Annotated in this window: 34 protein-coding genes and 1 pseudogene; 8 read left to right on the plus strand and 27 right to left on the minus strand. The window is 41.8% G+C overall.

Annotated elements, in window-relative coordinates; all coding sequences use genetic code 11:
- Window positions 1–77: 77 nt before the first annotated feature.
- Together iscB and QUA56_RS22000 are read right to left on the minus strand one after the other, a co-directional pair.
- A pseudogene (iscB, locus tag QUA56_RS21995) lies at window positions 78–644 on the minus strand (RNA-guided endonuclease IscB); the annotation flags it as partial.
- A gap of 342 nt (window positions 645–986) precedes the next feature.
- Entirely contained in the window at window positions 987–1667 is a 681-nt protein-coding gene (locus tag QUA56_RS22000) for a hypothetical protein (protein ID WP_015211652.1), read from the minus strand.
- 361 nt (window positions 1668–2028) lie between these two features.
- Between QUA56_RS22000 and QUA56_RS22005 the strand changes: the two genes are divergently transcribed.
- The 4 genes from QUA56_RS22005 to QUA56_RS22020 all read left to right on the plus strand — a co-directional run bounded on the left by QUA56_RS22005 (window position 2029) and on the right by QUA56_RS22020 (window position 6359).
- On the plus strand, window positions 2029–2367 hold the full coding sequence (locus QUA56_RS22005) for a hypothetical protein (RefSeq protein ID WP_015211653.1): 339 nt from the start codon (window positions 2029–2031) through the stop codon (window positions 2365–2367).
- 264 nt (window positions 2368–2631) lie between these two features.
- Window positions 2632–4938 (plus strand): M23 family metallopeptidase, encoded by a 2307-nt coding sequence (locus QUA56_RS22010; RefSeq protein ID WP_333361468.1) that lies wholly within the window; start codon window positions 2632–2634, stop codon window positions 4936–4938.
- Window positions 4939–4988: 50 nt separating this feature from the next.
- A complete protein-coding gene (locus tag QUA56_RS22015) occupies window positions 4989–5507 on the plus strand; it encodes a hypothetical protein (RefSeq protein WP_333361470.1) in 519 nt (172 codons plus the stop codon).
- A gap of 147 nt (window positions 5508–5654) precedes the next feature.
- Window positions 5655–6359, plus strand: coding sequence for a hypothetical protein (locus QUA56_RS22020; protein ID WP_333361473.1), 705 nt, complete (start codon window positions 5655–5657; stop codon window positions 6357–6359).
- Window positions 6360–6597: 238 nt separating this feature from the next.
- Here the strand turns inward: QUA56_RS22020 and QUA56_RS22025 are convergent, their stop codons facing one another.
- Together QUA56_RS22025 and QUA56_RS22030 are read right to left on the minus strand one after the other, a co-directional pair.
- Window positions 6598–7638: a DUF5895 domain-containing protein gene (locus tag QUA56_RS22025; protein ID WP_333361475.1), complete on the minus strand. Its 1041-nt coding sequence runs from the start codon at window positions 7636–7638 to the stop codon at window positions 6598–6600.
- Between the two features lie 241 nt (window positions 7639–7879).
- The gene (locus QUA56_RS22030; RefSeq protein ID WP_333361477.1) at window positions 7880–8653 is read right to left on the minus strand and encodes a hypothetical protein; all 774 of its coding nucleotides are present in this window, start codon (window positions 8651–8653) and stop codon (window positions 7880–7882) included.
- A gap of 246 nt (window positions 8654–8899) precedes the next feature.
- Here QUA56_RS22030 and QUA56_RS22035 point away from each other — a divergent pair, with 246 nt between their 5' ends.
- Complete coding sequence (locus tag QUA56_RS22035) at window positions 8900–10825, plus strand: type IV secretion system DNA-binding domain-containing protein (RefSeq protein WP_333361479.1); 1926 nt, start codon at window positions 8900–8902, stop codon at window positions 10823–10825.
- Window positions 10826–10918: 93 nt separating this feature from the next.
- On the opposite strand, the gene QUA56_RS22040 is transcribed toward QUA56_RS22035, so the two are convergent.
- Entirely contained in the window at window positions 10919–11449 is a 531-nt protein-coding gene (locus QUA56_RS22040) for a hypothetical protein (RefSeq protein ID WP_333361481.1), read from the minus strand.
- 443 nt (window positions 11450–11892) lie between these two features.
- Between QUA56_RS22040 and QUA56_RS22045 the strand changes: the two genes are divergently transcribed.
- Window positions 11893–13884: a pentapeptide repeat-containing protein gene (locus tag QUA56_RS22045; RefSeq protein ID WP_333361483.1), complete on the plus strand. Its 1992-nt coding sequence runs from the start codon at window positions 11893–11895 to the stop codon at window positions 13882–13884.
- Between the two features lie 199 nt (window positions 13885–14083).
- Here QUA56_RS22045 and QUA56_RS22050 read toward each other — a convergent pair whose 3' ends face one another.
- The gene (locus tag QUA56_RS22050) at window positions 14084–14653 is read right to left on the minus strand and encodes a DUF4833 domain-containing protein (protein ID WP_333361485.1); all 570 of its coding nucleotides are present in this window, start codon (window positions 14651–14653) and stop codon (window positions 14084–14086) included.
- Window positions 14654–14781: 128 nt separating this feature from the next.
- On the opposite strand from QUA56_RS22050, the gene QUA56_RS22055 reads away from it, so the two are divergent.
- Together QUA56_RS22055 and QUA56_RS22060 are read left to right on the plus strand one after the other, a co-directional pair.
- Entirely contained in the window at window positions 14782–15837 is a 1056-nt protein-coding gene (locus QUA56_RS22055) for an alpha/beta fold hydrolase (RefSeq protein ID WP_333361487.1), read from the plus strand.
- 58 nt (window positions 15838–15895) lie between these two features.
- Window positions 15896–19060 (plus strand): pentapeptide repeat-containing protein, encoded by a 3165-nt coding sequence (locus QUA56_RS22060; protein ID WP_333361490.1) that lies wholly within the window; start codon window positions 15896–15898, stop codon window positions 19058–19060.
- A gap of 13 nt (window positions 19061–19073) precedes the next feature.
- On the opposite strand, the gene QUA56_RS22065 is transcribed toward QUA56_RS22060, so the two are convergent.
- The 21 genes from QUA56_RS22065 to QUA56_RS22165 form a co-directional block, all read right to left on the minus strand.
- On the minus strand, window positions 19074–22130 hold the full coding sequence (locus QUA56_RS22065) for a PP2C family serine/threonine-protein phosphatase (protein ID WP_333361492.1): 3057 nt from the start codon (window positions 22128–22130) through the stop codon (window positions 19074–19076).
- 15 nt (window positions 22131–22145) lie between these two features.
- Entirely contained in the window at window positions 22146–22814 is a 669-nt protein-coding gene (locus tag QUA56_RS22070) for a VWA domain-containing protein (protein WP_333361494.1), read from the minus strand.
- 499 nt (window positions 22815–23313) lie between these two features.
- Complete coding sequence (locus QUA56_RS22075; protein ID WP_333361496.1) at window positions 23314–24162, minus strand: lipase family protein; 849 nt, start codon at window positions 24160–24162, stop codon at window positions 23314–23316.
- Between the two features lie 75 nt (window positions 24163–24237).
- Complete coding sequence (locus QUA56_RS22080) at window positions 24238–24630, minus strand: hypothetical protein (protein WP_333361498.1); 393 nt, start codon at window positions 24628–24630, stop codon at window positions 24238–24240.
- Window positions 24630–25445: a multinuclear nonheme iron-dependent oxidase gene (locus QUA56_RS22085; protein ID WP_333361500.1), complete on the minus strand. Its 816-nt coding sequence runs from the start codon at window positions 25443–25445 to the stop codon at window positions 24630–24632. The genes QUA56_RS22080 and QUA56_RS22085 overlap by 1 nt, the downstream gene beginning before the upstream one ends.
- A gap of 36 nt (window positions 25446–25481) precedes the next feature.
- A complete protein-coding gene (locus QUA56_RS22090; RefSeq protein WP_333361503.1) occupies window positions 25482–26204 on the minus strand; it encodes a hypothetical protein in 723 nt (240 codons plus the stop codon).
- A gap of 84 nt (window positions 26205–26288) precedes the next feature.
- Entirely contained in the window at window positions 26289–26597 is a 309-nt protein-coding gene (locus tag QUA56_RS22095) for a hypothetical protein (protein WP_333361505.1), read from the minus strand.
- Between the two features lie 24 nt (window positions 26598–26621).
- A complete protein-coding gene (locus QUA56_RS22100; protein ID WP_333361507.1) occupies window positions 26622–27494 on the minus strand; it encodes a hypothetical protein in 873 nt (290 codons plus the stop codon).
- 8 nt (window positions 27495–27502) lie between these two features.
- Complete coding sequence (locus tag QUA56_RS22105) at window positions 27503–30166, minus strand: helicase HerA domain-containing protein (RefSeq protein ID WP_333361509.1); 2664 nt, start codon at window positions 30164–30166, stop codon at window positions 27503–27505.
- Between the two features lie 50 nt (window positions 30167–30216).
- Window positions 30217–31347, minus strand: a complete 1131-nt coding sequence (locus tag QUA56_RS22110) for an ATP-binding protein (RefSeq protein ID WP_333361511.1) — start codon at window positions 31345–31347, stop codon at window positions 30217–30219.
- Window positions 31348–31376: 29 nt separating this feature from the next.
- Window positions 31377–31700 (minus strand): hypothetical protein, encoded by a 324-nt coding sequence (locus QUA56_RS22115; protein ID WP_333361513.1) that lies wholly within the window; start codon window positions 31698–31700, stop codon window positions 31377–31379.
- A gap of 32 nt (window positions 31701–31732) precedes the next feature.
- Complete coding sequence (locus tag QUA56_RS22120) at window positions 31733–32071, minus strand: hypothetical protein (protein WP_333361515.1); 339 nt, start codon at window positions 32069–32071, stop codon at window positions 31733–31735.
- Window positions 32072–32104: 33 nt separating this feature from the next.
- Complete coding sequence (locus QUA56_RS22125) at window positions 32105–32431, minus strand: hypothetical protein (RefSeq protein ID WP_333361517.1); 327 nt, start codon at window positions 32429–32431, stop codon at window positions 32105–32107.
- A gap of 12 nt (window positions 32432–32443) precedes the next feature.
- Complete coding sequence (locus QUA56_RS22130; RefSeq protein WP_333361519.1) at window positions 32444–32812, minus strand: hypothetical protein; 369 nt, start codon at window positions 32810–32812, stop codon at window positions 32444–32446.
- Between the two features lie 26 nt (window positions 32813–32838).
- The gene (locus QUA56_RS22135; RefSeq protein ID WP_333361521.1) at window positions 32839–33153 is read right to left on the minus strand and encodes a hypothetical protein; all 315 of its coding nucleotides are present in this window, start codon (window positions 33151–33153) and stop codon (window positions 32839–32841) included.
- Between the two features lie 13 nt (window positions 33154–33166).
- Window positions 33167–35134, minus strand: a complete 1968-nt coding sequence (locus QUA56_RS22140; RefSeq protein ID WP_333361523.1) for a tetratricopeptide repeat protein — start codon at window positions 35132–35134, stop codon at window positions 33167–33169.
- Window positions 35135–35496: 362 nt separating this feature from the next.
- The gene (locus QUA56_RS22145; RefSeq protein ID WP_333361525.1) at window positions 35497–37071 is read right to left on the minus strand and encodes a DUF1822 family protein; all 1575 of its coding nucleotides are present in this window, start codon (window positions 37069–37071) and stop codon (window positions 35497–35499) included.
- A gap of 26 nt (window positions 37072–37097) precedes the next feature.
- Window positions 37098–38576, minus strand: coding sequence for a hypothetical protein (locus QUA56_RS22150; protein ID WP_333361528.1), 1479 nt, complete (start codon window positions 38574–38576; stop codon window positions 37098–37100).
- A gap of 504 nt (window positions 38577–39080) precedes the next feature.
- Window positions 39081–39257: a hypothetical protein gene (locus QUA56_RS22155; protein ID WP_333361530.1), complete on the minus strand. Its 177-nt coding sequence runs from the start codon at window positions 39255–39257 to the stop codon at window positions 39081–39083.
- Window positions 39258–39495: 238 nt separating this feature from the next.
- Window positions 39496–40794 (minus strand): ParB N-terminal domain-containing protein, encoded by a 1299-nt coding sequence (locus tag QUA56_RS22160; RefSeq protein ID WP_333361532.1) that lies wholly within the window; start codon window positions 40792–40794, stop codon window positions 39496–39498.
- 263 nt (window positions 40795–41057) lie between these two features.
- On the minus strand, window positions 41058–44369 hold the full coding sequence (locus QUA56_RS22165) for a CHAT domain-containing tetratricopeptide repeat protein (protein WP_333361534.1): 3312 nt from the start codon (window positions 44367–44369) through the stop codon (window positions 41058–41060).
- Between the last annotated feature and the right edge of the window lie 22 nt (window positions 44370–44391).

The following is a 44391-nucleotide window of genomic DNA, read 5'->3' on the forward strand; positions in this document are numbered from 1 at the left end:
ACGAAAGGCTGATTCCTTGCTCCGCCTACACTTTAAGCCGTTAGGCTTTCCGTTTTCGCGGAAACGGGTCGCACATTGAGTAGGTATTCGCGCACCTCATAACCTAGTAAAGTACCTTGTTGATATTCAGTGCCTGAGATTTCCGGGTTTTCCATCTGTTGCAAATCAAACCTGACAAGCTCTTGGGAGATTGAGCTAATAGGTGCAAGTTTGAGCAATCTTTTCACCCAGGTTGAAATGGTTTCAACCCGATGTTGTAAGCTGGGTGCTAACCAGCCTTGGAAACGGGTACGGTTCAAGAACTTTGCCTTACGGTAACGAGTGTGGCGATTTCTTCGGCTCCGACGCAGCGAACGCCGTGACTCTAAGCTGGCTTTAATCGCTTGTCCACGATGTGTTAATTCAGCACCAAATATAACTTTGTTGCCTTGGACAATTGCGATACCAGTTGTTTTGGAACCTGGATCAATTTTAAGTTCTAAATTTGGGCCGATCGCATTAGATACCTCTTTCAAGATAATTGTAAACGGATACAACTTGAATACTGCCGCTTTCCCCTCTTTCAGCAACAATCTTGCTTTTGCTGGGTGAACCGGAGCTAGTGGTCTTTTGGTTGTATCTAGTACAAACGCGAAATTGGACATTTGAAAAACTCCATTTCTGGGTGATGTTAGCTTCGTCAATGTTTAAGGTCGGTAACTATCTCAAAAGCACTGGCTTAACCCTTAAACCTGTTTAACTTTTAAGTTCTAGTGCCGAAAACTAGCTTCGCATTTTCGGGTAGGTCTTTTAACACTTGCCTTAAACGTAGTGAATATGAACTCCACTTAGACTGGTCAACTAGGCTTTTTCAAGCCCCCACTATATCGGTACCCCGATTAGTGGTGGGTGATTGACATAGCATTTCTGCAAGCGATGAAGTATCTTTCATTTTAATTGTGCTGCTATTCGGGCTATAATTCGCGAACATTGCCTTTTTTTCCGTGTTAAAATAAAGTCAATTGCCCTTCAATTTTTGACTTATCTTTTGGTGACTTAGCTGTTACCATTTCTGTCGGTAAATCTGCATCAGCGCTTTTATCTTGGGACAATTTACGTTTGCCCCAGCCTTGAGATGCTGCATGGCGGACAACGCTTTTCCTAATTGCTCTAGCTAGATGGTAATAATCATTTTGGATGCTGTCAAAGTTCACGGCTGAAAATTCAGCTAATTCGGACAAGTTGTAACCATTTGGTAGCCGATTATGTCTTGTCAATGTGTCTTGTGCTGCCCACATATAGACGTTGTAATAACTGTGGTGCAGAGGAGCTTCAAATGTAGCTCCCATCATATAAGCCACGACTTCTGTGGAAGTGCAGTAATTCCCTACAATTCTGTTGCTGTGCTCCTCTACAATCAAATCGAGCCTATCGGATAAGCAAGCCGTTTTCAACCAGTCAGGTATGCTTTCTGACCAGGGGGTTTTGTGTAAAACTAATGGGCCTGCATAATAACGTAAAAGGGGAAGGGGAATTCCGGTCAATTCCAGTAGCACGGCTATTAAGTCGCGGTGCATACCTATCTGGGCTAATAGCTTCAGCTTTTCCAAAATGCCGGACTGAGGTTTTACAGGGTGAGTGGTAATTTCTTCAAGTAATTCGGGCGTTAACAGATTTAGCTGAGTCATATCTTTTTGAAGGATAATTATGGGACAAATGAAGGTCAGAAAAATCGCGTAGCGAATTCAGTTACAGGGATTTGCGCCGTCTGTTGGGCAAACAATTCGGCAGAGATACGCGCCTCTATATTTCTGAGTAATTTTTACCCACCTTGCTGGATGGAAGGCGGGCGAAATTAAGAGCAATGCCAGCGCTATATTTTATTTCGTGCAATAGCAGTAGGTCTTGGTTGTTTGCAGATAGACTAAGGCGCCGTAGCCTATCCGCCGATAGGCGGTAGTTTAATTACGACTATCGGATGAAACCCCCACTCGTTATCCCTAGCTATGCTGAATTGTTGATTCTTACTACTTTGTAGCTACAGGATTTATGAACGAGCAAAACAATATCTATGGCAATGAACCCGGTTACAGCGCTGATGGCTATGCTGTTAGCGGCTATGAAAGTAACCCGTGCGAGTCCTCCCTTAACGGATATCAAAGCAACGGTTATAGCAGTCAGCAAACAGAGGGGTACGGGGCTCCCGACTACTTTGCTGATGGCTATCGAGAAAACGTTTTTGAAGGCGATTTGAATTTAGCAGATACTCCGTGGACGGAGACGGCTGCTAACCCTAACCCTTATTTTGAGGGAGGGGTAAATGACGCTAATTCCTATCAAAATCAAACAGTTACTTCTCATTTCGACGGCGGTGACTTAGAGCTGTAGTGTTTTACGCCGAGGCTGCTCCATGTAAAGCCTCGGTAGGCTGCTTCATTTATTTTAAGAAGCGCAATTGCAGCCTCATCAAGTTCGGTGGGTTCCTTTCTCCCACTTAATTGCTTAACTTTTGTACAGTATCCTCAACCAATAACCAAAGTTTTTTGCACAAACATGAGAAGAATATTATCAACAAGATTCTGGCAATTATCAGTATCGTTATTCTCTCTAGTCTTAATAGTTTCCCTTTTGTTTGAGCAACCAATATTTGCTATGGCACGAACCCCTGCTGATACAACTGAAATGCCAACCAAAATTTTAGAAATACCAGGGATGGACAGGCAAGGAAATCCTACTTCAGTTAACGCCCTCTTGCCAGATTGGACACAAATTTCTTTTTCTCAAATGCCACCCATCAGTCAATCGGGAAGCCTTTCAGCGGGAGAGTACAAGCAGGCAGTTGGCTATGATTTGAGCCGAAGTTGGACAGCAGGGCAAACTCCTGACCAGTACATCATGTTGGGCGATATCAGCCCAGCTTTGCAACCAGAATTGTTATCCTTTGGTTTTGTCACACAGCAAGCTGGTCTGAATTTAGATAGCGTAGCTTTAAGCGCATTTACTTTAGTTGCCAAGCAATCGTTAAATCAGTTAGTTCAGGCTATCCCTCTTCTCGGTCAATTTAAAGTCGCAGAGATTGCGCCGGTGGCGGGACTGCTAGCAACAAAAGCTGCTGGCATTGATGTAGCCGATCGCACTCTAGAGCTGGTTCTCAGTTCCAATCCACAATTAGGTCAGTTGAAACTGGGAGAAATTGACCTGTCTCAGTATTCAATATCTTCGATTCCGAACTTAAGCAGCGCTCAACTTGGCGCGTTTTCAGATTGGCAAACAACCTTAATTAAAGACGTACCTGGGCTGAATGCTTTACCTCTGTCTAGTTTTCCCAATCCAATAGCAGAATTAGGCAATTTAGTAATGAGAATTGATGCGGTTTATGGTCCCGCCGAGCGACGGCGAACTAAGACGATATCAGGCTCAGACGTTCAGGGATTCTCAGTTAACTGCCAAGAAAATGATTGCGCTTACATCGAACTAGACGATTTGGAAAATTCAGGTCGGAACGCTCGCGGTTCGCTGGAAGGCAAGCAATGGATTAGCGGTAAGTACCAGGAAGTCGAGGGCGGATCGGGCTGTCTTAAAGGTGTCAACGGCGGCAAGGAACCGACGGGAAGATTGCCTTTTGGCAGCGCTTTTAAGGTAGTGGTCATGGAACCGGACGAGCGAACCGATACCGTTGATACTGCTCTATTCTTCCGATTTTGTTCGCCTTGCGGCTGCTCTCCTTATTTCATTGGCCCAGTACCTTTCTTCACCTATCGGGTTAATTCTCCCATTTTCGTTGGGGCGCTGGGATCGTCCTCTGGCGGCTCTTCCTCTGTACCAACTGCGGCAGTTCGCGACGGAGTATCTTCTCCTGTTACAAAAGGCGTAACTACAGCAGCTAATATTAATGTTCCTTGCCCTCCGGGTAGCACCGCACCAGCGCCCGTGTCAGTTGGCAATGTTCAAGGAGTCAATGTTCCCGCTTTGTCGGAAGCGATCGCCAATATCGAAAGTAGCGGTTCTTATGAGACTGTCGGCGTTCATGTTTGCGCTGATGGTGGCAATAATTGCGGGGTTCCGTTGGGCAAGTACCAGTTTATGAGCTACAACGAGTACGCTGCTAGTTCAATTTCATCTAAACCAGAAGGTGAGCAATTTTTAGCCAAGTTACAAGGGGGTTATCAACCCACTCAAGCAGAACTTTTTCAATTTTTTCCACCTGCCGATCAAGAAACTGTTTTTGCTCAAAGTATCGCTTCTAAGCTGAATGCTACCTCTCAAGAAAAAGACCCTACTACTGGAAGTCTTTTTAGTGGCGATCGCCTGATTGAGCGAGTAGCTCAAAAGCATTTTGGAGGCGATTATTCCAAAGTTGATGGCGGGGCAACGGATACATTCGGTCGTTTAACTCTCTTAAGTTACGGACAGGATGTTTTGAAGCGTTATCGAGGGGGAAGTACAACAGTCGCGGGGTCGAATACTGCTGCTTGCGTTCCTACCTCTAGTGCGGCGCAATCCTCTAATTCTGCGAGTGCTACCCCCGGCGGTCAATCCACGGGTCAGTATATCAAACCTGCGAATGGGCCTGTAACCAGCCGCTTTGGGATGCGAACTCGTCCGGTTTCCGGCGTGCGGAAAACCTACAGTGGGATTGCCATTGCCGGCTCAATGGGAAGTCCGGTAAAAGCTGTTGGCGGCGGCGTTGTCAAGACAGCGGTGTCTAACTGCCAGGAAGGGTTACAGAACTGCGGCGGTGGCTACGGCAACTGGATCGAAATTGAGCACGGCAACGGTCGCACAACTCGGTATGCTCATCTGCGCGAAGGTTCAGTGAAAGTCAAAGTTGGCGATCGCATTTCTCAAGGTCAGGTCATAGGCGGACTAGGCAGCACTGGGACAACGGCAGACCCTAGCTTGCACTTTGAAACCCGCATTAATGGAACGGCTGTTAACCCATCTCAAGAAGGAATTTGAATTAAACGGAGATGTTCTGCACCATGATTTCCTTGAAAAAACGGACAATTATGTTGAAATTTACCTGGGGCTTGCTAACAGCTTTTTTGGTTTATTTGTCGAGCAGTTTATTCACCCATCCCCCAGCTTTTAGCCAGCCGACTCGGAACGCTGATTTCCCTTCAGCTTGCCTTCCTGTTGGTCTAGGGACTCTCAGGACAGAGTTTGTAACTGAAGTAACAGATGGCCGCACTCAATATCGCTTGTTCGATGCCTATTTGCAGGGAGATGCCGTGCCATTTTCTGTATTGGTTTCTCTCCAAGAGACGCAGTGTAGCTTGCTTTATTCCAACCCAACGAACGATCTTTATCCTTACAGCCGTGCGGTCAAGCTATCAGTAGCCAAACAAATCGCTCTGGGAGAATTGCGCTACTCTATCAACAAGGCAGGGAGTATTGATAAGTTTCGCTCTACTTTGCAGCCCAATTTTGGAGATCCCGGTTGGCAATTTTCGGAAGAGGAACTTTGGGCATTTAAGCAGGTGGGTATTACTGTTCCTTCACTTAGTAAAACCAGTCCAAAGAAGTGATACCAATACTAAATCAGATGAAGGTAATAGTCCTACAAGCAACCATAAAACCTTTGCTCAAAGTGAATTTAGTAAATCTGCAAGCTGTCTGTCATAACGAGATTTGGTATGACATCTACTTATAAATAATTCATGGAGGTCAAATCGATGTTTAGCAAAAATCAACAACTAACTTCGGGTTCAGAACAAATAGGGACTTCGCCCATCATAGCTGCCAATAAAAAATTATTACTATTTTCTCAACCTTCTCATAAAGAACTCCAAAACCCGGCTTCTAATTCCCTAAATAATTCTCAGCCCAGAGTATCATCGTTTTTATTTATTGGGCGGTGGTTCCGCTTTGGAGTCATCTTGTTCTTGCTGTTATCAATGTTGTTAGGAACTGCTGGTTGTACCGCCAGTGCTACAACGATTTCTTGGACACCTGCTACTAGATTCATCCCTGTTGAAACTGTTCAAACCATAGTTGCTGAAAATTCTGAGCTTAACCCCCAAGATTCAGCATCAAATGTGTTAGCCTGGACTGTAAATGGGCAAGCAGGCAGGTTAGTTATTTTTAATTTTAACAGTCCTGGAGTTTGCGGTGCGGAAGGTTGCTTATACGCGGCGTATTTATTCAAGAACAATGCTCCTCCTAATCGTGTATTTGCTAGTTACTTAAATCCCAATTTGCCACCGAAAAGACCGCTAATTCAAGCAGTAAGCGACCCATCAAAAACCTCTGATTTGCCTTGTTTGCAAGTACAGCAGCAGTCAAAAACTGGTATTCGGCAGTTATCTTTTTGCTTCAACGGCCACCAGTACCAGTTAGCTAACAGTTCTTTGATTGAACTTCCTTATCAAAAGAAATAGGCGATTTTAAAGTTTGAGCTTGCTCATCTGTTCACGCTCACCTATTTTGTACCCAATGCGGTTCAGTTAAAGTTGGTAATTGGCATGATTTTCAATAATTGAATGCAAGAATTAGTCTTTCAGCATTACAAAAGTTGAAATTTTTTAACTGAACCGTATTGGGTCTGTACCAATAAAAAAATGCCTCGCTCCTTAACTGGATATGAGGCACTTCTTGAAAAGAAACTAGCCGAGGCTGTTAATCATCTTCTTCCGAATCAAATTCATCCTCAAACTCATCTTCTTCATCTAAGTCGTCGAAATCATCCTCTTCCTCTATTACTTCAGTAGCAATTTTACGAAGAGATTTATGATTCCCACTCTGCTTTTTCCCATTTTCTATTTTCTTAACAACGGGTGGTAGCACTTGAATTTGTGGTTCTGCTGTACCCGGTAATGCAGGAGTTTCAGTGAATCCAGCAATGGTATCATGCAGTCCCCAAATCACATTTTTATGCTGCGGCCGTCCCAGATAAAGTAAGGGAAAATTATCAGCAGTTGGCTTGGTATAGTTAACAGTTTTGCAGCAGTAGCTCTTATTAGAACCTTCGCCTTCTTTAACTCCTTTGAACTGAACTTCTAAGATACCGAGGCTTCGCCATTTATCGGTTTTCCCGCTGAAAGGAATTTGGAAATAGTCGGCGAATGCTTTTTCCAACAAACGGTAGAATTCGTCTCTGGCTGCTTTAAAGCTCCAAAGTGCGACATTCTTAAATCTGACGACAATAGGCGTGCTGTGTCTGGGACGATTGTTTTCATCTAAAAAGACAACGGCGTGTTCGCTGACAACATCCATTATCTTTTTATCAAGTTGAGCTTTATACTCTTCATACAGCCCGACCATTGCACCGCCTAAATTAGCAACGTCATTCTTGTAACGAATGTATTCAGGGACAAATCCCAGCACGCATAAGTGGCATTTAGAGAGTAGCAGACCTGTAACATCTTCTGTTAGTCCAATTGTAGTCATTTCCTCTTCTGTTGGCATAACGAACCAATTCGCTTTTTCTAGCTGATCCTCTGGAATTAATATTCCTGCCACTTGTTCATTAACAACAATCCCATAGGGCAGAATTGGTCGCCTTACTTGATTGTGACCGGGTTCTAGGAGTTCGGGGTCAATTTCAAAATCGAGGTCTTCTGACTGAAGTGGGATTGTGCCTTCAGTCATTCCTGCGTTATTTGAGCTTTTTGCTTTAGCTTTGCTATTGGTTTTAACCATTCTAAAAGTTTGTGACATTGCAGTTCTTGCAAGGCGGTAGCCTTACCTTTAAGAAGGGTAAGAAGTAGCACAGTTAAGCCTAGTAATTTTGTCAAATAAATTAAAGGGTCATAAAAATAATAACTGGTAGTACAGAACTACCGAATCGTGAGGAAAACTAATTAAGTGTGCAAAAAAAATAACGATTGTGAAAGCGCTCGCGCAGCTTCAGCAATTTCTGAAGTTGCGCTATTATCAGAATCAAGCACTCACAATGCTTTTAATTTCCTCGCTGCCAATATTGGGCGCGATCGACGCTCGGTAAAGTGTTTATTCCTATTGTCCGCAGTAGAGGCAGTCCTTCTACAAAGTTGATGGCTCCTTTCAAACCCGCGATCGCGTACAAAGAAGCTGCATCTGCTCTTTCGGATGGGCTAGCATTGGCTTCTTCTAACAACTTGATTAGATATTCAGGAACCTGTACGAGAGAGCCATCAATACAGGCGAGGGGGACAAATTTAGTATCGGGAGCTAGGACTTTTGGCTTCAGAAATGGCAGTTCGCGCTGGAAAGTTTTTGGAGTACGGCGACTGTTTGTTACAGGCGATCGTTCTGATTTGCGCCTATGCCACCGCTTGGCTCGGTAAAAACTCCCTTTCAGTAACGGGGGCTGGCTTACCATCAGTACAGCTTCGTGGAAGGGAAAATTCATCTGTTCTCCTTCCTGAATTTTCACCTCTTCTAATTTAGATTTTGTCAACCAGTCAGGCGCAAGCGGACAGTGAGGGTAAGACACGACTTTACAGTTGTAGGTTAAGTCGGAAAGCAATTTGCCCGTTCTGGATAGTCTGGCGTTAAGATAATGCCACTTTAATCCAGGTAGATAGGCTCCTGAATATTTTACTTCAACGGTTCCCATGTAGATCCATTCTGTACGTTCTAAAGTTAGCGAGATGTCGCCTCTTCCTAGTTTGATGGTGCTGCGTTTTAAAAATTCATAGTCCGGGTGTCTCTTCAAAAGCTCTGACAGCCACTCTTTTTGTTTCTTGTTCACGGTAAGAATATTTTTTAATAATTTTGCTTCCTATCCTGTTGACTGCGCTAGCAGGGATAATATCAAGTGCTGGTTGCTTTATACCGAAAGTTAGAACTGTGGGCTGTAATTGCTCGTTCCCAAGACTGAACTAACACTGAGTAATTTTGATTTAAGCTTACTTGTCTGGCAACAGTAAGTTGTAGCTACAAGTCAGGTCAGATTTAATTGCTCTTGCGACCAACTTTTGCATTCAAATACATACTTATGAATTTTGAGATTAAATTTTTGATAGCACAGGCTAACTCTACTCCAGTTCTCGCTCAAACCCAGAGGAGAACCCAGCAACCCACACCTCTATCATCAATCGACTTAGGCGGTCTCTTCCAACAATACAATAACCCGGATGGATATCTAACAATAGGAGCACTGATATTCCTCCTCTTACTGTCTCGATTTCTGGGAAATGGAAAGGGCAAAATTACCACTGGCAAAGTGTGCGGAACTTCCGAAAAGATGGCAGCCACTCAGCTTGCGTTGAAACAAATTAAGGAACGCAAGCATAATAAAGTTACGCTCTGGTGTGGCAGTCCTCGCTATTGGTGGAAGGGGAAAAAACTTAGAGGTTTTGTTACCACTATTCAGACAGCTTTGGGTTCTTCTCCCACTGTTTGGCTTCCTCATGCAGAACGGTCAACTTTAGTAATTGGAGCACCGGGATCTGGTAAAACTTTTTCGACAATTGATAGGGCGCTAGAAAGTGCAATGGTGCAAGGATTTCCGATTATTCTCTACGATAAAAAAGGAGATCAGCTCAAACTCCACGCACCTCTGGCAGCGCGGTATGGCTACCAAGTGTCGGTATTTGCACCGGGAGAACCTTATTCAGGCATCATTAATCCCCTCGACTTTATGAAGTCCCCTCAAGATTCGGTTATGGCTGGGGAAATCGGTCAGGTTATTAATAGAAATGCGAGTGCAGGCAATGGAAAAAGTGATGAGTTTTTCTCTAAAGCTGGAGACTTATTGGCTAAAGCACTCCTTCAATTAGTCAAGGGTTCTAGGTATCCAGACATGGCAATGCTCTATGCAATTTTGAGGTTGCCAAATTTGGTAAAGCGGATTGACTATGCGGTTCAATCCCGTCTAATCGATGAGTGGGTCGCTACCAGCTTCAACCAATTTTTGAGCGCTAAGGAAGCAGAAAAAACTATTTCAGGAATTCTGACGACAGCGGCCGGAACGTTCAGCAGTTTTATCCAAGCTGACCTGTTGCGAGCATTTTTGGGAAAGTCGGACATCCCAACGAAAATAGAAGGCCGACAGATGATTGTTTTCAAATTAGATGACGAGCGGCGCTCCGTCGTGGGGCCTCTGCTAGCAGCCGCGATTCACCTCCTCGTTGTGTCCAACTTAAGTCGCCCTCGGAAAGATCCACTGGTTATTTCACTCGATGAATTTCCCTCCATTCGATTGGATCGGATGCCGCAGTGGATTAACGAATATCGCTCGAATGGAGCTTGTTTCATTCTAGGAATTCAGAGTTTGGAGCAACTGTACGAAGGGTACGGAGAGAAAATGGGGGCGGCGATCGCGTCTGCTTGCAGCACTCACATTTTATTCAATCCCGGTAACACTGATACTGCAAAAAAATACTCCGATCGCTACGGAGAAAAAGAAGTTTTGCTGAAAAGCAAGTCCACCAGCCGTTCAATGGGCGGCCAATCTCAAAGCAATCAATCTATTAGTTGGAACGAGTCGCTTCAAAAAATGCCACTGTTTTCGGTGGACGAAATTTTGCGGTTCCCCCAGGGACGATGTGTAATTACGAACCCCGGCTACAGTTCCGGCGGCGAGGGGTCAATTCCTTATGCGCTGACCATACCCATTCCCAAAGCCGATTTGCAGCGGCAAAGCGAGAGCGAGGCTTTCTGGGATGCAGAGGTCAGGTTGCGGCTGGAGAGTCGGGTGCAACTTGCCAGTCTTGACCAGCTTACAGCCGCTTTGTACGATCGCATTGAGGAAGCAGAACGGATGCTGCCTCTGCCAGACGCCGGAGGTAACGTTCCATCCCAATCGCCGACGCCGCCAGCTTCAGGCAAGAAATTTGGCTCTGACCCGCTAGACTCAGTTGTCAGTAAAACTGGGCGTTCCAGGCGGGTTTTTGCCACTGGCAGTATTGGCAAGCGCTAGCGGGCGTGTGGGAGCCAATGGAAAATTTTCCATTGGTCTTGACCTGGAAGTTGGGTTCAATTCGGATTCTTCAGCCGCGATCGCATATCGCACTTAAATCTCTACCTCTGGAATTCCCTCAATGTCGAAATAAGTTAGGGGCGCGATCGCAGGCGGTGATGTTCTTCGAGCAGCAACAGGCGATCTCGCCTGTCCTGCCAGCGCGGACGCGAGCCAGTCTTTCGCCTGTGCGTGTTGCCGGCTGTCCCAACTGAGTTCGCGCCTCGTCCCCGGATGGGCGGGGTGCAGTGCTAACACGGTCAGCTTGATATTTTCTGGCGACAGCGAGAGAGATTCGGCTGCTGTCCACAATTTTACTCGGTCAGACCAATTTAATGCAGGATGGCGGATTGCCCATTCAATTAAATGGACGGATTGAGGTTCAAGAAAAGCTGCATTGGCGTTGATTTGCACGCATACATCTTTATTAAGCCTAGCGCTAAATTGAGTATCAACTAAGAATTTAGGAGGTTCCCATTCAAATACCTCTGGAAATAGCAAGCTGACTTCCATAATCCACCTATCCACTTTGGGATTCGCAAGTAGCAGGGGTTCAGTGGGGAGTTTCAAGAAAGTTTGTTTCATTATTAGTTGAAATTCCTCTTGTTTCAATTCAAGGGGAACTGTTAGTTGTGTTGGATGGGCTAGAAAACTTAGAGCGGTGAGGTTGATTAATTGCATAGGTGGGTAAGGCAGTTACAGCTTACCCAGAGGGCGCGACGCTAGTCGCCTGCACGCTGTTGATTAATAATGAGCATTTTTGTTATAAAATATTTGTAAATAACAGGATTGTTGGGAGAAAGCGTTACTAAATTATCAGAGGTATGCTGCCTCTACGCAGCATTAGTTGCAGAAACAATCAGCCTTTCCAGAAAAGCGATCGCCAGCGGATAACCCGGAGGAATTTTCCCTAAACTATAAGCCGCCTTCCGGCAAATTGCCTCACAATCAGTTGATTCTAAAATGCCTGTAAGTGTACCAACAGCTTGTGTTTCTTAATTCTTTGTAATTAACCTGATAGGTCAACTATGCCTCAAAATCTGCAATGCAAATCCTACATCGGTCAAGACTTTACAGGTAAAGACTTTAGCCACACTGATATTCGAGGGGTAAACTTCACCAACGCCACGCTGATCGATTGCAAATTCAATAACGCCAGAGGCGGACTGCAACGCCATTGGGTCATTGTGACAATGGTAGCTGCACTTGGACTATCAGCGCTCTCTGGAGTTGGCTTGGCGCAAGTTGGTATTATTACCCTAAGTACCCTGAGTAACAGATTCACTCAAGAGTTCACTCATATCCCGGCTGTAATTATTTTCGGGTCATTGGCAGTTTTCCTGGTTACAACCCTCCGGTTGGGTTTGGTATTAGGGTTGTTAGCTTTAACTGTGACAATATCTGTCGCTGTACCCATAGGCAGTATGCTAGCGCCAATTTTAGCCGGAATGGGACCTGTTGGTTTGGCGGTAGCTTGGACAATGATTGGGACTTTATCTTGTGCGATCGCCTCCGCTGTAGTTAGAGTAGTAGTCCAAAGCAGGACTCTGATTAGAGCAATGGGAATTGCTAGTTACTTGGCAAGTTTGGCAGCCGGAGTTGGGGGTTGGATCATAGCACAAGATGTAACTTTAAAAGGTCAAGGAGCTATAGCTAAATCACTCGATGTGGCTGGGAATGAGAGTCTTGTAGCTAAAGTAGCGGCTGTAGCAATAGCTATAGGTATAGTTTTGTTAGGACGCTATGCAGGTTTGAAAGCGGTGGCGACTGATGAAAAGTTTGCTTTGGTTCGTATAATTGCCGTAGCTTTAGCCGCCACAGGAGGAACTAGCTTTCGCAGTGCAAATTTGACAGATGCCGATTTCAGTGGAGCGACTCTGAAAAATACGGATTTAAGAGAGGCTAACCTCACCCGTACCCGTTGGGTGAGAACCAGACAACTTGACTATGCTCGGGTTGGCACCAGTTATCTTGGAGATACCGAACTGCGACAGTTAGTAATTACAGTAGAGGGAGAAGGTAAAAATTTTGATGGCAAAAACTTACAAAATCTCAACTTGTCTCAAGCTAATTTAAAAAGTGCTAGCTTGATTGGAGCAAATTTGGTAAACGTCAACTTAAAGGGTGCTGATTTAGCCAAAGCCAAATTAGTGCAAACACAGCTTGCAAATGCCGATTTAACCTTAGCTTGTTTGACGGGTGCCTGCATCCAAGGTTGGGGAATTACAACTACAACAAAATTGGATAGTGTAGATTGCAAGTATATCTATATGCGATCGCCTACAGAAGACGACCCCGACCCTTATCGCAAGCCAGATAACAGACAGGAGGAATTTGCACCAGGAGAGTTCGTGGATTTTATAGCTCCTCTGATTAAGACCCTTGACCTGTACCACAATCAAAGTGTTGACCCCCGTGCCGTAGCAGTGGCTTTCAAACATTTAGTTGAAAACAATCCAGCAGCAGAGTTAGAACTCTTAGCGATGGAAAAGAGAGGTAAAGATAAATTTTTACTCAAAGTCAAAACTACAGCGTCAGCGAGCCGCTCTCGATTAAGTCAGGAATATTTTAATGATTATAATCAGCTTAGAACTTTACCGCGAAACAATCCGCGCTTATTAATTTCAGAATTAGATGAAAAGTTCCGTAGCTTAGAAACGATGTTTGTAGGCTTACCAACAAGTTTACCCAAACAACTGAACAATGCCCAATACACAATTAGTCAGCTCGCTGACTTTATTGAGCCAGAAAAGCAGCGATTAAAGGAGCTATTAATTCAGTTACAAGCAGTTGCACAAACAGATACGGAATTATCAGTTGATAAGCGAACTGAGGTCTTAGAGCAATTAAAAGTCATAGCCGAAGTCGGAATGTACCCTCAAGAATGGCCCAAACAGCAAATGGAAACAGCCGTCAGAATTTTGAAAGGTATAATGGTAGAAATACCATCTACGGCAAGGTTAGTTGTAGAAGGGAAAAAAATCCTGAAGGAAATTAGCCAAATTTTTGATTTACAGTAATATCATGTCCCGTTAGATAGGGCTTGCTGAATAAGTTATGGAAAACCCCGATCGAGATTGATGAGTTAATTTCAAGCCGAGGATGACAAGCGAGAAATAAGCGTAAACCCGCCCGTTCTCAATATTATGACTAATCCACCGGGCATGATATAAGCTACCGAGCTGAAATAGCGCCACGGGAATTTTAATTAACTATTCATTAAATACCAAAGCGACAATTTGAATTACAGGAAATAACCTCTTCTTCTCTGTTTGGACTGACCAGTGTCAGATTAACTACTGTTCCCCCGATCGTACTACCAGTCAAGGGATTTCTAAAAATATGCTTGAGAAAAATATGAATATTCGACAGTTGCTTTTGAGAGCTATTTATTCTGGCAAAAGCTTGGGCTTTACAAGTACCATTATTCAGTTTAAAGATTTTGAAGCTAATAGGTTTTTGAATTCCTCTATTCTGAAAAAATCTGAGTATTACTTCTACATTTTCTCCTGAAACTGATTGACTTGATATGCCGTAGGCTGGTTCCTCTACAGATAAAAGATTACCTGTTGTTTTGTTTTCCCTAACCCAGTAGACATAGACAGGATTACTTCCCTCTGGCAAACAGTTTTGATTGAGTCGTATACCATAATGAATTTGGTTGTCATTATCATTCTTTGATATATAAAAAACGCTTGAAATATCATTTCCCCTTGAAGGTAAAACAAAAGACAAGAAGATGAGATTAGTTAAACTCAAGATGGCTAACTTATTTTGGCGCTTTAACATGGGTGAATTGATTTCGTTGTAGTTAGTAGTTAGTGACAAAAGTCGGGTTCATCTCTGGAACCTAAATGTTTGAAGTTATTCTAAATTTACATTATTCCCTAACGCCTAACAAGTGAAAAAGAGAGACAATGCTACCCTATCAAGCACCTTGGTACCTCAAAAATGGCTCAATAATGACTGTGGCGACAGACTTATGGTACGGTACTACCTGGAGGTGGTGGGGCGATCGCGTCACTTGGTTAAGATATTTGCCCAAAGTACCTTGGCAGGAACATATTTTTACTGGAGCTGAAGGAGTGCCATTATGGGGGTTGTGGAGTTGTCCCACTCACGCCAAAGGCACGATTATCCTCAATCTAGGAATCACGGCACAGGTAAAAAATGCTTGGTATGCTCATATTTTCGCCCGTAAAGCCTACAATGCAGGTTTTGCCGTGCTACTTTATGACTGGCGCGGGCACGGGCGTACCGCCGAACTTTCGCCTGTTCCTTCTTCCTACGGCTGGAGAGAAGGGGAAGACCAAGTTAATATGGCGGCACAACTGGTAGCAATGGGTTGTCCCGATCGCGTAGCTCTGGTAGGCTTTTCCATAGGAGGGCAACTGGCTTTGTGGGGACTCAAAGCAGCGATCGAACAGGATTGCCCTTTCATTTGCGGTGCGGCTGCTCTTTCTTGCCATCTAGAATCGACGCGATCGCTGGCTCATTTGAGAAGTACAACTGTAGGACGAATTATTGAACAACATTTTGTGAAAAACCTTTGTGCGGAAGCAGAGAAACGCCGTCAGCTTTTTCCCTACACCGTCAAGCCAGGTGCTGTAGAGCGCATCAAGTCGATTGATAGCTTCGATCGAGAAATAGCGATCGATTACTACGGGTTTACCAGTGTTGCTGAATACTATCAAAAAACGAGTGCTATTTATTTTTTGGATAAGCTGACACTGCCCTATCTGATCGTTTATTCTCAAGATGACCCCATGTTTGACCCAAAGCTGATTGCAGAAGTGGAACAGCTAACTGACGGCAATCCCAATGCCCATTTCATCCTGACTCAATTTGGAGGTCATACGGCTCATGTTGGCGTAAATACTGGCTCTGAGGATAATTTTTGGGGGATGAATCGGCTTCTAGAGTTTTGTGAAAGACTGCTAGATAGGGCCCTGTCTGCGTCAATAATCTATTGATATAAATTGCTTTGATGTTGCCTCAAACACAAAATTTCCTTACTTGTTAGCCAATTGTATGGTTCAAGATTTCCAAGGTGCAAATCTCCAAGGGCGCTCCTTTGAGGGAAAAAACCTCACTGGCACAGACTTTAGTCACGCCAATCTTAGTGGAGCCAACTTTACTAATGCTGATATCCGAGGTGCAAAATTTACCAAGGCTATCCTCAGAAATGTCAACTTCAACTATGCCAGAGCAGGTCTTCAACAGCATTGGATAATTCTCCTGGTAGCTGGAGGGTTATTATTGTCAGTCATATCAGGAGTAGTAGCAGGAGTAGCTGGACTTGTGGCAGCGGGGATGTTTCAGCATGATTTTATCATCTTCCAAGACTATAAAATTATCTCCGGCTTGATTGTTTTAGTGGCATTAGCAGTTTTTATTTTTTTCACTATCCAAAAAGGATTTTTATTTGGCCTGGTAGCTTTGTCATCTGTACTGGGAACTTTGTCTGCTGTACTGGGAACTTTGTTCAGAACTTTGCCGGGAGTAGGTGCTGGTGCTTTTGTAATGGCTTTAGCTGTAATAGCAACTTTGGCGGTAGCTATAGCTGTGGGAGTTGTTTTAGCTGTAACTAAAGTCAAAATTTGGATTTTGGCTTTGGTTGAGAGCTTGGCTGTAGCTGTAGCAATTGGTTTAGTGCTGAAAGTCACAGCTAATTTGAGTTTAAATCTCAGCTTTACTGCGCCTGAAAATGTTGTTAATCAGCTCTGGAAATTAGTAGGAGCAGAAAATATATCCCGTGCATTAGTTGCGCTTGGTAAAGCGGGAAATCTTGGTTTATTTTTAGCAATTTTATTTGCGAGTATTTTATTGTTTTTGGGCGGTTATACAGGCTGGTATTCATTATCTAGCGATGAAAAGTTTTCCTTTACTCGCGGGCTAATCATCGCTTTGGCAGCTAGGTCAGGAACAACTTTTGAAGGCAGTAATCTAACGGAAGCTAATTTCACAGGGGCTACTCTCAAAAATACTGACTTAAGAGCAGAGAGAATCACTCGCACTGACTGGTCGGGAGGGAAGGAAATATCCCTAGCTCGTGTGGGTAAAAGCTATCTTCAAAACGCGAATATCCGAGAATTAGTTATTACTAAAAAAAGCATAAATCAAAATTTTGATGGCTATCAGATGCGGGGAGTGAATTTGAGTGGGGCTAAGCTGGTAGATGCTAGTTTTATTGAAGCAGATTTAAGTGAAGCTAATTTGATATATGCCGACTTATCTAGGGCTAGGTTGGTGCGGACATTACTGAATCAGACAAATTTTACTGGTGCTACTATTACTGGTGCATTTATCGAAGATTGGGGAATTACAAGTGAAACGATACTTGATGAGGTAAAGTGCGATTACATTTATATGCACTTGCCGACTAAAGAAGATCCTGACCCTTGTCGGAAACCGGATAATAGAGAGGAAGTGTTTGCTGAGGGTGACTTTGCTGACTTTATTTACCCTCTCTCGAAAACTTTAGATTTATATCATGATGGGGGAGTAGATCCAAGGGCGATCGCGATCGCTTTTCATCAGTTAGTTGAAAATCATCCAGAGGCGGAAATAGAAATTGTTTCGATGGAAAGGCGAGGAGTTCAAGGCGATAAGTTTTTAATTAAAGCTAAAACTGCACCGGGAGTTGATCGTTCTCAATTGAGTGCTGAATATTTTTCAGATTATAAACGGCTGAAAGAGATTCCTAGCGAGAATTTGTTACGAATATTGGCACAAAAAGATCATCAAATTAGAATGCTGACCAATATGGTTAATACTACACTCAATCGGACTGAGGTGGAAGTTAATCATCCTCAAGCAGAACCGCTTAGACGGGGAGGTAAGCGAGTGGCTCTTATCATTGGCGATGGTGCTTTTGACAGGGGTTTTTCGGTGATATTGCAAATAGGAGAAGATGGTGCGCTTCCTTCAACAGGAATACCGGGTAGACTAGATCCAAACCTCCAGATTATTCAAAATTATCAACGTTGGCAGTCTAGTTATGCCAAATTGGGAACGCATTTTCGAGCAATGAAACGCCGAGAAACTCAAGTTAAAAATGTTTCTATTGGTGAGGATTGTCGCACTGCTGCACTGATGTTAGAACAATCTCTAAATAGTTGGCTGAACTCAGAAACTTTTCATCCAATTCAAATGACATTATCAGAAGAATTAATGCGAACTGATGAAGTAAGAATTATCGTTCAAACTGAGGACAATCTACTTAGACGACTTCCCTGGCATTTGTGGGATTGGTTTGAGCGTTACCGCAAGGCCGAAGTTGCTCTTGGTACCTCTAATTATAGGCGAGTTGAGCGGTCAACGCCTCTGCGAAATCAAGTGAGAATTTTAGCAGTGTTGGGCGATAGTAGAGGAATTAATACAGAAACAGATCGACAGTTACTTAAAAATTTACCTGATACTGAAACAGTGCTTTTAGTAGAGCCAAGTCGTACTCAGTTAGATAAACATTTACGGGATGAACTAGGTTGGGATATCCTTTGTTTTGCAGGACATAGCGAGAGTCAACCCGATGGCGAAAGTGGTTGGATTTATCTGAATGACGAGGAAAGTTTAACGATCGAACAGTTAAAAAATGCTCTATCGACTAGCATTGAACGCGGTTTAAAGATGGCAATTTTTAATTCCTGTGATGGTTTGGGATTAGCACGAAGGTTAGCTTTAATGCACATTCCTCAAATGATTGTGATGCGCGAACCTGTGCCGGATCGGGTGGCACAGGAGTTTTTACAGAATTTTCTCACAGCTTTTTCAGGTGGCAAGTCTTTATATGCCTCGGCGCGGGAAGCAAGAGAGATGTTGCAAACTTTGGAGGATGAATTTCCCTGTGCGACTTGGTTGCCAGTAGTTTGTCAGAACCCGTCGGAAGTGTCTTGGACATGGCAAGAAATGCGGGAAATAGGTCAACTGAAAGTTCAGGAAGTTTTGAAGCAATTGGAAGGGGCGATCGCGGCTGATGTTTATTTGACACCGGAGGATAAAGCGGAGGCATTAGAGCAGGTACAAGTATTAGTAATAGCTGCTCAGAATCCTACAGAAAAGGAAGTACAGAGGTTAGGGAAAACGGCCATCAGGTATTTAAGGGGGATGGTTGATGAGTTACCCAATACAGCTAGGTTGGTTGGAGAATTTAATCGGTTGTTGCCAAAGATAGCTCAGTTATTAGGTTTGGGGTAACTCATTTCAGTCATCAGTTTCCTCGTTTTTGGTTGATTGACATTACCTCGTCCACTAAAGCCATCCATTCTTGTTGAACTCGCTTGCGTTGCTCTAACTCTCTAAGTTGAGGCCATATTTGTGAACGTTTTGTACCAAGGAATATGTCCCACTCCTGTTTCACTCCCTCAGCACGAGTGATATGGTCGGAAAATTCTTCCACCATTGAGCGTCCAATCTCCGATGGTGCCAATGCCAATATATTTAAGGCTTGTTTGCAGCTATCAACTGCTTCTTGATGACGAGTCTTGAGATGCTCTTGGATACTCTTCGCGTCAGGTGGTGTTGATATAGGAGTTTTTGTATCCGGTGGAAGTAATTTGCTAAGATGTCCCCAAACTATTGATTGAATAAAACCTTTGTACAAAATATCAAACGTGGATAAAAATTGGAATCCGAGCTTCAAGTTACTCAAATTCGGAGGAATTTGCTCTGCCATTACTTTAAGGAAAGCAGTTCCTTTTTCTTCGGTAATTCCCCTAAGACCCAGTTGACACAAAACCTCTGCAATTTCAAATTTCTTGGTTTCTAGGGATTCTCTCAATCCGGTTTCTATTAAGTGAAAATTTTTCAATAATTGGGCTCGCATTTCTTGAATAAACCAGAAATATGTACCATCAATCCCCTGGTCATCTGAGCGGCTGTTAATTGCATCTTCTGAAGGGATACCAGGGTATTTTTTGCAAGTTTCAATAGCGATATCTACTTGACGTTGAAAATGAGGATCTGATTGAGCAGGTTCTTGTCTGTATTTACGACGAAGTTCGTCTATCTTACTGTAGAGGTCTGTCATGAATTGGTGGTGCAGTTTTACATATTCTCCATGCTCTTCACCGTATTGTTCAAGAGCTTGTCGGGCTTTTTCTAGTTCAGCATTAATTTGACTTTGAAGTTCTTTTATGCGGCTTTTACAAGCTGACATATACTGCCTATCTAAACGGACTAAATTACCTACCAGATAGTCAATGGCTTTCTCTAAAACGCTGTTGGCTTCATCGGAATCTATGCAGTTAGCAGTTACGCATTCATAAACCCGGATACCTTTATCAATTCTCGTATTTTCTAAATCTTTAGACTGTTGCTTGTTATTGCCATCATCATTGAGAATCATGAAGGACCACTCTTCTAGGAGTAATCTATCTTTAAGTGCTTGGTAAGCTGCGTCATAGAGGTTTGTATCTCTGTTTCCCCAGAGATCGCCCCCTGCTGCTGGTCGGCGAACAAACAGAATAAAATCAGTGTCCTGTCCAAGAGCTTTAATCATCCGTTCGCGATCGCCTAGTCTTGTGTCTCCCAAACCAACTGTATCAATTAGCCCAATTTTTTCTACACCTACCTTGGGAAAAGAACAGAAAATTTCTACTTTCCGAACAGCAAGATGATTAAAGTTCAAAGGATTTCCCTGAGCATCATACTCTTGCGAAACAAATTTTTTGATTACATTTTTAGCGATCTTGACTACCCGCTCTTGTGGCTGAAGCAGATTACTATATTTATCGATATGTGCGTGATAATCGTCATGAAGATGTTTGTAGAGTGCTTCAGTTTCGGCTGGATTAGGCAGGTTAGCTGGTTGGGGGGGTAAGGGTTGACGAAACTCTGCTAAGGATTTAGGAGGAGAAGCAAAGCCTAACTTTTGGTAGTAAGGGGCAATGACTTCATTGAGAAAAGAAGACTCAGAATAGAAATATACCAAAGCATAGGTTTCACCATCTGGTAGGTGGTAAATATTACTCTGAACACTCGTGCAAGGCATTCGATCGCTACTAGGAATTTCATCATCACTAATAAGTCCAGTTAAGCTTTGGAGGAGGGTACTCTTGCCTTGGCGAGCCAGTCCAGCAACTCCTATGTTAAGGGTGTCGCGACTAAAGCGCTTCCAGAGGTTTTCCCATACCTGCTGCTCTTGCTCAATGAAGAACAAAAGTTTAGGAAAATCTATGTCTTTCAATCCCTCAATCAAACCGATATTATTACCAGGCGAGCGCATAAACTGTTGTCGCCTTTTTTCTAGTTCACTGATTTTTGCATATAGAGAATCTAAACGTTCTTTTTCCCATTTGGGTTCATCAGCGATTTCTTTACGTTTCCGAATAATATCGGCAATTTTACTGGTTAGCTCTGCACTCATAACGCGATGTCTCCTTACAATTATTTGTGAATGATTTGAATTAGGCGGTTGATGACTGGCATAGATATTGTCATTACAAACCGCAACAGGTTCTGTTTCTTGAGGTGCTTTAGGTTGATATGGCGGAGAGTCATCCCAGACACATAAAAGTAATGTTTTGTCATCGTCAGTTTCTTTATTGACACGTTCGGAGTTGAGGAAAGTATCAATTTTAGTTTTGCCAATTTCCCTTTCATCAGTCAATACGCAATTTTCTAGGGGTTGAAAGAAGTCTGTAAAAGGTTTCCAATTTAAAAGTTGGGTAACAGCTATATTTTCACACCAAGCTGTTGCCACACAAAGAAAATCAAGATTTATTTCTTTACAAAATACTTGCATCTTATCCCCGGCATTTGATGAAGTGACAAATGTAGTTTGATTAATAAATTCTCCTTTGTCGGGTTGGAAAAGTAGCTCATAGTCCTTACAATTGTTTTGTCGGATTACAATGAGTCCGTCGCCCACCTGCATTGCGGCAAGCCAGTTAGGACTGGCAATAAAAACCTGTAAGGTACAGGCAAATTCTTTTACTGAGTAACTGTTATTATTGGCCTGGTTTTCTAGGTTTTTTTGAACAATTTTTAGGAGTTCTATAAAAAAGATATTTGCTGTGTCCAGGTCTTTTATTGAATTTTGAAATTCTGAAATTTTCAATCTTCTTTGAAGGTACTGAATTGTACATCTAACAGCTATTTCTGCACCTTTATCTGAATGTTTTGCGCTACTAGCTCCATCCGCCACTACACCAATGAGCAGATGTCCATCAGGGGATTGCCAAAAACTTACATAATCTTGGCAGGGCTTTTTTTCCCTTAGATGGCTATTTCCTATAGCTCTGCTATGTATTACTTTCCAAGTCATAAGTCAACCTCTTATTTAAGCTGTTACCTTTCCCCAACCACTAATAGAAGGCAGATCGACCTGTTCTCCTATTTGGCTAGTGGAAACTTTCTCCATTGAGGCAGAAAGCCATCGGAATAGTTCTTTAAACTTCAAACCATCAAGCATTACTGGTGGGGTAGTAGATGGAGCCATTTGTTTTAAAATATCCATGTTTGCATTCCTAACCCCAATGGCAAAAAAACATAGCTTCTTTGCCGCGGTAGCCTCTTCTACTCGTTGAGCTGCATTTTGCCAATCATCAGTTGGCTCACCATCTGTAATCAAGACGACCCAGGGTTGATAGTAGGATATGCCAAGGTTGTTGTAAGTTTGCTTACTGACTTCCACTTGATCTAAAGCGAGTTCAATTGCCTGACCCATCGGAGTCCGGCCGCTTGTTGTTAGCGTCTGCGGATTAAATTCATTAATAGTGACAAAAGGTTGAACTAACTGTGGCTGTTCGTCGCTAATAGTTATAATAGCTACCTCTACACGGAGGCGAGCTTTGTCATCCTTCTGAACCTCTTGTTTAAAAATAGCTACGCCTGCATTTAATTCATTGATAGGCTGTCCCGACATAGAATCAGATGTATCGAGTAGCAAGACAACTGGACAGCGTGGTTCAGGGTTCTTGGCAAATTTAATGATCTCTTCTAAAGACATTCGGCTCTCCTTTGACTTTCGTTTTTCAACTTGTGGCTGTTTTCGATTCAGCCTTCTGGTTATGTATCGGGTGTAGGTGCGATAAATATGCAGCCGCTGAGTGATAAAATTAGCTAATATCCATTAACTAATGTATTAAATATACGTAAGGATTCAGGTATCTGAAACGTAGTCACAGAAGGACTTGTAGAATTAAAGCCTTCGCTAAATCAACAGATTCATTCTCAATAGGTACGAAAATAAAAGCTTTCAGGGTTTCTTAATAAGAATGGATATTTGATGATTATTCGCTTAAATGGTTACACCGTATAGGTTTTACTGCTTTTCACATGACCTGAATCCTTACAAATATACTTATTCTATTGGGTTACTCCAAGGCGGGTGTTTGCCAAAGTTTAGCATTTCTACATACTTAGTGGCCCTATGTTCCTGCAACGAGGTTTGAATCAGGGTTTGGATGAGATGCCTCAATCTATCCTTACACAAATTATTTATTTCCTCAGCCCCTACCTAGTGCCTGATTCCGTGTCCCAACCCGTAGCTGTGGCAGTAAAGCTTTGGAGAACTGAACCCACTGCCAGACATTACCAATATCAGGTTGATCGCTCTGACGGATTTGATAGTCCTTGTCTATGAGATACTCAGAGCCCACATGGCAATAGTCGGAAAGTTCCTGTAAGAGGTTTGGTTTCCAGTTAGCGATCGCCCCTCGCAAACGCGGTACCTTGTTAATTAGGACAGAAACTATCTTTGGTAAATGTGGAATGAAGTCACCAGCATTGCGAAACCTGTAGAGTGGCGTATCGAGTATTAATTTCACCGTACTAACTGGCGGTGCGCCAAAGGTGTACGTTTCCAGAACATGGGGGTCTATGGGCTTAAAACCCGGTTCCTGAAGCCTTTTAGCAATCAGTGTTGCTGCTGCACCGCCTAAACTGTGTCCGGTAACGAAAATATCCTTTCTAGCGTTATCTTCTCGCAGAAGGAAGTCTTGCAATTGTTCCCAGAAACTCTCTACATAATTGTCGAAGCCAGAATGGATGAATTCTGAGTTAGGCTGCACCAGTAAGTTAAAGAAGTAGTCGTCTAGGTTTTCCGTTCCTCTAATAGCGATCGCAACCTCATTCGGCGTAGACAAAACAAACCCACAGCAAGCCAACTCACCTGTTGAACTAAAGAGACGCGGGGAGTGAAGAAAGTCAATTGTCTGGTACTGCTGCACGAATGGCGGACATCCTGACTTGAGGATGTGGCGAACAACTTCTGTACCCTCGTTGTGGGCGAGGTATGTTAGTTGGGAGAGGGTCGCCATTGTGAGGGCGCGATCGCGGCTCAGACTATTATTCATTGGCATTTTCTAAGTTGGTCTACTGTCTATCTATCGGGTCATAAAAAATAGATTATGCACTTGTGGTCTAGTTTGCTATTTACTTCTACTTATGTCCCATAGTTCTATAGACTCTTGAAAAATGAGAGGGTATGGTGGTATTGTAATACCCTGTCTAATTAACCGACGTGGTATCTGTCCGGCTATTATTGGTGCTTGATTGGGAAGTTGTGCGCGTTGAAATATGTAAGATATCCACGCCGTTTTATGGACGATAACCAGCCGATTAAAAGGACGTAAATCGTCATTCTTCAACCATAATATTCCAGCTTGTTTAACTCGTTGATGCAATTCATTGAAATCACTCAAATCTTCAGGCAACATTAAAGGGGATTGCCAGATGTAATGCTTTGGTAGAGGAGAACTTGCTGATACATCTGCCATGTATAATTGTTGCGATAAGTTTGTTAATATTGGTAATTCACTCATTAATTAACTCCCGGTAAACTAGCTATTTGATACAAGTCTTGAGCCATTTTATGACTAATTTTGTGATGTTCTCTTTCATAACAAATACTTTTTACGTCTAAACAAGTTATCACATTTTTAATATCTACCAATGTTTGTGCTGATATATCGTCACCATGACTATCTCGATAATAATTAAAATCCGAATTATACTCATAGCCGCCGACATGACAGCGTAGTTCTGGCATTCCTTTTAATAAATCGATCCAATCTGTTAAAGGTGTAAATCCATTGTATTCTGCCACTCTCGCATTAGAGATATCAAAGAAAATACCACATCCGGTTTGAGTTACCATTGTCTCAAAAAACTCTATTTGTTTGTAACCTGCTGATGTCATAGAGGCAAAATTTTCTAGGAGAATTTGTCGTCCGATATAATTTTGATAGCGTTCAATTCTCCGCCAAACATATTCGGGATTTTCATAGTTAAATTCTAATCCTGATTTGACATAAACATTGCCTTGATGAAAAGTACAAATATGGTCGGAGATGTAGAGAGGTTTAATAACATCTACATGGGATTTGAGGTGGTGGAGAAATTCTTCAAATTGTTCTGAATCGCGATCGAGAAATCTTGACCACATGACATGAAAGGCAATGCGATCGCTAAAAGTTGATAGATATTCAACTATCTTATCAGGTGCTAAGTGACAATAATTATCCCAGAGAATTTCTACAAAAGGTAACTGACCGTTATTTCTTAGCGGCTGACTGGCTTCTTCATAAATTGAAAAATCAGTGAGATTGTTGACACTTAAGCTTAGTTTAATTGTCATTAGTAAAATTCTTTCAACCGTGTTTTTATCGAAAAACTAAGGACTGCAACCATTGGAATTATAGCTACAATAATTATTGTAACTGTCACAACAAAACAGAACCTTGGGTTCACCCTGTTCATTAAACAGATTCCAGTCATAGCTTCCATCATCCTTAATGTAGTAACCACCCAATAAACGGGGTGGATACTCCTCTCCAGCAAACACATAATCTTTCATAAACTCATACTTATCTGGGTTATAGAATTGGAGTTTTTCAGGGTCGCCGATGTAGGTGAGGTAAGTATCAGCAAAATCCTCATACTGGTTTGTGCGTGAGTATTCTGTGACAAATCCCAAACCATCTTGTTGATAATTTGCTAAACTTTCTTGGTGTAAATCTGACCACTTTTGGGCAAGTTCGGGATTGTTAGCGATAATATTTTCATGCACGTTATGACCAACTTCATGAGTCAGAGTTGCAATGAGTTCTTGCGGACCAGCAAAATGTTCGCCCCAAATACAAATTTGATGGGTATCCCGTTCAAAAGTGCCTTTAGCATTAGGATAGAGTTCGTTAGGTATGGCTTCGTAACGAATAGCCGGACAGTTTTCTAAATGAGATAAGGGTATAGTTTCGCTAATATAGTCAGCGATGTCTTCAGTCGCAGCTATATTACTGAGTTCAAATTTACTAATCTCTGTCTGATTAATGATTTCAGTTGAAATTGCTTCGCCAGTTGTCTCAAGCTTTTGGGAAAAAGATTCTAAGTTACTCATGGTTGTTCGCTCCTCAATCGCGTTAATTTTTTAGAAGACTTTATTGAAGTTGCCGGGGTAATTCATAAATTGTCCCGACAAACATTAGTTTTGCTGAATTAAACCAAAAACTCTTTGCCCCCCAAATTTTAGTTGGCCGATTGCTTGTGACAAAGCTTCCAAAAACATCTCATGGTCTGGGCCAATGATGATTTGTTCATCTACCATTAAATTGGCTTGAGGTTGACCACCTAGACGGTAAGGAATCCCCCTTTGTTTAGCTTGGCCCAGAAGTGCATTGAGATCGGTTTCACTTTTGGAGTCAAAGACTTGAACGGTTAATTGATTAGGAGACTCCCAACCAATTGAGGCCACTGGTTGTTTTTGAGAATTGACAATTTTTAGTGTTTTCATGGTTTTTCCTGATTAATGACAAGATTAAACAGAGGGTGATTGTTCTTCTTCTGTCAACATTTGTAACACCCAATGAGGGGTGGTTAATGTTAACTCTACAGCGTTATCAACAAATCTTACCTCTTTTACATATTCTACATATTTCAGGTAATTTTGTTGATCTTTGGTAAGATTGAACGCTTTAATAGGTATGCTGATGATATTACCGGCTAACCGAAAACCTCTAAGGTTTTCAGGGACAGGATCGATCCCCAAAATACCGCGCCCAATTTTTTCGACTATCCACACAAGAGTGGTTCCCCAAAACCCCTCACCAGAAATATTCAAGGGTTCCACAACAACTAACTTGATGTATATTTCTGGCGGGTTTACTTCCGTTTCTTGGGGTTCTGATTGCTTAACTTCGATTTCTTCAATATCGACAGCAACTTTAATTTTAACTGTTGCTCCTCGCTTTTTTGTCGTCGCGAAAATTAAGCACTGATTCTGTTTTAGGGATAAATCAACTAGCGTTACTTTTTGCTGTAAAAGGTATTCCCGCAAAGCCGTTCTTATTAGGGGTCTTGGAATTAGCATTTTACCTTGCTTAATAGCCTGTTTAATTTCTTGAGGAATGCTGGCAATAATTGAGGTTTTGGCAGTTTGATCAAGAGTTTGTAAAACAGATACAGCCACTTTTCCTGCTTCTAAAGCAATGCCTCCTGTAGTTTGTAAAACAGACACACCAATTTTTCCTGCTTCTAAAGCAATGCCTCCTGTAGTTTGTACAGCAGACACACCAATTTTTCCTGCTTCTAAAGCAATGCCTCCTGTAGTTTGTAAAGCAAATACAGTAACTTTTCCTGCTTTTAAAGCAACTTTGCCAGCGTTTTTAAGTAGATTTCTTGGTCGGATCATTTTTCCTCCTATGTTGTCACTTGTATCCAAGCAGCAGCATCGTCTAAGTCACCATAAGCGATCGCTTGTCCGGGACGTAAACGATTAATAATCGCAGATTGTTCGGGAGTTAACCCCATACAATCCCCCATAGTTTGGCGATCGTCGGCTGCTACCAAGCGATGTACTATTTTTAAATTAGTATTTTTAATCGCATCAGGTATCAGTCGAGATGGGATTTGATCGACCACTAATAAACCTTGTCCATAGGCTCTAATCTCTGAGAGAATATTAGAAAACATTTCAGCGACTTTAGCTTGAGGATTAGCTTGTTCCATTGTCGCTTGACCTGTACGCAACATGATTCTATGTGCTTCTTCAATAATCAGTAAATGAGATAATGAACCTACTGATGCTTGATTAAAACTGGGTGAATCTCGTTGCGCTTGTCGATATTCATACAGAAATTGCAGAATTAAAGCCATTGTGAAGGATTTGTCTGCATCATCTCCTAGATAGGAAATGTTGATGACCGCCGGACGATCGAATAAATTTGACCAAGGGGTTGATTGAGGTTGGTCAAATAACTTTTTTTTCCAACCTTGACGTAAACTTTGAATTCGTGTAGTTAAAGCCGCGATTAAGTTATCAGCAATTTTTTCTTCATAACCTTTTCCCTTAATTACAGGTCTAATTTTATCGAGCATTTGCGTCAGAGTCGGACGGAGTGTATTAAATTCTGGTAAAGGATCTGCCATCCAATCAAAAGGTTTTCTATAAGTAGCAAACAGAACTTCCTCCAATAACACTGGTAAAACTTCCTGCATGGGGAAGGAAGCATTAAAGATGGATTTTAACCGATCTATATGAGCTAAAACTTGGGGGATTTCTTCTGATCCTAACCAAATGATATCAAAAGGATTGAGAATTAGTGGATCTAATTCTTTCATTTTCTGAGCAGAATGTTCACCAGGCATATATATGGTGATTCTGTCAGGACTGCCCGGGGGTAATTTTTGATTGTGCGCGATCGCCCATTCTACATATTCAGTCTTAGCAGGTTCAATTACTAAAAAAGGAATATTTAATCTTAGCATTTCGCGGAGCATTTTTAAACAAGTAGTAGATTTTCCACTCCCATTAATTCCTGTTACCAAAGTATGCTTTGTCAAACTTTTCAAGGATAATTTATATTTTAAAGGTGTCGGTTCTCCTCCATCTAATAAATCTCCTAAGTGAATTTCCGCCGCATCTGAAGTGACAGGAGGATTCAGACTAAAGCTAGCTGTTGGCATTACCCGTACTCCCGGTACTTCTTGACGAGGAAGATTAACTAATAATGCTAATTCTTCTGTATTTAAAGGAGTTGTTAAGCCATTAAATAAATTTCCTAGTGGATGTTGTACATCTTTTCCCTGTTGAGGATTAACCACAGATATTTCTATCTCTGGTTGTCTCAAGTCGCTCAGAGCAGTTTGCACTCCATTTGCCCAAACTGGATGAAGATCGTGCAGTCGCATTGGCTCAAAGCAACTTTTTTCACCATTCAAAAGAGATGTTAATTGAGTTGCCCCTTGTTGGGCTGTTATTGGGTCTTGAGCTAGTAAGTAAGTACCTACATTCCAACAGCCCATATTCCCCGACTGTTCAAAACGAGTTGTATATCTTTGTAGTTGAGCTTCTACTGCTTGAGCGTGGGCGTTAATATGCTCTTGACCGATGGTGCGAGAGAGATTAAAATTCTTGCTGAAGCTATTACCCCAACTGGTATTTTCACTATTTGATTGTGTTTTTTGCCACCCCAATTTGGAACTTAAAAAAGGTAAACCCATTGACGCAAAAGCTGCCAATAATCCAGCCGGAGGAAAAATCTGTGCTAATCCGTTTGCTCCTAGTAATAAGCTCATGGTAAAATCTGTGTCCATGCCACTGATACCTGTACCTTTGCCGCCCCCAGTATTAGTACCTTCGCTGGTTCCCTCTGTCTCAGCTAAGGAAAGGTTCATTTTAGTTAGAGAATGTACCAAACCTAGTAAATTGCGACACTGATAAATTACCTCATCAACTTCGGTTCTGTTAACAGGTTCAGCAATGACAACATACGCAAACTTTTTCCCTCTCATTCCCCGCATGAGACGATCTAAAGTTTGTGGGTAGCCTTGTCCATCCCCAGGTTTGAGAGACGGGACACCTGTGAGCGCAACAGCATAATCCATATTATGCAGACTGGTGACAAGTGGTGATTCTTGATGATTGCATCGTCTGAGCCTAGTTCCTGGCCAATTTCCTTGGAGAAAATTTCCCAGGTTTTCTACAAATTGATATGAATTATTAGTGGAACTATGACCACGCACCCCAAAATATATCCGGTTTTGCACTCCGTCACTGGTGACAATAAAAATTAGGGAATATTGTCCGGGTGCGTGACAAGCTGATAAGGCTGTTTGCAGGGCTGTTAACGGTTGTTGGTTAGCACTACCTACAGGATTACCTACCTGTTCTAGCAAGAGAAAATTTGGTGCTTCTAATTGAGTTGTTGGTTTATTAATCTTCCAGATGTTAGGACTAATCGGAGCATCTAAGTAATAGCGTCCTAAACTAAACAGCAGTGACAGAGACATTTCATCGGCTTGTTGAATAGCCGAAGACGGAGGTTGAGTGGTGCTTAATTGTATGGCATTATGATCTGGCATCGGTTTGATTCCTTTTTGGCAATTGCACAAAAGTACAAATATCGTCAACTTTATTCTGAAGAACCATTATTTTCTGGGTTTGAAGCATTTTCCTGTTTTGATAATGCTTCTTTTAATTTTTCTTTCACTTTTGCTTCTTCTTCAGGAGTGAGTTTTCGACTATTTCCCGAAACAGAAATTCGCGCGGATTTGATTCGATTTACGGCTTCTACTAATTCCTGCATTTCAACACACTCTTTGTTATACCGTGCTGTTCTTATAGCTGCGTCAATCACTGCATTCTTAATATCCCGGCCACAAACATCTTCTATTTCGGCAAGCTTTTCAATGGAAACATTAGCAGCCAGAGGCAATTTTCCTGGCAAATGCTTTCTCCAAATAACTGCTCTAGCTTCTGTATTTGGCATAGGAAACTGAATGTGTCGAACTCTAGTTTCAAAGGCTTTGTCATAATTCTCGACAAGATTAGTAGCAAAAATTACAACTCCATGAAACTTTTCTAAGCAAATAAGTAATTGGCTACACATGGCATTAGCAGCCCGTTCAGAACCTTGTGAAACACTGGTGATTCTTTTGGAAAGTAAAGAATCAGCTTCATCCAGAAAGAGAACTGCATTGTCACGGGAAGCCGCATAAAAAACGGCTTCTAAATTTTTAGTTCCTACTCCTAGAAGCGGACTTTCAATTGCAGCGTAGCTGGCTAAGAGAATCTTCTTACCTAATTTATTAGCGATCGCATGAGCCGCCAGAGTTTTACCTGTACCGGGGGCTCCGTGAAAATTAAGAGCAGTGCGGGGGAAAGGTTCAATAATTCTTAGCCCCCATTCATCAAAGACTTTTGGTTCAACCCGAATTAATTCAATTGCTGAAAGTAATTCTTCTCGCAGATCGTCACTGACAACTAATTGGTCAAATTTGTATAATGACTGATCTGACTCATATTTTTCAGCTAATTTTTCAACAGAAAATTCTTTTCCCTCCTCATTACTATCAGAACGATTATTGCCTGCTTGTTTAGGTGAGGAATTACTATTTGGAGATGTAGTAACAGTAATTTCCACATCTTTCAGACCAGTTTCAGTAAGCATATCTCCTACATCTCTGAGTAACCTTGAACGACAGACTGCTGCTGTTGTTTCAGATATCCCTTGAGGCATTCCCCGAATTACTAAATTAGCCATGATGATTTAATCTCCTTTCAGTTTAACTGCTAACTAATTGTGTAAATTACATAACCATCTTTATGAGCTTGTTTAATTTGGTCATCAACATTTCGAGCTTCTAAAGTTTCCTGCTCAATGACCTCCTCTGTTACCGTGTCAAAAATTCCAGCGACCATTCTATAATTGCCATTTGATAGATATTCCATTATTGAAACTCCTACGCGATCGCGGTCTGCTTCCAAAAGTGGTTCTCGTTGCTCAAACCAACTTAACAATCGGTTATAGGTTAAGTAGTTAATAACCGCCGCTACGGCTATCAAACCACCAATACCAACTACAGCCAAACCTAAAAGTTTGATCAAGTCATACATAAACTGTCAATCCTCTAAACAGAATAAGTTTTCTACTCGTAAATCGCCAAAATTTTACCTTGATGAACAGCTAAAAGTTCTGGATCTATTTTTTGTCCCTGAAGTTTTTCGCCAGCAATAATTTCACCTTGACGCTGGTTAAAAATACCTTGACAGACAGCATATTGGCCGTCTTCGGTAGTATTAAGCAGTGTAAACGCAAGATTATCCTTTTTAGCCAACTTCAATTTTTGATGATCGTGAAACCATTTGATGACTTCCTGAAAAGTAATCGTCCTTGTAAAATTTGCCACAACAGCATCAAAAAATATTTTGGCTATTGCCACAAGAGAATAGATAATCTCTTGGATAGCTAGGTCATTAGTTTTCACTGGGCGCATAAAACCTCCTGCATCAATTTTGAATTAGCTATAGATTACAAGCTCTTTATCTCGGTGAATTTCTTCAAGTTCTCGATCTATCTGCCTGCCTTGAATTTTTTGACCATCTAATATTCCTCCTTCTTGTCTGTTAAAGATACCCTGATAGACTGCATAATCACCAACTTCCAACTTTTCCTTAAGAGTAAAACCAACAATATTTTTGTCAGATTCTACAAGTTTCCTTCGACTCTCAAACCAAGTGCGAATAATTTTAAATATGATTACAGCAACTACTGCTACTGCTAAACAAATAAAAAATGCTGTTGCAGCGAAGGCAATTAGTGCTGGTGTAATGATTGGGTCAACCATGTTTTTGCTCCTTTATGTAATCACGATCATATCTTTACCCCGAAAAGCATCAGCCAGTTCTTCATCGAACCTTTGTACAATAGCTTTGCGTCCATAGGGACTACCATTAGGCTGACAAACAATTTCGTTGTTTTCATCCAAGAACACCTGTGATACTAAATACCCTTGAAGATGATCTTCCTTGAGCATTGCTGCCTTTTTAACAGCAAGAGATGAAGGGCGATTAGTCAAAAAGTATTCGATAGCTGATTTATAGGTCATTAAAGGAATAACCTCTAAATTTTGTGTTGATTTATTCTGCGTTGCAGCGAAAACAATTACTGCCAGCAACAAAACACCTAAAGTACCAGTACCGAAAAATAACTTGATTGGAAACCACATGGCAGACATCCTTCCTTAATCGTTAATTATTGATAAATTACCAAAGGCTGACTTTGATGAGCATTAATCAATTCTTGATCCATTTCCTTAGACTGGAGTTTTTGACCATCAAGAATAACCTCACTCTCAGTGTTGAAAATCCCTTGACAAACAACATAATTTCCTTTGTCCATTTCAGTTTTGATAGTAAAAGCAATGTTGTTTTTATCCTGTTGCTTGAGAGCTTTGCGTTCTCGAAACCAGTTGACAATTAGTTTAAAAGTGATTCGCAGTAATGTAACTGTAGCCCAAATTGCAAAAGCAGTTTTCAAAAGTAAGAAAAGAGTTACCGGATCTGCCATTTGAATTTCTCCTTTATTCAAAAATAAGTAAATCTTTATTTTGGAAAGAATCTGACAATTCTTCGTCAAAATTCTTGACCAAAACTTTACGTCCAAAAGGAATGCCGTTATCTTGACGACAAACTAATTCGCTTTTTCCATCCAGAAAGACTTGATACACAACAAATAATCCTTGTTTTTTAGGATGTTTTTGTCGCAAAATAGCTCCTTTTTGTATTTCTGGAAACCTTGGACGTTCGGTCACAAAAAATTCTACTACCTCCCTGTATGTCATTACCGAAATCACTTCCGGTTCTTGCGGCAATTTTCCCTGAATAAGATCCACCAAACTATCAATTGCAGTTTTTGGTTCTTTATATCCTAGCAGGTTTTCTAAAGTTTGTACTAACCCATCTAATCTTTTTTTCGCAGCCTGGTTGAAAATAAATGACGCTATATTTTTAAGCGGTTTTTTCAGGTCTTGCAAACGATTTCGGACTATTCCAGGACTAATATTTACAGCTTGGTTAAAGTCCTTAATTGCTTGCTCTTGTTGACCCAAGTAATATTTGGCAATACCTCTTTCCAAATAAGCATCTGCTAATTGAGGATTCAATGATAAAGCCTGATTAAAATTCATAACTGCTGCCTGATAATCTTCTTGTTGCAACAAAGCCACCCCAAGTTGATAGGAAGCGTAAGCATCATTAGGGTTCATAGTTACCACCTGACTCCAATCGTTAATTGCATTTTGATAATCTCCTTTTTGGTAATGAGCTTGACCTCGGTTAAAAAAAGCTGGCACATTTGTAGGATTTTCCTGAATAATTTCCGTAAAATCCTCTATAGCCTGCTGATATTTTTGCTGACGCAAATTTGCTATGGCTATTTTTGCATATTCTTCTCCTTGTGGTTTAAGACTAGATGGGGAAGGGAGATTGCTTAGGTGTTCTCTCATTCTCCATAAAGCTGCACCTCTAGCGACAGTAGATTCTGGAGGATCTCCATAGATAATGGGAACTGAGTTACCAAACATTTCTCGCAAAATATTGGGTACGATAAATAATCTAGCTCCTCCACCAACTAGAATAATTTGACCAATATTTTCAGGAGTTAACTGCATTTTTTCCAGAGAGGCTAACAGAGAATGCTGCAAATATTTTTTGCCTTCAGTCCCTATTTGCTCAAATTCTGCACAAGTTAAACTAATCGCTTGACGCAGAACATTTTTTTCTTTAGGAAAAGCCAGTAATACAGTCAAATTAACAGGCTGATTATAATTAATTCGGGCTTGTTGACTCAGATTCTCCTTAAACTTGCGACCGTAATAACGTAACTGTCTATCTAATGATATTTTCTGTGATTCATCTAAATTAAACCTATCAGCAATAGTATCTGCAATTAGCCGATCGAAATGATTCCCCCCATAAGCTGCACCGAAATAGCGAATATCCTGCAAACCGCCCGATGTCCAGTGTCCTGCTACCAGATCGGTAGTGCCACCACCAATATCAACAATCAGGGTATATCCCTTTACCAATTCTTGTAATTGTTTAGTTTGTACTAAACTAATCAAAGCCGCCTCTGGTTCTGGGACAAAATGGATATTTTCCTGCAATTGATCGGGAAAACAATCTCTGATTGTTACAGCAAAACCCTTGAGAATTTCTCCTTCAATTTCACCATTACTTTTTGTCTTACCCCAATGTACGGGGTGAGTAAAAATAAACTGGTTATTAGTTGCTAAACAGTTGGGTTTTTCCTCTTGGAGTCGCTCTACTACTTTTGAGAGCAGTTTTCCTGTATGGCTTAATGCTTCTTGGTGAGTGTAACGTCTATTCGGGTCAGATGCTACAACCGTTTGAGTGTTACCCAAACATAATTTAAAAGCATCTAATAAATTTACGCCTATAGACGAGTCATGGTGAGCTATTTCCTCATAGGCTCTTTCTCCACAAGCTAAAATTTTGCTACCTTCATCCAGCAATAAAGCAGCAGACAAACTGTGTCGCGCTGGATCGCAAATTGTCAGTGATAAAGCTTGTGGAGCTTGAGATTTGTCTGACGCATTCAACTGGAAAATGCGCCAGTGAGTTGTCCCCAGATCAATACCATAATAATTGCGACAATTCAAGAGTTTACCTCACTTTAATTTAGGGTAATTGGTTCCCTGTTAAGAGTTCCCTTGCTTGGTGATTTGGCTCTTAGTGGTAAGTAGCAACCAACTTGGCTGTTACTTACCTATCGGGTTAGGTTTGCCAAAATATGCAAGTCTGCTAGAATAATTTTTGATCTGGCTTGCCTGCTACTTATACATCGGGCTAGGTTTAGAGAAATATGCAAGTCTGCTAGAAATTTTTTTTGTTAGACTCCAAACTCTTCTGTGTGACTGGCATCCCCCAATACCACTTTGACACTAAACCGATCGCCCACTCCGACACTAAACTGTAGTTGAATCCAGTTATCAGCACTTCTGGCCTGAGCTTGCTCGAAAACCTCTCCTGATTCATCTAGCACAATGAGTTCAAGACCCGCAGGCAGATAAATTTCACCCCCAGTGGGACGCACCCGCAGCAAAACCCCAACCTCCTCATCTTCTTCTCCTGCAATAGCAACCAGCAAGGCCACAGGATGTCCTCCCAATTGCATTCCCAAGTCGATGTGGCGACCCCTACCAACACCTGCTTTGGGGTGGCTAGGGTCAAGTTGTCCCAAACTCAAAGCGGCTTGCCAGCGCAGGTCATCATCTTTGCTACTATGCAACAGTTTAGTAAGGGCGGCGATCGCCTCTGGATTACCAAAGCCAATTCGCCCCAAACTCTCCGTAGCTTGGTATTTAGTCCACTTATCGTGACTGGTGTTTAATAGCTCAATTAAGGTAGTAATAGCATCTTTATTGCCAGGAGCGATCGCCCCCAAGCACTCAGCCGCTTTCAAACGCTTTTCCTCATCAGGCTCCCCATGCAATAGTTCAATCAAGGCCGGAATAGCTGGTGTTTGCTCTGAGGTTGGTTCTTTAAATCGGGGATTCCCTCTGAAAGCAAAAGCTAGATTGGATTCTCTAGGCCCCAAGAGTTCTTCTATCGATCGCCAACTCTTCTCAAAGTTTCTCTGAAACCATTGGCTTAAGTTTACTAACTCACTGCTTGGTACAATATCTGCTGTAACTGTTGTTGTAATAGATTCCGTAGCTACTACCGCTCTATCTCGCAGGAGACAATTATATAGCTCTTGCCTTGAATGCTCGTCTGCAAGTAACGCCCCCCACTCTTTAAATTCGACACTTAGACGAGGAGAACACCAAAAAGGCTGCTTCAACTGCTCGACTAACTTTCTTACTTCCACTAAAGATAACTTTGGCAGTGGCTCTACTTTTGCCTTTTCGTCACGACAGAATTCCCGCGCCATCCACATCACATTCAGGTCTTCAATTAAATCCTCTCTCTCCAAGGAGTAAGTACGAGTAATTTTGTTGTATTTTCCATTTTGTTTCAGCATTTGATGGGTAGCATACCCCAACACCCGCAGCCACCGATTATCTGGGTTAACCTGCACTAAAACATAATAGTTCGCCACCCAACTAGGTATATCAATCCATTCCTGTTGGACGCAAAACTCTTCAATGTCAACCGCTTCGCTGGGAATCACTACAATGCGTGTTTCACCTAACTGAATTGCTGTACCATTTACCAATTCCCAAAGCTTAGGAAATTCATCTTCACTTGGCCAAACTTCAAGTGGCTCTGTGAACTCCAGATATTCCTTGAGCCAGGACATAAAAGCATTCAAGCAGAGTCGGTTCAAGTAAGCATTCCAATAGGCTGCTTCATAGGAGTATTGTCCGTCTTGTGGCCATGCTTGCTGTTCGTCTTCTGGTGAAAAGATTAACCAAACTTGCTCGGTATCGATCGCCGTTAATTCTGTACAACCAAATTTCATTTTCTTTCCTCTTGTTTTTTTTATTATTAATGCTGGGGCATCTCCAAGAAATCCTCCAAAAGGGAGGAAATTTTGGTTGCCACAGAGCCGTCTGCTTGGAGAGTAATGTTAAAGCTGGTTTGAATTTGATTGACAACGTAGTTATTTAGGAATTGCTGCCTATCTGTCAGTTGGTTATTGACCTCCAATTCAGGTAATTGCTGTTTCAATGCGTTCGTCGTTTCCTCTTTAAAAAGCTTGACTAATCTGGAAAAATGTTTTTTCATCAAAATGTTACAACTCGATTTAATATTCATGTTTTTTAACCAGTCTGAATCAATAACAACCGCTTCTTCCCTTCGCGGTATTTGAGATGTTATCATCCAGTTTAATATTGTTTTAGCCAGTGATCTAAAAATTTTATCTTCTGCTCTCGTAACCTTAGAGTTGTCAGGTTTACGAGTGTTGTCAGATTTATCTTGCTTGTACCAATTAAATTCTTCTGCCACATCAACTTGTCTTAATTCAAACCCATACCTAAGCAATAGCAATTTTTTATCTTCATATTTGAGTGTTTCTATAAAGTGGGAAAGATTAAATTCAGTTGTGAATTGCCTAACTATTTCGTTTGTCTCTTCTTGTTCAAAAGACTCAACCGGAGAGGGCGATGGATCGGCAATATCTATACCCTCACCTGTTTCCGGATTCTTGATATCAATAGCAATAGACTGGGGAGCTAGATAGCTTTTTGTGGCTGGAATGCAACAGCCATCGATCCAGTCTTTGATAGTCTGCCAGTTAACACTTGAATTAGGTTCTTTTTGTAACTGGTTGTATTGACGGGCGATTGCTTGCCAATGTTCCATTGTTGGATCAATCTTGCCCTGACGGTTAGGAGTACAAATTTGATAAAAGCATTCCCAAGTAAGGAGTAAATTAGATAGTCTGGGCTTTTGGTATCCTTGTAATTCAAGAACTTTTTTTCGTTTCCTTTTTCCCTCTCCTAACTTACGCAACAAGCCGTAGCCAGTATATGTGGTAGATAGGTATTTTTTGCCAAAAATTTGATCTTTCATCTTTCCCTTCATTTTTGAGCCCGCATATCCAATTAGGGAAGCTTCCTGTTCTTTAAAATTTATGAAAAAATTTAGTGGGTTTGCAGCCTCTAACCAGGCATATTGAAAAATTTGATCGAAGGAATCTTCAGGCGGTAATTTCACACTATTATTCTGGTGATATTTTAAATTATTATGAATTTCCTCTGATTTTTCGTAGCCAATTTTTTCTAACAAGGCTGACAAATGCCTAGCTGCTAAGGAATTTAATACCAATTTTTTTAAAAAGTTAGGCAACAGTAGCACCAGTAGGTTGAATTCAAGCCTCGTGTTACCCAACACTCCCGTTTGTAGCAATAGTTTTTGAAATTGGTATAAGTTATCTATCAAATCATCCAAGCAAAATCGAGCAAAATTTTCCTCATCAGCATCTGGGTGGAACTGAATCCAGGCGCTAATGTTAGCTGCCAATTCTGAATCTTGACACCAACGAGGTGTCTTATTTCCCCTATCATCTTGCCAACCTCGGAATCGTATCGTAAATCTTCTCATGTCCTTTTCTTCGGTAAACTCCCTCGACTAAAACACTCCGCTAAAGCTTGTTGCTCAATTGTTAGACTTGTGCCCAGGGGTTCAATAGCAACATGGATAGCATCGTTGATGAAAGCATAGCTCCAGACCGTAGAGTTTGGTTAATATACGGGCTCGCAATGCTTGTGGATCTGAAACAACCCTGCTTGTAGCTATGGGATGCCACGCTCCTGGGCAGTAGTATCCTCGATATGATATGCTCTCGGCTCTATCAGGTCATAAGAACCTCTCAATAAACACTGTTCTCTTCCTCCGATATATCGGGTCAGGTTTCAAAATTTATGCAACATCTCAAATATTTATTTGCCGATCGCCCTGAGACTGGCACTGTTGCTGTGGCCTACTGCTGTCGCCAAATCCGAAACTTCTCCTTCCAACCCTGCTCTACCTCTGCTCTACCTCTGCTCCAGCAACTTTAGCTTTCGGGAACTGCTCCCTGGCATAATGCACCATCCGCTTTTCCTCCTCACCCACACCAGCAACCACCAAAAAAAACTTGACCGCCCCTGGCTTGCACTTCACACCTAGCAGTAGTATCGGCAGCTCGTTCGCGCTATCCACAGGTGTGGTTAAAAGTAGTTGGTGGGTGCGAGCACTATCAAACTGACGCTGTGGAGCGAGATGGCGTAGGTATGTACGCAGCCTATGAAGTTGAAGAGTTTTATGTTGGATCTGTATATGACATTCTTCTTGATAGTGACTAGCTGAGATTTCGATAATCACGCGCCGACAAAAATACAACCGCTCCCTAACTTCTAACAGTTAGCGAAGCGGTTAGTGCCAGTAAACGAGAGCCTCATTATAAAGCCTGCTCGATCGCCCGCCGCGCCAATTCCACCTGTTCCACAGCATCCAGATAAGCTAGCGCTGCAGCATCCCAAACCACTTTTCTCTGCATCCTGTTCAAGACGATTTTCCCAAACTCGTACACCGTGCCGAAGCTTTGCAGCCTAAGAATTCGCTCAGCTATTGAGCAAAAACTCGGCGTTGGGTTCAATATCGCCACCACATCTGATTGAAGGAGCGATACCACCTCTGAACCCATATCGACTTTCAAAGTCGCTCCAACCTCCACAATCCGGCCCCAAAATCCATTCCACTTCCTTTCCGCTATTTTTTCAGTAGGAATAAAAGGGATTTTGACAATAACCCATGCCCCCGCGCTGTCTGGACCAAAGCGCGTTTTGACTCCCTCACCCGTAATTGGTTCGCAAGGAGTGCAAGTTTTACATTCTCCACCGCAATCGCTTTCTTGAACCGGCTCGCTACTAATGCTGCCCTCGGTTTTCTTCGAGGCGGAAGATTTTCTCAAAGCACCCTTAATCAGAGCTTTAGCTTGTTTCGGGGTTTTCGCTGCTCCCGACGAGATCGCAGCCAACGCCCTTACTCGCTTGTCCTCCTGCATCTTCGCAAGTTGATACCCTACATCTATGCTGTGGTCATTAATAATGTCCAACCACTTTGCAGCCAATTCGGGGCTGTCTCTCTTGAGCTCGTCGGCAGCTTTGACGGCAATGCGCCCTTTCCTGTAGTTCCTGCCGCACCCCAAGCCGACTATAGCCGCCACGATATTTTCCGTCAGTTCCATTTCCCTTGGAGTCAGACCTAAGTCGATCGGGTTCAATGGAAAATTTTCCATCAGCGGTTGCTGGTTGTCCGACGGCGGCTCTGCTGACTCAGCAGCTTGGTGGCGAGCTTTCTTAGCAGCGTGTCTGTTCCTGTGCTCTCTAGCTATAGGCTCCACGACAATTCCTTCCCGAATTCTCTGTACAGGACTTTGGTGGCGGTGGCGGTTTTCTGCTACCAAGACAAACAGCTCGTCATCTTCAGTCTGGAAGTGGCAGACAATAACTGGGACAAACTTCCAGCCCAGCGCTGCTAGCGCCCTCCACCGCCGATGGCCGCTGACGATCGTACCATCTGTTTTGACGGTCAGCGGTTGGACGTAGCCTTTGAGTTGGATCAACTCTACCAGGTCAGCAATACTTTCGGTGCACCCGTAAATTTCCTCATTGCGAGGGTGAGGCTTGAGTTGGTCAAGACCAATATGCTGAATCGCGTCGCTGACTGAGAGCGACACAGTTTCATTTTTATTCATTTGGATAGCCCTGGTTGTTTATTTGGGGATTGGGGCTTTGTACCTTTGCCTGCTAAAACCAATAAGGTTTCCTAACAGAAAGCTGGGGTTATTTTCTGTCGGGGCGGCGCGGGCTGTATCGGCAGGTCGCCTTCACTGTCAAAAGGTTCGCTGTCTTTACATTCTTAAGAATAGCATATTTCTTAAACTAGCAATTCGCTCCTATCAACTTGGTATAATCAAGTTGATAAATAATGCAGAATATAAGTTATGCAGAATATAAGTTAAAACTCCCTTCCTACACAAACCCACGCGCCCCAAAAATAACGCGCTTGTAAAGGATTATTTTGTAATTCCCATTGTTCAACTAATTGAGGTGATTTTTCCCGCAAGGTTGATCGAATTTCTTGTATAATTTTTTGACCATTTGGTAAAGATTCTAACTCTTTCCTTGTCAGCGTCCTAATATAGTTTTGTGCCTCTTGTAAAGCTTGTTGGCAGCGTAAGTTTTTTTCCTGATAATTGACAAAAAAGCGATTCATTAATAAAATCGAAACTTGAGCAGGAACAGACCACAAACTCATAATTAAAAGTCGGGCTCCGGCCGCTGTAAAAGCACTGCGTAAGCCTTTCACCCCTTCCCCAATTTTTACATCACCCACTGCGGTTTCACAGGCAATTAAAATGATTAATTCATTCGCCCATAAATCAAAGCCAGCTACGTCTTGGGCAAAAATAATCCCTTCTCCTGCTTCTGGGTGTATTTCTCCACCTAAAAGCCAAGTATTTGCCCCTGCTAATGCTAATCCTGAACGCAATAAGGGGTTTTCTATGGTTTGAATTTGACGAAAATGAAAGCCTGCTTGAATAAACTCTGCTCTTGTCAAGAAGTCGGGTTGGGGGGGAGCATTTTGGGGTAAAAAGAAACCATGAGTTGCAATAACTAATTTTTGAGGGCATTTACCATTTGCTAAATAATTTTTTAAGGCATCATTTTGTAACAAAGGGTTGACCTTAAATTGAGAAGCAGCAACTTCAGCTATTTCTTGTGTCATGGGAACAGGGGAAAAGGGTTTGCTATCTTCTTTTCCCAAAGTTTCAATGATTTCATTTGTCACGGTATTAAAGTTAAGAGATAACCCCTCTTTTTTAACAGAGATTGGGGGAATTGCTATGGCTTGATTTATAGATAAATCAAAATTTGGGTCGGCAATTACTAAAGATTCTGAAGCGCAGCAATTTTTCGGCTGATATTTATAGCGTAATAAATCCCGACCCGCCGTTAAATAGGTAATTTGGTATTGCTCAATCAGTAATTGATTATTTTGGGGATCTAAGGGTAAAATTTCAAAGGGAATTAGGGTTAATGCACCATCGGGACAGATGAATAATTCTTGACCTTGCAAGTGGTTTTGTAGGGGTTTAAAAATTGTGTTAGTTAATTCAAAAAAATGATTTTCTGATTCAGCTTTTTCTGATTTCCAGGTTTTGGTAGAGATCCCCATATTTTCTAGATTGATTTGGGAAACCGCTTGACGCACTTTTCCGATTAAATCATCAATTTTATCCGCTTTTCCTAAGTCAATCATCTGAACTTTTTCTGGTTGTTGTGCAGGTAAGATAAAGGCAAGATAACGGGGGTTTTGATATTGGTTGGTGGTAAAGTCAAAGACGGGAAAATAAACAAATTCAATTAAGGTACTATTTTCTGGTAATTCTAAAGCAATAGCTTTGCGATCGACTAATTGATTTTCAAGGCAAAGTTCTGGCACTGTGATATTTTTTTCTAAATCTTCGACTTCAATGTGTAATTCACTCAGAATTTTTTTATTAGCTTCGAGACGGGGTAAATTTTTAGGTAAATAAAGGGAAAATTGCAAGTTAATAATTTGTTGCCAGCGCGATCGCCATCTTTCAAAGGAGTCTTTTAAGTGAGGATAGCGATCGCTATACATTGCTGTATTGAAAGCCGCACTAGCCGCATTACTTAAAGCTTTACGTTTTAACACTAAATCAAATGCAGTATGAATCGCTTGTGATTTTTCCTCTGATTCTTCTAGGGGATAAAAGTATTGATAGATGAGGGAAAGTAAAGCATATTGTGTGACTCTAATGCTATCTAAGAAAAGGATTCTATCATTTTCTGAACTCCCTACAAACTCTTGACTCATCAAGCTATGTTCTATTTCTGTAGCTTCTTTAAATAATTCTAGGGCTTGTTGATGGCGATTAGTAACAGCATAGAGGGTAGCTAGATTATTTAAGCTAGTAGCTATATCAAGATGATCGCCATTAAACAGACGTTGCCTCATCTCTAAAGCCTGTTGAAAAAGAGGTTCAGCTTCCCTGTATTTCCCTTGATAACAGTAGAGTACAGCTAGATTACTTAAGCTAATAGCTACATCCTGATGATCGCCATTAAATAGACGTTTTTTTATCGCTAAAGCTTGTATAAAAAGAGGTTCAGCTTCCCTGTATTTCCCTTGTTTTTTGTAGAGTAGAGCTAGACTATTTAAGCTATTAGCTATATCAGGATGATCGCTGTTAAACAGACGTTGCCTCATCTCTAAAACCTGTTGAAAAAGATTTTCAGCTTCCCTGTATTTCCCTTGTTTTTTGTAGAGTAGAGCTAGATTATTTAAGCTATTAGCTATACCAGGATGATCGCTGTTAAACAGACGTTGATTCATCTCTAAAGCCTGTTGAAAAAGAGGTTCAGTTTTCCTGTATTTCCCTTGAATATAATAGAGTTCTGCTAAATTATTTAAGCTATTAGCTATATCAGGATGATCGCCATTAAACAGACGTTGATTCATCTCTAAAGCCTGTTGAAGAAGAGGTTCAGTTTTCCTGTATTTCCCTTGAATATAATAGAGTCCAGCTAAATTATTTAAGCTAGCAGCCACATCAGAATGATCGCCGCTAAACAGACGTTGCCTCATCTCTAAAACCTGTTGAAAAAGAGGTTCAGCTTCCCTGTATTTCCCTTGATTATCATAGAGTCCAGCTAAATTATTTAAGCTAGTAGCTACATTAGGATGATCGCCGCTAAACAGACGTTGATTCATCTCTAAAGCCTGTTGAAAAATATCTTCAGCTTCCCTGTATTTCCCTTGAGAAAGGTAGAGATTAGCCAGATTATTTAAGCTCGTAGCTAAATCAGGATGATCGCCTTTAACCAAACTTTGCAATATCCCTAAAGCCTGTTGATAAAAAGGTTCAGCTTCTCTGTATTTCCCTTGAATATCATAGAGTCTAGCTAGATTATTTAAGCTAATAGCCAGATGATCGCGACCACCCTTAAACAGACGTTGCCAGATCCCTAAAGCCTGACGTTGATTCATCCCTAAAGCCTGTTGATAAAGAATTTCAGCTTCCCTGTATTTCCCTTGCGAAAGGTAGAGTCCGGCTAGATTATTTAAGCTAGCAGCCACATCAGGATGATCGCCGTTAAACAGACGTTGCCTCATCTCTAAAGCCTGTTGAAAAAGAGGTTCAGCTTTTCTGTATTTCCCTTGACAATAGTAGAGTACAGCTAGACTATTTAAGCTAGCAGCCACATCAGGATGATCGCCGTTAAACAGACGTTGCCTCATCTCTAAAGCCTGTTGAAAAAGA

Source organism: Microcoleus sp. N3A4 (assembly GCF_036701805.1).
Classification (GTDB): domain Bacteria; phylum Cyanobacteriota; class Cyanobacteriia; order Cyanobacteriales; family Microcoleaceae; genus Microcoleus.

Bases quoted from the DNA above. Each gene is read 5' to 3' on its own strand.
- QUA56_RS22055 (WP_333361487.1), top strand. From the start codon at position 14,782: ATGCTACCCTATCAAGCACCTTGGTACCTCAAAAATGGCTCAATAATG.
- QUA56_RS22000 (WP_015211652.1), bottom strand. From the start codon at position 1,667: ATGACTCAGCTAAATCTGTTAACGCCCGAATTACTTGAAGAAATTACC.
- QUA56_RS22085 (WP_333361500.1), bottom strand. From the start codon at position 25,445: ATGACAATTAAACTAAGCTTAAGTGTCAACAATCTCACTGATTTTTCA.
- QUA56_RS22115 (WP_333361513.1), bottom strand. From the start codon at position 31,700: ATGTATGACTTGATCAAACTTTTAGGTTTGGCTGTAGTTGGTATTGGT.
- QUA56_RS22100 (WP_333361507.1), bottom strand. From the start codon at position 27,494: ATGATCCGACCAAGAAATCTACTTAAAAACGCTGGCAAAGTTGCTTTA.
- QUA56_RS22020 (WP_333361473.1), top strand. From the start codon at position 5,655: ATGTTTAGCAAAAATCAACAACTAACTTCGGGTTCAGAACAAATAGGG.
- QUA56_RS22040 (WP_333361481.1), bottom strand. From the start codon at position 11,449: ATGAAACAAACTTTCTTGAAACTCCCCACTGAACCCCTGCTACTTGCG.
- QUA56_RS22125 (WP_333361517.1), bottom strand. From the start codon at position 32,431: ATGGTTGACCCAATCATTACACCAGCACTAATTGCCTTCGCTGCAACA.
- QUA56_RS22165 (WP_333361534.1), bottom strand. From the start codon at position 44,369: ATGAGGCAACGTCTGTTTAACGGCGATCATCCTGATGTGGCTGCTAGC.
- QUA56_RS22075 (WP_333361496.1), bottom strand. From the start codon at position 24,162: ATGAATAATAGTCTGAGCCGCGATCGCGCCCTCACAATGGCGACCCTC.
- QUA56_RS22045 (WP_333361483.1), top strand. From the start codon at position 11,893: ATGCCTCAAAATCTGCAATGCAAATCCTACATCGGTCAAGACTTTACA.
- QUA56_RS22025 (WP_333361475.1), bottom strand. From the start codon at position 7,638: ATGTCACAAACTTTTAGAATGGTTAAAACCAATAGCAAAGCTAAAGCA.
- QUA56_RS22090 (WP_333361503.1), bottom strand. From the start codon at position 26,204: ATGAGTAACTTAGAATCTTTTTCCCAAAAGCTTGAGACAACTGGCGAA.
- QUA56_RS22160 (WP_333361532.1), bottom strand. From the start codon at position 40,794: ATGAATAAAAATGAAACTGTGTCGCTCTCAGTCAGCGACGCGATTCAG.
- QUA56_RS22050 (WP_333361485.1), bottom strand. From the start codon at position 14,653: ATGTTAAAGCGCCAAAATAAGTTAGCCATCTTGAGTTTAACTAATCTC.
- QUA56_RS22060 (WP_333361490.1), top strand. From the start codon at position 15,896: ATGGTTCAAGATTTCCAAGGTGCAAATCTCCAAGGGCGCTCCTTTGAG.
- QUA56_RS22110 (WP_333361511.1), bottom strand. From the start codon at position 31,347: ATGGCTAATTTAGTAATTCGGGGAATGCCTCAAGGGATATCTGAAACA.
- QUA56_RS22135 (WP_333361521.1), bottom strand. From the start codon at position 33,153: ATGGCAGATCCGGTAACTCTTTTCTTACTTTTGAAAACTGCTTTTGCA.
- QUA56_RS22105 (WP_333361509.1), bottom strand. From the start codon at position 30,166: ATGCCAGATCATAATGCCATACAATTAAGCACCACTCAACCTCCGTCT.
- QUA56_RS22035 (WP_333361479.1), top strand. From the start codon at position 8,900: ATGAATTTTGAGATTAAATTTTTGATAGCACAGGCTAACTCTACTCCA.
- QUA56_RS22010 (WP_333361468.1), top strand. From the start codon at position 2,632: ATGGCACGAACCCCTGCTGATACAACTGAAATGCCAACCAAAATTTTA.
- QUA56_RS22095 (WP_333361505.1), bottom strand. From the start codon at position 26,597: ATGAAAACACTAAAAATTGTCAATTCTCAAAAACAACCAGTGGCCTCA.
- QUA56_RS22080 (WP_333361498.1), bottom strand. From the start codon at position 24,630: ATGAGTGAATTACCAATATTAACAAACTTATCGCAACAATTATACATG.
- QUA56_RS22145 (WP_333361525.1), bottom strand. From the start codon at position 37,071: ATGAAATTTGGTTGTACAGAATTAACGGCGATCGATACCGAGCAAGTT.
- QUA56_RS22130 (WP_333361519.1), bottom strand. From the start codon at position 32,812: ATGTGGTTTCCAATCAAGTTATTTTTCGGTACTGGTACTTTAGGTGTT.
- QUA56_RS22070 (WP_333361494.1), bottom strand. From the start codon at position 22,814: ATGTCTTTAGAAGAGATCATTAAATTTGCCAAGAACCCTGAACCACGC.
- QUA56_RS22015 (WP_333361470.1), top strand. From the start codon at position 4,989: ATGTTGAAATTTACCTGGGGCTTGCTAACAGCTTTTTTGGTTTATTTG.
- QUA56_RS22005 (WP_015211653.1), top strand. From the start codon at position 2,029: ATGAACGAGCAAAACAATATCTATGGCAATGAACCCGGTTACAGCGCT.
- QUA56_RS22065 (WP_333361492.1), bottom strand. From the start codon at position 22,130: ATGACTTGGAAAGTAATACATAGCAGAGCTATAGGAAATAGCCATCTA.